Below are 57,308 nucleotides of genomic sequence, written 5' to 3' on the forward strand. Positions count from 1 at the left end.
GCCCGGTCCGTGCCGCCCGGGTCGACCGCCCCGCGGTCGGGCCCCGTCGCAGCCGCAGCCGGCCCGTCCGGCGCCCGCGCTCGCTCGTGGGCGCGGTCGCCGCGCTGCTCTGAGACCGCCGGGCCGGGTCAGCCCTCGGCGAAGAGGCGCCGCACGACGCGTTCGGCGCTGTGCCCGTCGTCGAGGTGGTTGAACCGCTCGACCCAGTCGTCGTAGCGCTGCGCGTACCGCTCGGTGTCGTCCATCGCCCGGATCGCGCGGACCACGTCGGCCTGCGTGCTCACGACCGGGCCCGGTGCCTCCTGCTCCAGGTCGAAGTAGACGCCGCGCACGTCGTCGCGGTACTCGTCGAGGTCGGGGACGTAGAAGATCATCGGCCTGCGCGTGACCGAGAAGTCGAACATCACCGAGGAGTAGTCGGTGATCATCGCGTCCGCGGCGAGGAAGAGCTCGGTGATGCTCGGGTACGTGGTGACGTCGACCACGCCCGGCAGCTCCACGCTGCGACCGTGCCCGACGGTGCGCGAGTGTCCCCGCAGCAGGACGACGTAGCCCTCACCCAGCTCGGCGGTGAGCCGCTCCAGGTCGAGGAAGAGCACCATGCCCGCGGCGTTGTCCCGCCAGGTCGGGGCGTAGAGGACCGCCTTCTGGTCCGGGCGGATGCCCAGCCGCTCGCGGACCTCCTCGCCCGACCCGTCCACGAGCGCGTCGTTGCGGGGATATCCCTCCTCGTAGAACGTCCCCTCCCAGGCGTAGGCGCTGCGGAAGATCTCCGTGCTGTGGTGGTTCTGGCTGAGCAGGATGTCCCACTTGTCCCGCTCGACCACGAGCGCGGCGCGGGTGGATGCCCCGGCCGTGGGGCGGTCCAGGCCGATCCGCTTGAACATCGACCCGTGCCAGGTCTGGAGGACGGTCTGGAACGGCTGGGGGACGAACCTGCTGCGCAGCCAGTCGTTGGCGATGACGTAGCGCGAGCGGGCCCGGGCGTCGAACCACGCCTGCGTCCCCTCCACGACGGGGACCGCGCCCTCGGGCACCGGCACCGACAGGTCGGTCACCCCCCAGTAGCGCACCCAGTCCGGGTGCTCGCGGGCGATGACGGCGTCGAGCGCGAAGGGGTTGCAGGTGGCGAGCCGGCCGTAGAAGGACTCCAGGTAGACCGAGCGCTGCGGCTCGTGCGGACCCAGGAGGTATGCCGCGTCCATCCGCCGCTGGTGGAAGGACCCGAGCTCGTCGGGCCCACGGGTGAGGCCCACGCGCAGCCGGAACGACCGGCCGCGGCCGGTCTCCCAGCGCAGCCGGGCCTCCTCCAGCGGGAGCTTCTCCGGCGTCCGGGCGACCAGGGCCGGCGCGGCCGCCACCCGCACCGTGCCACCGGCGGGATCGACCCCGCGCAGCACGTAGCTGCCGACCCGGGGGAGCCGGGCCGGCCCGCCCCACTGTCCCTGCAGCAGGTCGGCCGAGGCGGACCAGGTGCCGTCCGGGGCGAGGTCCGCCTGGACGGACAGGGTCTGCCGACGGCCGACGAGGCCGAGGGTCAGCCCGTCCGCCGTGCCGCCCCAGGTGCCGGTGAACCGCAGCCGCGGGTCGGGACCGGCATCCAGGGTCGCGGTGGTCACCACCAGCGCGGTGCCGGTCTCCCCGACCAGCAGGCTGCCCCCGTCGCCGGAGTAGGCGAGCAGCCCGGAGCGGACGTCCTGCACCGGGGGCGCCTGGTCCAGCGGCGTGGCCACCACGTGCTCGGCCCCCTGCTCGTCGACCACCACGACGCGGTAGGTCTGCGCCACCAGCCGCTGGCCCTCGTGCACGTCACCCAAGGGGGCCGGCCGGGTGACGTCCGCCTGCTCGGCAGAGACCTCCTCGAGGTCGAGGTCGGTCGTGCGATCGAGGGCCCCCTGCGTGGCCGACTCGTCGGTCTCCAGCCCCACCAGGTCGTTCTCCAGCCCGGTCGTCGTCCACGTCTCGGGCACCTCGGCGGTCACCAGGACGCGACCCACGCGCTCCTGCACCGGCTCGGCCGTCATGGGACGGCGGGCGTCGCGCGACACCAGCTCGACCCGGGCGGCGCGCACCCCCCGCAGCTCGAGCTCGGCCCGGACCTGCCGGCCGTCGATCTCGACGCCGGTGGCCATGACCCGCGGACGGATCCGCTCGACGGACAGCCCGCGCCGACGGACCCAGCGGGGGACGAGCTGCGTCCCGTCCTCGACGGTGCGCGCGCCCAGGATGCGCGCCGACCCCGAGCGGTGACGCGACTTCAGGGTGCCGGAGGAGGCTCTCCCGTCGGCGTCCGTCACGCGCACGTGCACCCACCAGGGGCGCGGGTCCGTCCCGGCCAGGAGCGGGGTCAGGTCGAGGCGGGCGACGAAGCCGGTGTTGGCGTAGTCGAACTCGGCACGCCGGGCCAGCCCGTTGATCTCCATCTCGGTGACCGGGCGCACCTGCGCGCGGATCGGGTCGGGGTCGCCGCGACGCCGCAGCTCCACCTCGATCCGCGGCGCCTGCGGATGGCCGTAGCCCCGCTCGTAGGCCCAGCCGCTGATCTCGTAGGTCGCGCCCTCGCACCACCGCGCCGCCCACAGGGTGGCCACCCAGCCGACCTGGCGCCGGGTCACCGTGTTGAGGGCGCGCCGGGTGGTCTGCCGACCCAGCACGTAGGCGCGCTGGAGCAGCACGTTGTCCGAGGAGCGGGCGGCCGTCAGCCGGCGGCGCAGCACCCGGCGCGCGCGGCGGCCGAGGTGGTAGCGCCCGTCGCGCACGGCGGCCCGCACCCGTGCCACGCCCGACGGCGGCGGTGCTGCAGGCAGCGGCGCCGCCATCAGGAGATGACCCGGGCGTCCGCCCGCGCGCGCTCGATGACGTCGGCGATGGCGACCGACTCCGCGGCCCGCAGCTTGTACGACTCGGCCGTCTCGTTGCGGATCAGCCAGGCGAACTCCGCCAGCTCGTAGCGCAACCCGTCGCCGTCGAACTTGTAGTAGTACTTCTTGTTCTCCCGGCTGTCCTCGAAGCGGGCCTCGAAGTACTCCGTCTTCCACCACGGGGCCGGGACGTAGAGGTATCCCGCGCTGCCGCCCACGACGAGGTCGCCCTCGGCCTTGACGCCCAGGCCGGTCCGGGCCGTGGCCTCGCCGTGCCGGAAGGTCAGGTCGATCTTGGAGTACACCTCGACGGCCGACCCCTCGGGGCGCAGCGAGGTCGTCCGGACGTCCGTGACCTCGGTGCCCAGCAGCTTGACCACCGCCACCAGGGGGTAGCTCGCCAGCTCCGAGACGCTCCCGCCCGCCGGCGCCTCCAGCTCGCGTCCCTCGTCCACCAGCTTGGTGAAGGTGGCGTCGACCGAGCGGACCTGGCCGATCGCGCCGCTGCGGGCGAGGGCCACCATGCGCTGGAACCCCGGCGCGAAGGCGGTCTTGATGGCCTCGACCAGGACCAGCCCCCGCTCCCGGGCCTGGGCGAAGAGACGCTCGGTGTCCTCCCGGGTCAGCGTCATGGGCTTCTCGCAGAGCACGTGGACCCCGGCGTCGAGCGCGCGGCGGGTGAAGTCGGCGTGCGTGTCGTGCGGGGTGGCGACGTAGACCGCGTCGACGGCCGCGAGCAGGTCGTCGTAGTCCTCGAACGCTTGGTTCAGCTCGTGCTCCGCCGCGAAGGCCTCGGCGGTGCGGTGCGTGCGGTTGTGCACCCCCTCGACGCTGATGCCGCTGACGAAGCGGGCCTCCTGCACGAGCCGGTGCGCGATCCGCCCGGCACCGACCACCCCGAGCTTGATGACGCCCGCCTCGTTGCGCAGCTGGGTGCTGGACACGCCCTTGGTCCGCTCGAGGTAGACGACGTCGCAGTAGTCCTTGAGGTAGTCGAACCGGCCGAGCCAGTCGGACCCGATCGCGAAGACGTCCACCTGGTGCCTCTGGATGTCCTGGACCTTCTGGCCCTCGTACTCCTCGATGATGATCTTGTCCGCCAGACCGCTGTCCTCGACGTTCTTGATCCGGGTCATGAGGCTCTGCTGCACGTTGAGCTTGCCCCGGGCGTCGTCGTAGTTCTCCGTCGTCACCCCCACGATGAGGTAGTCGCCCAACGCCTTGGCGCGCTCCAGGAGGCGGCGGTGGCCCTCGTGGAACAGGTCGTAGGTGCCGTAGGTGATGACGCGCACTCTCGGTAGCCTCCTCGTGATGGACTCATGCGAGTATGCCTGCTGATGGTACGGACACCGAGATCCACGCCGCGCCGCCTCTTGGACCGGCTGCGGCGCTCGCTGCGCCCGCGCGAGGCCCGCCCCGCCCCGCCGGCGCCCACCCCGACCCCCCCGACGGCGCCACCGCTGCCGGTGAAGCGCCGGGACCCGGTCCCGGAGCTGCTGCCCCCGCCCGACGTCCTGCACGTCGTCGTGGTGGAGGGGATCCCCATGGAGTTCGGGGGGCGCACCGCCTCCATCCTCGCCAAGTGCCGCACCCTGCACGAGCTGGGCGGCATCCGGTCGGTCGTCCTGGTGCGCAACCACGCGCACACCCTGCCGCGGGCCGTCGAGGGCATGCGGCGACGTGGACAGCTGGGTGACGGGGTGGAGGTCCGCTGGCTCATGGACGCCTACCCGGACGCCACCGAGCCGGTCGACCCGCCGGCACCGACCCGGGAGACCGAGCACGACCTGGAGGCCAGGGGGTGGACCCGGCAGGGTCGCAACCTCGTGCACCGGGTCGACGGCGTCCCGCAGGAGCTGCGTCGCTTCCGGGACGGCGCCCTCGAGCACGTGGACGACTTCGACGCCGAGGGCCGACGGGTGCGGCGCGACGAGTACGACGTGACCGGGCGGCTGCGCCGCACGCTGCGGTGGGACGCCGGCGACGGGACGGTCCTGGAGCAGGTCTTCTACCGGCGCAACGGGGCCCCGATGTATGCCGTGACGCTGGCCCCGCCCGGGCGACCCGGCGGGCGGCCGCGCGAGGTGTCGGTGACCTTCTTCGACGAGTCCGGCGAGGTGGAGGAGACCCACGAGGGGTCGATGGCGCCGGTGGTCCACCGCGCCCTCGACGCGCTGACCGCGGGCCGCCCGACCGTCCTCGCCGTGGAGGCGCGGCAGGCGGACCAGGACCTCGTCGGCTACCGCCGCGACCACGTGCGCACCTGCTTCGTCGCCCACAACTCCCACCTGCAGACCGCCGACAGCGAGCTGGACGACCTGCGCGGCTCCTTCCGGCGGCTCTTCCGGCACCTGGACACGATGGGCGCGATGGTGTTCCTCACGGACAGCCAGCGCGCCGACGCCGAGGCGCTGCTGGGGCGGCGCGACACCTTCTGGGTGATGCCGCACGCCGCGCCGGGCACGGCCACGCACACCGAGGTCGAGCGCGACCCCCGGCTGGTCATCATGATGGGCCGCCTGGCGGGGCAGAAGCGCACCGACCACGGCATCCGCGCCTTCGCGAAGGTGCTCGAGCAGGTCCCCGACGCCCGGCTGGAGATCTACGGCGAGGGCGTCCGCCGGGCCGAGCTGCAGCAGCTCATCGACGACCTGGGGGTCGCCGGCTCGGTGACCCTGCAGGGCTTCACCCAGCAACCCGGGCGGGAGTACCGGCGGGCCACCCTGTGCCTGCAGTCGTCCAGGTTCGAGGGCGCGCCCATGGTCTTCGTCGAGGCGCTGCGCCAGGCGTGCCCCATCGTCAGCTACGACATCCGCTACGGCCCGGCGGACATCATCGACCACGGGGTCAACGGCTTCCTGGTCCCCGACGGCGACATCGAGGGGCTGGCGGCCCGGACCGTGCAGGTGCTGCGCGACCCGGGGCTGGCGAGCAGGCTCAGCGACGGGTGCGCGGGGGTGGACGAGAGGTTCGGGCAGGAGGCCTTCGCCGCCCGCTGGTTCCACCTCTTCCGGACCCTCTACGAGGACATGCCGGCCTCGGTCAGATGACGAGGAAGCGGCCGTGGCGCGCCATCCGGGCCACGTCGCGCCAGCGCAGCCGGCGCCGGTCCTCGCCGGGCTCGAACGGGTCCTCCCGCCACCCGTCGCGCCAGCCCGCCCACCACGACTCCAGGCCGTCCCGCTGGGTCGTCCAGCGCACCAGCTGGATGCCGGTCCAGCTGGTGACGTAGGCCAAGGCCAGCGGCCGGGGGAGGTTGCGGCGGGCCAGCCAGACCCGGTTGCGGGCGTTCTTGTAGAAGTAGTCGGAGTGCCGACGCGGGTCGACGACGGGGTGCCCGGTGCGGAGGGAGGGGACGTAGCGCACCCGGTAGCCGGCCGCCCAGACCCGCCACGCCAGCTCGATGCCCTCGTGCGCGTAGAAGAAGATCCCCGGCCAGCCACCGGTCGCCTCGAACGCCTCGCGGCGCATGGCCACGGTCATCTCGACGACGCTGAAGACGTCGGCCTCGGTATGCCGCTCGCGCGCGCCCAGGCGTGGGATCCACCGCCCCGGCTGGGCCGCCTCCGCGGCGTCCGGGTCCTCGATGAGCGGCTGTACGAGACCGACGTCGGGGTGCTCCTCGAGGTACCGGGCGGTGCGCAGCAGCACGTCCTCGTCGATGAGCCAGGCGTCGTCGTCGAGGAAGAACAGGACCTCTCCCTCGACGTGCGGCACTCCGGCGTTGCGCCCGGCGGGGATGCCCACGTTGGTGGGCAGGGCCAGGGTCTTGACCTGGTCCGGCAGCCCGGAGGGGTTCCAGGCGTTGCCCACCACGACGATGTCGAGCTCGACGCCGCGCTGGCGGAGCAGGGAGTCCAGGCCGCGGCGCAGCTCCTGCGGACGGCGGCCCTGGGTGAGCACCACGACGGCGAACCGGGGCGCGCTCATGCCGCCGCCTCCCGGCGCAGCCGTCCCGAGGCCAGGATCGCGGCCGCGTGCCCGGCCGTGACCGGGACGACGACCGCTGCCATGACGACGACCTGGACGCGCGCGGCGGCGAGGTCCTCGCCCAGGAGCGCCCCCACCAGCGCCACGGCGAGCGTCACGAGGGTCATCTCGATGGAGTGGAACATCCGGTGCACCGGCAGCAGCCGGGCCGCCCGGCGCAGGGTGCCCAGGACCGTGCGGGCGGGCACCGCCCGGGCCGCCGCGCTGTCCGGCAACGGCCCCAGCCCTGCCGCGGCGCGGGACGCGTGGACCATCTCGTTCAACGCCTTGTTCAGCACGAGGAAGGTCGCGAGGAGGGCACCGGCGAAGGCATATCCGAACCACTGGGCCGGGTCCTGCTCCTGCCCACCCACGAGGCCGGCGGCCCGCCACCCCAGGGCCAGCGCGATCGCGGCCTCGACGGTGTAGTGGCCGACCTTGTCGAGGAAGATCCCGACCGGGCCGGACAGCCCCTTCCACCGGGCGATCTCGCCGTCCGAGCAGTCCAGCAGCATCTGCAGCTGGGCCAGCAGCGCACCGAGCAGCGCGCCGGGCAGGCCCGGGACGAGCAAGGCCCCGGCGGCCGCCCAGCCGGCGACCATCATCAGCGCGGTCACGCCGTTGGCGCTGAGCGGGGTCGGGATGAGCGCCCGGGTCAGGTGCGGCGACAGGCGACGGAGGTAGAGGTCGCCCGTCCAGTGCTCGGCGTTCCCGCGGGCGAGGACCTCCGGCGGCTGGGCGACCGCCCGGACCTGCTCGAGGGTGGGCCGGGCAGGTCGCAGGCCGTCGGCGGCCGACGGGTCAGCCATGGACCATCTCCCTCGCTCGACCGGGACCTCGGACGCGCAGGAGTCTAGACGGTGAACGCCAGATGTCCTCCGGCGCGAGGTGCCCGGACGCCGGGGTCAGTCGGGCGGCGCGATGGAGGTCTGTGCGGGCAGCTCGTCCTGGGGGACCAGGCCGACGGGGCAGGTGTAGCCGTTGGGGCCGTGGTTGCAGTAGCCGCCGGGGTTCTTGTGGAGGTACTGCTGGTGCGCCTCCTCGGCGTAGTAGAAGGGCCCCGCCTCCTCGGCCGGCCGCATCTCGGTGACGATCGGCCCGTGCCCGGCCCGGGCCAGCACCTCGCCGAACGCCGCGGCGGTCGCGCGGGCGGCCCGCTCCTGCTCCGGCGTGGTCCAGTAGATGGCCGAGCGGTACTGCGTGCCGATGTCGTTGCCCTGCCGGTCGGCCGTGGTCGGGTCGTGGTTCTCCCAGAACGCCTTGAGCAGCCGCTCGGGGTCGGTGCGGGTGGGGTCGTAGGCGACGAGCACCGACTCGGTGTGCCCGGTGCGGCCCGTGCACACCTCGCGGTAGGTGGGGTTGGGTGTCGTCCCGCCCTGGTAGCCGGCAGCGGTCGACACGACCCCGGGAAGCTGCCAGAAGATGCGCTCCGCGCCCCAGAAGCATCCCATCGCGACGGTCATCACCTCGGTGCCCTCCGGCCACGGCCCGTGCAGGGACGTGTCGAGCACCACGTGGCGCTCGGGGATGTCGGGGAGGGGGGTGGGACGGCCGGGGAGCGTGCTGTCGCGGAACATCCTTCGAGTGTCGCACCGACCCCGCGGCGGTGCCAGCGGACCCCGCGCGGGGTCGACTCCTGGGCGCCCGAGGGCTAGACTGGGCGGTCGATCCACGGTCCGGGCCCTTCGGTGGCCCGGACCTTGTGTTTGGGGCGAGCCGCGGTGCGCGCGGCTGTTCGAGACGCACGACCCGCCGGACGTGGCCGCACCATGCTGCGGCCACGCACGCGAGACGACACGAGGAGAAGAAGTGACCGACACCGCAGCAGCCAGCTACCTGACGCAGGAGGCCTACGACCGCCTCGAGACCGAGCTCACCCAGCTCAAGGAGGAGGGGCGCTCGGAGATCAGCAAGCGCATCGAGGCGGCGCGCGAGGAGGGTGACCTCAAGGAGAACGGCGGCTACCACGCCGCCAAGGAGGAGCAGGGCAAGATGGAGGCCCGCATCCGCCAGCTCGAGCACCTGCTGCAGAACGCCGTGGTCGGTGCCGCCCCGACCGAGAAGGGCGTCGTGCAGCCCGGCAGCGTCGTCACCGTCGAGATGTTCGGCGACACCGAGACCTTCCTGCTCGGGTCCCGCGAGATCATCGGCGACGACAGCGACCTCGACGTCTACAGCGAGCAGTCGCCGCTGGGGGCGGCCCTGCTGGGCGCCCGGTCCGGCGAGACGGTGAGCTACGAGGCCCCCAACGGCAAGACCGTCGAGGTCAAGATCGTGGAGGCCGCGCCCTTCCAGTCCTGACCCGGGCCGCGCTGGGCGCGCGACCGGTGCTCACCCCTCGCGCGGTGCCTCGTCGGCGTACCAGCACTGGTCGACGTAGCCGGTGATGGCCGGGGAGGCCGTGGCGACGCCCTCGACGTGCCGGCTCGGGGACGCGGGAGCCGGGGCGACCCTCACCTCGGTCCGACCGACGACGACGTGCGCCTCGGACTGCGCCTCCAGGCTGCAGACGACCTCACGGTCGGGATCGCGCCGCAGGTCGAAGCGCACGTCGACCCGGCCGTCCGAGACCACCTCGAAGCCGGTGTTGACCCAGTGCGCCCGGCCCTGCGTCGCCTGGACCCCCCAGACGACGGCCACCAGGCTCATGAGTGCGACGGCGACGAGACCGACCACCCACCAGCGGCGGTCGCGCGGCCGCGAGCGTTCCTCGGCCTCCGCCTGCTCCTCCACCCGGTCCCAGTCCACCCCACCGTCGGTGGCGGGTCGCGGCTCGGGCGGCTCGGGGCTGCGGGCGGTCACGTGCGGCTGCCTTCCGGGGTGGTGAGAAGATGTCCTGGTGCCGCGCAGCGGCACCTCCACCATTGTCCGCCACCCGCGGGTCGACCCTGACGTCGACCCCGGCGGACCCGACGCGGAAAGGACCGCCGATGCCCAGCAACGGACCGGGGCTACGCCTCATGGCCGTGCACGCCCACCCCGACGACGAGTCGAGCAAGGGCGCCGCCACGGTGGCGCACTACGTGGCGCAGGGGGTCGACGTCCGCGTGGTCTCGTGCACGGGCGGGGAGCGCGGCGACGTCCTCAACGAGAAGCTCAAGGACGACCCGCACATCATGCGCGACATCAGCCAGGTGCGCAGGGACGAGATGGCGCGAGCGGCCGAGATCCTCGGCGTGAGCCACACGTGGCTCGGCTTCGTCGACAGCGGGCTGCCCGAGGGGGACCCGCTCCCGCCGCTGCCGCAGGGCTGCTTCGCCCTGGAGCCGCTCGAGGTCACCACCGAGGCGCTGGTCCGGGTCATCCGGGAGTTCCGTCCGCACGTGCTCACGACGTACGACGAGAACGGCGGCTACCCGCATCCCGACCACATCATGACCCACACCGTCACGATGGCGGCCTTCGAGGCCGCCGGTGACCCCGACGCATACCCGCACGCGGGGGAGCCGTGGCAGCCGCTCAAGGTCTACTACAGCGGATGGGACCCCCAGCGGATGGTCCGGCTGGACGAGGCGATGGTCGAGGCGGGCCACGAGCCGCCGTTCGCCGACTGGCGCAAGCACCTGGGCAGCCGGCCGCGCCGCGTCCTCACCACCCGGGTGCCGTGCGGCGACCAGTTCTCGGTCCGCGACGACGCGCTGCGCGCCCACGCGACGCAGGTGGACCCGGACGGGCACTGGTTCCGGGTGCCGCTGGAGATCCAGCAGCGGGTGTGGCCCACGGAGGACTACGAGCTGGCCCGCTCGCTGGTGGAGGTGGACCTGCCCGAGGACGACCTGTTCGGCGGCCTGCGCGACCGGGCGGAGGAGGAGCTGGACCGGCTGTGCCGCCAGGTGCACGACCGTGACGCCGACGGGTCCCTGACGCTGGTGCACCGGGGCGAAGAACCGCTGCCGCCCCTGGACCACGAGCCCCCCGGCGAGGACGGTGACGCCGACGGCGACGGCAAGGACGACGTACGCCGCGAGGAGGGGCACGAGCAGTGAACACCACCGGCGTCCAGATCACCGCTGGTCTGGGAGGGTTCCTCGTCCTGTTCGGCCTGTGCCTGGCCGTCTGGTTCCTGGGGCGCGACCTCACGCGGCGGCTGCGCCGGATGCGCCGCGCCGAGGACGCCCGGCTGGAGCAGGAACGACTGCAGCGTGAGCGCGCGGCTGCGCCGCAGGACCCCGAGGGGCGGGACGAGGACGAGGACCCCATCGGCTGACGGCGGCCGCAGGCCGGACCGCCGGTGCCGGGCGGGGGGCCGCCTCAGGCGGTGGGCACGGTGCCGACGGTGAGGCTGAGGTAGGCGGCCGCCCAGTGCGCGGCGAAGGCGGCCACGGTGAAGGCGTGGAAGACCTCGTGGAAGCCGAACCACCGCGGCGAGGGGTTCGGCCGGCGCAGGCCGTAGACGACCGCACCCAGGGTGTAGCACAGGCCGCCCAGGGCGATGAGGCCGACGACGAGCGGACCGCCCGTGCGCCACATCGGCACCAGGAAGAAGACCGCCACCCAGCCCAGCGCGATGTAGACCCCCGTGTAGAGCCAGCGTGGTGCGCCGACCCAGAACACCCGGAAGAACACCCCGGCGACCGCCCCGGACCACACCACCCAGAGCAGGACCTGCCCCTGACCGGGCGGCAGGAGCATCACCGCGAACGGCGTGTAGGTGCCGGCGATGATGAGGAAGATGTTGGCGTGGTCCCAGCGCTTGAGGACCTGGGCGGTGCGGGGGCTCCAGCGGCCACGGTGGTAGAGCGCGGAGGTCCCGAAGAGCAGGACCCCGGTGACGGCGAACACCAGGGCGGCCAGCCGCGCGGCGGGCGTCGGTGCGAGGGCGACGAGGACGGCCCCGGCGGCCAGCGCGACCGGCACCATCCCCAGGTGCAGCCACCCGCGCAGGTGCGGCTTGACCTGGTCGACGACGGAGCCGAGCGCACCGTGGGTGGCGCTCGTGCGGGCGGGAAAGGGCATACCCTCCAGGCTAACCTACGCAACCGTAGGTTACGAAACCGTAGGTTGACGATCCGTCGCCGACCGGGCGCTCCCACGGTGCAGCCGTCGCCCAGGGCCGGCGGGTAGGTTGGGCGCATGCCGACGCCGAGGGACCTGGTCTACCGGGCCTACAACTCCTCGTTGCGCCGACACCTGCCCACCGACCGGCTGCCCCGGCACATCGGCGTGATGCTGGACGGCAACCGGCGCTGGGCCCGGCTGCGGGGGGCCGAGACCGCCGACGGCCACCGTGCCGGCGCGGAGAACATCGCCCCCTTCCTCGGGTGGTGCGAGGAGGCCGGCGTCGAGGTGGTCACCCTCTGGCTGCTCTCCACGGACAACCTCAACCGCCCCACCCAGGAGCTGGACCCGCTGCTCGCCATCATCGAGGGGGTGGTCGAGCAGCTCGCCGCGACCGGGCGCTGGCCGGTCCGGGTCGTGGGGGCGCTCGACCTGCTGCCGGGTCCGACGGCCGAGCGGCTGACCGGCGCGGTGGTGGGCACCGAGCAGGTGGACGGCATGCTCGTCAACGTCGCCATCGGCTACGGCGGCCGGCGGGAGATCGCCGACGCGGTGCGCTCGCTGCTGCGGGACGCCGCCGCCTCGGGGACGTCCCTGGAGGAGCTGGCCGCCACCGTGACCGTGGAGGACATCGCCGGCCACCTCTACACCCGGGGCCTCCCCGACCCCGACCTGGTCATCCGGACCTCGGGCGAGCAACGGCTGGGGGGCTTCCTGCTGTGGCAGAGCGCGCACAGCGAGTTCTACTTCTGCGAGGCCTTCTGGCCGGACTTCCGCAAGGTGGACTTCCTGCGCGCGCTGCGGGCCTACGCCGAGCGGGAGCGCCGGTTCGGGAGCTGAGCGACACGCCGCGCGCGCATGCGTGTGCGGCGCGGTCCCCGGCATACCGTCGGAGCAGACGCGGGGCACGCCCGCCCCGTCTCTCGGGAGGCCCACCACATGGAGCTCTGGCTCTGGCGGGGGGCCGGTTCCGGTTCACGCCGTGGCGTGGCCCGGTCCCGGACCGCCCATCGCCTGCGACGCGCTGCCGGCCGGCGCGTGTCGCCGAAGGAGCCCGCATGAGTCAGCACCACGGCACCGCCGACGTCCTCGACACCGACGTCACTCCCTTCGACGCCCTCCCCGAGGTCGGCCGCAAGACCTACGTCCTGGACACCTCGGTGCTCCTGTCCGACCCACGGGCGCTGCTGCGCTTCGCCGAGCACGAGGTCGTGCTGCCGGTGGTCGTCGTCACCGAGCTCGAGGGCAAGCGGCACCACCCCGAGCTCGGCTACTTCGCCCGCCAGGCGCTGCGGATGCTCGACGACCTGCGGGTGGCGCACGGGACCCTGAGCGAGCCGCTCCCGGTCGGCGGGGCCGGTGGCAGCCTGCGCGTCGAGCTCAACCATACCGACCCCGCCGCCCTGCCGGCCGGCTTCCGTCTCGGTGACAACGACACGCGCATCCTCGCGGTGGCCGCCAACCTCTCCGCCGAGGGTCACGACGTGACCGTGGTGAGCAAGGACCTCCCCATGCGGGTGAAGGCCTCGGCCGTCGGGCTGGACGCGCAGGAGTACCGCGCCGAGCTGGCGGTGGACAGCGGCTGGACCGGGATGGCCGAGATCGAGGTCGACGACGAGCAGATGCGTCAGCTCTACGACGTTGGTCGGCTGCAGCACCCGGAGGCCGCCGACCTGCGCGTGCACACCGGCCTCACCATCCTGGGCGCCTCGGGGAGCGCGCTCGGACGGGTCGCGCCGGACCGCTCGGTCAAGCTGGTGCGGGGCGACCGTGACGCCTTCGGACTGCACGGCCGGTCGGCCGAGCAGCGCATCGCGCTCGACCTGCTGCTGGACCCCGACGTGGGCATCGTCAGCCTGGGCGGTCGGGCGGGCACGGGCAAGAGCGCGCTGGCCCTGTGCGCCGGCCTGGAGGCGGTGATGGAGCGACGTCAGCACCGCAAGGTCATCGTCTTCCGGCCGCTCTACGCCGTGGGTGGCCAGGAGCTGGGGTACCTCCCGGGCAGCGAGAACGACAAGATGGGCCCGTGGGCGCAGGCGGTGTTCGACACCCTGGGGGCGGTGGTCTCCACGGAGGTCGTCGAGGAGATCCTGGACCGCGACATGCTGGAGGTGCTGCCGCTCACCCACATCCGTGGACGGTCCCTGCACGACGCCTTCGTCATCGTGGACGAGGCCCAGAGCCTGGAGCGCAACGTCCTGCTCACGGTCCTGTCCCGGATCGGTCAGAGCTCGCGGGTCGTGCTGACCCACGACGTCGCGCAGCGCGACAACCTCCGGGTGGGGCGGCACGACGGCGTGGCGGCGGTCATCGAGGCGCTCAAGGGGCACCCGCTCTTCGCCCACATCACGCTGCACCGCAGCGAGCGCAGCCCGATCGCCGCGTTGGTGACCGAGATGCTGGAGGGGCCAGACGCGCTGCTGTGACAGGGCTGACGTAGCGTAGTGGTCCCAGGCGTCACACCGGTCCCAGGTCGGTGTGACGTTGACCACGTCTGCCGGTCAGGGTTTGACGACACGCCCGTCCACCCGGCACCGTAGAGGCACATCACGTTTTGGTAACGCCGTCGAGCCCTGGATCACCGTCGATCATTCCTGCGGGGCTCGTCCCGTCGTGACGACAGCGACGGCGCCATCCCGACCGAGGAAGTTGTGCCCATGCCCCATGCCCCCATGACCGACGACCAGCACGCCCGTCACGCGCGTGGCCGCCGGATGAGCCCGGCCGCCATCGCGGTGACCGCGTCGATCGCCGCCGGCTCGCTCGGCCTGGCGACCTACGCCGCCACGGCCGGTGCCGGCACCTCGCAGGCCGAGGCCCCGGAGGAGGCGCTGCGCGCCTCGGTGGGACAGTTCTCCCCGACGGTGGCCGCGGACGCGGTCGCCGCGCTGAGCGACACCGCCGCGAGCGAGTCCACGGGCATGTTCGCCGAGATGAAGCAGATGCGGGCGGACCAGGCAGCCGCGCTCGGCGTGTCCACCGGGGTCCGCGACGAGAGCCTCGCGACCGTGCAGGACCAGGCCGAGCGCATCTCGCAGGAGCGCGCGGAGAAGAAGCGCGCCGCCGCCGAGAAGGCTGCCCGCGAGGCCGCCGAGAAGGCGGCCGCGGAGCAGGCGGCCGCGGAGGCCGCCGCTGCCGGGCGGGCTGCTGCCGAGCAGGCTGCGGCGGAGCAGGCCGCCGCGGAGCAGGCTGCCGCCGAGGCCGCCGCCGCCGAGCGGGCCGAGCAGGAGCAGGCCGCCTCCCGCAGCCAGGAGCGTGCCGCGCAGCCGCAGCCCGCGGCCCAGCCGGAGCCGCAGCCGGAGCCCGAGCCGCAGCCGGTCTACAGCGGTGACGCCCGCGGTATCGCCCAGTCGATGCTCGGCAGCTACGGCTGGGGCATGGACCAGTGGGGCTGCCTCGACTCCCTGTGGCAGAAGGAGTCCGGCTGGAACCACACCGCCAGCAACCCCAGCTCCGGCGCCTACGGCATCCCGCAGTCGCTGCCCGGCAGCAAGATGGCCACCGCCGGCGCGGACTGGCAGACCAACCCGGCCACCCAGATCGAGTGGGGCCTGGGCTACATCTCCGGTCGCTACGGCTCCCCGTGCGCCGCGTGGGCCCACTCCCAGGCCGTGAACTGGTACTGATCCGCCCGCCGCACCCACGGCATACCTGAGAGCACCCCCGGTCGCGCTGCGGCCGGGGGTGCTGTCATGCTCGCCTGCGTGAGCAACGACATCGTGGACGAGGGGTCACGCCGGGCGCGTCAGGTCGCGGACCATCCCTGGCTGGAGACGCTGGCGCGGGTGGGCTTCGCGGCCAGCGGGCTGATCCACCTGGCGCTGGGGTGGATCGCCGGCCGGGTGGCCCTGGGCGGCGGCGGGGAGGCCGACACCAGCGGGGCGATCGCGACCGTGCGGGAGGCCCCGGCGGGTCCGGTGCTCCTGTGGTTCTGCGTGGCCGGGTTCCTCGCGCTCGCGGTCTTCCAGGTGCTCGAGGGGGTCGTCGGGGGCGGGGAGGCCGCCGACCGGGTCAAGGCGGTCGGCAAGGGTGTCCTGTATGCCGCTCTCGGGGTGGTCTCGCTGCGTTTCGCCATGGGGGGTGGCAGCTCGGGCGGCGGGGAGTCCAGCGCGGACCTGACCCAACGCCTCATGGAGATGCCCGGGGGTCGGATCCTCGTGGGGCTCGTCGCGCTCGGCGTCCTCGGGGTGGGCGGCTACCACGTCTACAAGGGCGTCACCCAGAAGTTCCTCGAGGACCTGGCGGCCACCGGTGGTGGGCACCTCGGCCAGGGGGTGAAGGTCGCGGGCACCGTCGGCTACACCGCCAAGGGCGTCGCCCTGCTCATCGTCGGCGGGCTCTTCGGGCTGGCCGCCTGGCAGGCCGACCCGGAGGAGGCGCAGGGCATGGACGGCGCCCTCAAGACGCTCGCCGGTCAGCCCCTCGGCACGGCGCTGCTCCTGGCCGTCGCCGTGGGCCTGGCCCTCTACGGCGTCTACAGCTTCGCCCGCGCCCGCTACGCCCGCATGGACTGATCCGCCGCCGGCCGGGGTGTGCGTACGGGCGGGCACCACGCCTCGCCGTCGCGACGCCGTGCGACAGGTATGCCCGTGGTGCCCGTCCCACGTGACGTCATGGGGGCAGGGGCGACGCGGGTCAGAGACGGCGCAGCCGCACCCGGTCGACGCTGTGGTCGGCGCCCTTGAGCAGCACGAGCCGGGCGCGGCTGCGGGTGGGCAGGATGTTGTCGACGAGGTTGGGGGCGTTGATGGTGTCCCAGATGTTCTCGGCGATGTCCACCGCCGCGTCGTCGCTGAGCGTGGCGTAACGGTGGAAGTGGGAGTCCGGGTCGGCGAAGGCGGTCCGGCGCAGCTCGAGGAAGCGGTCGACGTACCACCGCTTGATGTCGCCGACGTGCGCGTCGACATACACCGAGAAATCGAAGAAGTCGCTCACCGCGAGACCGGCGCGGCCGTTGTCGTGCGAGCGTGGCGGCTGCAGCACGTTGAGCCCCTCCACGATGAGCACGTCCGGGCGGCGGACGACGGTGCGCTCGCCGGGGACGATGTCGTAGACGAGGTGGCTGTAGACCGGCGCGCTCACCTCGGCCTTCCCGGCCTTGACCTCGCTGACGAAGCGCAGCAGGGCGCGACGGTCGTAGGACTCCGGGAAGCCCTTGCGCGGCATGAGGTTGCGCCGGGCCAGGACGTCGTTGGGGAAGAGGAAGCCGTCGGTCGTCACCAGGTCGACCTGGGGCCGGGAGTCCCACCGGGAGATGAGCTCCTTGAGGATGCGGGCCGTCGTCGACTTGCCGACGGCGACCGAGCCGGCCACCCCGATGACGAACGGGGTGCGCTCGTGACCCTCGTCGAGGAAGTCGCTGGTGACCTGGTGCAGCCGGCCGGTGGCGCGCTCGTAGAAGGACAGCAGCCGGCTGATCGGCAGGTAGACCTGCTCGATCTCGGCCAGGTCCAGCCGCTCGCCGAGACCCCGCAGGCGCTCGACGTCGGCCGCGTCGAGCTGCATGGGGTGCTCCTCCCGGAGCCGGGCCCAGTCGTCGCGGTCGAGCTCCACGTAGGGAGAGGGGATGGCGGTGCTGCCCGGCGAACCCATGGGGGCATTGTGCCAAGGCGTCCGGGTGTGACGTGCCGGAGCCCGAGGATGCCGTCAGCGGCGTCCTCGCCACGTAGGCTTGAGCCCATGTGCGGAATCGTCGGATACGTCGGGCCACGGACCAGCGACAAGGCTCTGGGCGTCGTCATGGAGGGGCTCGGGCGGCTCGAGTACCGCGGCTACGACTCAGCCGGTGTGGCCGTCGTCGAGGGCGGCGGCGTGCAGACCCGCAAGCGGGCCGGCAAGCTCGCCAACCTGGAGCAGGCGCTGACCGACGCGCCGCTGCCGCAGACGGCCACCGCCATCGGCCACACCCGGTGGGCCACCCACGGCGGCCCGACGGACGCCAACGCGCACCCGCACCGCGGGGGCGCCGACGGCAAGCTCGCGCTGGTCCACAACGGCATCATCGAGAACTTCCACGCCCTCAAGAGCGGCCTGCTCGCCGACGGGGTGGACTTCACCTCCGAGACCGACACCGAGGTCGTGGCGCACCTGGTCGAGCAGGCCTTCGGCCGCACCAGCGACCTCACCGACGCGATGCGCGAGGTCGTGGGCACCCTCGAGGGGGCCTTCACCCTGCTGGCCGTGCACGCCGACCAGCCCGAGGTCGTCGTCGGGGCCCGGCGCAACAGCCCGCTCGTCGTCGGTCTGGGCGAGGGCGAGAACTACCTCGGCTCGGACGTGGCCGCCTTCATCGGGCACACCCGGCAGGCGCTCGAGCTGGGGCAGGACCAGATCGTCACCATCTCCCCGGACACCTACACGGTCATCAACTTCGACGGCTCGCCCAGCGACGGCAAGACCTACGAGGTGACCTGGGACGCCGCCGCCGCGGAGAAGGGCGGCTACGACACCTTCATGGAGAAGGAGATCCACGAGCAGCCGCACGCCGTGGCCGACACCCTGCTGGGCCGGACCGACGCCGACGGCAACCTCATGCTCGACGAGCTGCACATCCCCGTCGACGACCTGCGAGCCGTGACCAAGATCGTCATCGTCGCCTGCGGGACGGCGTCCTACGCCGGCATGGTCGCGAAGTACGCCATCGAGCGGTGGACCCGGATCCCGGTCGAGGTCGAGCTGGCCCACGAGTTCCGCTACCGCGACCCCGTGGTGGACGAGCGGACGCTGGTCGTGTCCATCTCGCAGTCCGGCGAGACGATGGACACCCTCATGGCCGTCCGGCACGCCAAGGAGCTGGGCGCCAAGACCGTCTCGATCTGCAACACCCACGGCTCGACCATCCCCCGCGAGTCCGACGCCGTCCTCTACACGCACGCCGGGCCCGAGATCGCGGTCGCCTCCACCAAGGCCTTCCTGGCCCAGATCACCGCGTCCTACATCCTCGGTCTCTACCTCACCGCGCTGCGCGGCGAGTCCTACGGCCGCAGCGCCGCGGAGGTCATGGCCGAGCTGCAGGGCATCCCGGCCCACATCGAGGCGCTGCTGGGCACGATGGACCGGGTCGAGGAGATCGCCCACTTCATGGCCGACTCCCGCTCGGTCCTCTTCCTCGGCCGCCACGTCGGCTACCCCATCGCGATGGAGGGGGCCCTCAAGCTCAAGGAGCTGGCCTACATCCACGCCGAGGGCTTCGCGGCGGGCGAGCTCAAGCACGGCCCGATCGCCCTCATCGAGCCGGGCCAGCCGGTCTTCATCGTCGTGCCGTCCCCGGACAGCGAGCACGGGTTGCACGGCAAGGTCGTCTCCAACATCCAGGAGATCCGGGCCCGCGGCGCCCGCACCCTCGTCATCGCCGAGGAGGGGGACGAAGACGTCGTGCCCTTCGCCGACGAGGTCATCCGGGTCCCGCGCACGTCTCCGCTGCTCGCGCCGCTGCTCACGGTGGTGCCGTTGCAGGTCTTCGCGCTGCACCTGTCGACGGCCAAGGGTCTCGACGTGGACCAGCCGCGCAACCTCGCCAAGTCGGTCACGGTCGAGTAGGTCGGTGACGGGCGTGCCGGAGCGTGCCGCACGAGGTGCCCGGTGATCGTCGGGGTCGGGATCGACGTCGTCGACATCGCGCGCTTCGCCGCCCGGATCGAGGCCAACGCGCGCCTCGGGGAGCGGCTCTTCACCCCTGACGAGCTCGGGCTGCGGCCGGAGTCGCTGGCTGCGCGGTTCGCCGCGAAGGAGGCCCTGGCCAAGGCCCTCGGCGCACCCGTCGGGCTGCGCTGGACCGACGCCTGGGTCGAGCGGGACGGCACCGGCCGTCCGCACCTGCGCACCCAGGGGACCGTCCGGGCCCGGATGGACGGGCTCGGCATCACCCACCTACACGTCTCGCTGTCGCACGACGCCGGGGTCGCCTCGGCCGTGGTGGTCGCCGAGGCGCACCCGCCCACGACCCCGGGAGGGGACTGACATGCTCCAGGCGTATGCCGTGCCCGACGTCCGCGCGGCCGAGGAGGAGGTGCGGGCCGGGCTGCCGGACGGCGAGCTCATGCGGCGCGCGGCGCGCGGCCTGGCCGAGGTGGTGGCGTCCCGCCACGACCAGCGCGGCGGGACGGTCGTGGTCCTGGCGGGGCCGGGCGACAACGGCGGCGACGCCCTGCACGCCGCGGCGCTGCTCGCCGACGGCGGTTCGCGCGACGTGCGCGTCGTCGGCGTGGCCGACCGGCTGCACGCCGGTGGCCTGGAGGCGGCGCAGCAGGCCGGCCTGGTGGTCCACGACGTCGCGCCGGACGCGCCCGAGCTGCCCCCGGAGGTGGAGGAGCTGCTCGCCGGCGCCGCCCTCGTCGTCGACGGCCTGCTGGGCATCGGCGGGCGGCCCGGGCTGCGGGGCGCCATGCGGGCCGCCGCGCGAGCGGTGCCGGGCACGGCATACGTCGTCGCGGTCGACCTCCCCAGCGGAGCGGACCCGGAGGGCGTCGTCCTCCCGGAGGACTGCGTGGTCGCCGACGAGACGGTGACCTTCGGGGTGCTCAAGCCGGTGCACCTCATGCCGGCCACCTCCCCGGTCGTCGGAGACGTGAGGCTGGTCGACATCGGGGTCGGGGTGGAGGCCGCTCCCGTGGTGGAGCGGCTGGAGCCCGCTGACGTAGCCGGCCTCTGGCCGGTCCCGGGGGCGGGGGACGACAAGTACCGCCGCGGCGTGCTCGGTGTCATCGCCGGCAGCGCGGACTACCCCGGCGCCGCCGTGCTCTGCACCACCGCGGCCCTGGAGACGGGTGTGGGGATGGTGCGCTACCTCGGCCCGGAGCGCGCCGAGGACCTCGTCCTCGCCGCCTGCCCGGAGGTCGTGCCCGGCCAGGGGCGGATCCAGGCGATGGTCATGGGTCCCGGCGTGCCGCTGCAGGACGGGGAGACCTCGGACCGGCGCCAGGTCCAGTGGTTCCGGCAGGCGCTCGCCAGCGACGTGCCGCTCGTGGTGGACGCCGGCGCGCTGCAGCTGCTGGCCCACTGGCAGCGGACCGGCCACCTGCGCTGCGAGGCGCCGACCCTGCTCACCCCGCACGCCGGCGAGCTGGCCACCCTGCTCACCGAGCTGGGCGGGGACACGGTCGAGCGGGAGCAGGTCGAGGCCGACCCGGTGCGCCACGCGCGCCGCGCCGCGCGGGCGACCGGCGCCGCGGTGCTGCTCAAGGGGGCGACCACGGTGGTCGCCGACCCGGACCCGCGGGTGCCTGTGCGGACCCAGGCCGACGCCCCGACCTGGCTCGCGACCGCGGGAGCGGGCGACGTGCTGGCCGGGATCTGCGGCGCCCTGCTCGCCACCGGGATGGAACCGCGCGACGCTGGCGCGGTCGGTGCCCTGGTGCACGGGCTGGCTGCCCGGCACGCCAACCCCGGCGGACCGGTCCGCGCGACCTCGGTCGCCGGTGCGGTGGCGTCGGTGGTCGCCGGGCTGCTGACGCTCTAGCCCCGGGCGCGGTCGGGGGAGGTGCCCTGGCCCGGGGCGCAGTCCGGGCAGGTGACGGACAGCGCGGTATGCCCGAGGTGCGGCTCGTACCCCCGCGCCGCGAGGTGCTCGCGCACCGGTGACAGCACCTCCACCGGCAGGTCGAGGACGGCCCCGCAGCCGCGGCAGGCCGCGTGCGCGTGCTCGGGCCCCGCACCGGTGACCTCGGCGGAGAAGTGGTAGCGCGCCGGGGCGTGATCCAGGTGCACGTGGGTGAGGATGCCGGCGGCGCACAGGTGCTCCAGCGCGCGGTAGGTCGTCGCCAGGTGCGTGGCGCCCAGCTCCTGGACGGCGGCGTGTACCTCGGTGACGTCAGGGTGACCCTCCAGCCGCCCCACCGCCTCCAGCACCCGGCGCCGGGGCGCGGTCACCCGGTGCCCCCGGCCCCGGAGCAGGGCCAGCGCGGCCTGCACGTGCTGGGGAGGCGGGGCCGGAGCGGACTCGGGCGACGTGGCCCGCGCGGGCTCAGGAGGCGACGTGGCCTGCGAGGGCTCGGGCGACCTCCCCTGCGCGGGCTGCGGCGACGTGGCCTGCGCGGGCTGGGGAGGCGGCATACCCCCAGTCTGCCCGACCGGGGGCTGCCGTCCCCTCGGCGCCGGCGTTGCTAGGTTGAGCCCATGGATCAGCGTGTGTCCCTCGTCACCCTGGGGGTGAGCGACCTCGAGCGCGCTCGCGCCTTCTACCAGGCCCTGGGCTGGGCGCCCGGGCCCTCGCCCGAGCACATCACCTTCTTCCAGGCCGGGGGCATGGTCGTCGCGCTGTGGGAGCGGGCGGCTCTCGCCGTGGACTCCGGCATCGACATCGACTCCGACACCGAGGACACGCCGGGCAGCGGCGACTCCTGGGGCGGGAAGGTCGTGGGGGTCAACCTGCCCAGCGCCGCCGACGTCGACGAGCAGATGAAGGACGCGGAGGCCGCGGGTGCCACGGTGCTGCGCCCGGCGAGCACCCGTTTCTGGGGCGGCTACTCCGGCGTCTTCACCGACCTGGACGGGCACGTGTGGGAGATCGCCCACAACCCGTTCTGGACGGTCACCGAGGACGGTCAGACCCTCCTGGGCGACGGGCGCGGCTGAGGCCCGTCCCGGAGGTCACTGCTGGGCCAGGGGGCTCGCCGCCCAGGACCGTGCGCAGGTATGGCCCTCTGGGGGCCACGGCCGCGCACGACGGACCGGTCGGGCCGACGACCGTGCGCGAGCTGGGCCGTCACCCCCTGCGAGCCCTCACGGCTGCGGCCGGTTGAGCGCGCTGCACACCGCGTGCAGCGAGGCCCGGACCGTCGAGGCGTCGATGCCGACCCCCCAGCGGACCTCCCCGCCCACGGCGCACTCCACGTAGGCCGCGGCCAGCGCGTCCTCGCCTGCGGACAGCGCGTGCTCGGCGTAGTCCAGCACGCGCAGGTCGACACCGAGGCCGTTGAGCCCGTCGACGAAGGCCGAGATGGGGCCGTTGCCGTGACCGCGGATCTCGTGGTCCCGCCCGGCCACCGTGACCCGCGCGTCCAGCCGGACGTCGGCCTCCTCGCCCTCAACGTGGGTGCTGGTGAAGTCGTGCAGCACGACGGGGCCGTCCTGATCGAGGTACTCGTGGGTGAAGGACGCCCAGATCTGCGTCGGCGTCATCTCGCCCCCGGCGGAGTCGGTATGCCGTTGCACGGCGCGGCTGAACTCGATCTGCAGACGCCGGGGCAGGTCGAGCTTGCGCTCGGTCTTCATGACGTAGGCGACGCCGCCCTTGCCGGACTGGCTGTTGACCCGGATGACCGCCTCGTAGGTGCGGCCGATGTCCTTGGGGTCGACGGGCAGGTAGGGCACCTCCCACGCGTGGTCGTCGACCGCGACGCCAGCCGCGTCGGCGTCCCGCTCCAGGGCCTCCAGCCCCTTCTTGATGGCGTCCTGGTGACTGCCGGAGAACGCTGTGAAGACCAGGTCTCCGCCGTAGGGGTGGCGCTCGGGGACGGGCAGCTGGTTGCAGTACTCCACGGTCCGCCGGACCTCGTCGATGTCCGAGAAGTCGATCATCGGGTCGACGCCCTGGCTGAAGAGGTTCATCCCCAGGGTCACCAGGCAGACGTTGCCGGTCCGCTCGCCGTTGCCGAACAGGCAGCCCTCGATCCGGTCCGCCCCGGCCAGGTAGCCCAGCTCGGCCGCCGCCACGCCCGTGCCCCGGTCGTTGTGCGGGTGCAGCGACAGCACCACGTGCTCGCGGTGGGCGAGGTGACGGTTCATCCACTCGATGGAGTCGGCATACACGTTGGGCGTCGCCATCTCCACCGTGGCCGGCAGGTTGATGATGACCGGTGACTCCGCGCTCGGGACGAAAACCTCCATGACCGCGTTGCAGATGCGGGCCGCGAACTCCAGCTCGGTGCCGGTGTAGGACTCGGGGGAGTACTCGTAGAACACCTCGGTGCCGGGGGGCAGCTGCTCCTCGTACTTCTTGCAGGCCCGCGCGCCCTGGACGGCGATGTCGACGATCTCGTCCTCCGAGGCGCCGAAGACCACGCGGCGCTGCAGCGTCGAGGTGGAGTTGTAGAGGTGGACGATGGCCTGCCGGGCGCCCGCGATCGCCTCGTAGGTGCGCTCGATGAGGTGGTCCCGGGCCTGGGTCAGCACCTGGATGACGACGTCGTCGGGGATGAGGTCCTCGTCGATGAGCATCCGCACGAAGTCGAAGTCGGTCTGGCTCGCGGCCGGGAAGCCGACCTCGATCTCCTTGTAGCCCATGCGCACCAGCAGCTCGAACATCCGCCGCTTGCGCTCCGGGGTCATCGGGTCGATGAGGGCCTGGTTGCCGTCCCGCAGGTCGACCGCGCACCACCGCGGCGCCTCGGTGATGGTCCGGCCCGGCCAGGTGCGGTCCGGCAGGTCGACGGCGGGGTATGCCGTGTAGCGGGCGACCGGCATGCCGCTCGGCTGCTGCGGGTTGGGGTAGCGCGTGGCGCTGGGCTGCTGGACGGTGGTCGTGCTCATCGGTGGCTCTCCTCGCTGGGGCGCTGGGTGTCCGGGACAGCGGCGACTCCGCAGCGAGGGCCGGACCTAGGAGGTCTCGCTGCGGCAGCCGAGGAGGAGCAGGTGAGTCATCGCCTGCGACTCTAGCTCATGACGATGACGTCGCGTCAACCCGGGACCGCGCGTCGCGCCGCTCGGCGACCACGCTGGTGAGGACGGTGACCGCGAGGATGCCGACGATGACCAGCAGCGAGGCCAGGGTGGGGACGGTCGGCACGCCCTCCCAGACGCCGTGCGCCCAGTGCAGCACGAGCTTGACGCCGATGAAGGCCAGGATGAGCGACAGGCCGTAGCCCAGGTGGCGCAGCTGCCCCAGCGCCCCCTCCAGCACGAAGTAGAGGGCGCGCAGACCGAGCAGGGCGAAGGCGTTGGTGGCGAAGACCAGGTAGGGGTCACCGGTGATGCCGTAGACCGCGGGCACGGAGTCGACGGCGAAGACGACGTCGGTGCCGAGGATCGCCAGGGCCACCAGCGCGAAGGGGGTGAGCGCCCGGCGGCCGCCCTCGCGCACGGTGAAGCGGGTGCCGCGGTAGTCGTCGGTGACGGCGAAGAAGCGACGGGTGAGGCGGACGGCAGGCAGCTTGGCCACCTCCACGTGGCTGTCCGTCCGGGCGTCCTTGAGCACCTTCCAGGCGGTCGCCAGCAGGATGAGGCCGAAGACGAGGAAGGTGACGGCGAAGTTGGCGATGAGGGCCGCGCCCAGGGCGATGAAGATGCCGCGCAGGACCAGCGCGCCGATGATGCCGATGAGCAGCACCCGCTGCTGCAGCTCGCGGGGCACGGCGAAGGCGCTGAGGATGAGGATGAAGACGAAGAGGTTGTCGACCGACAGCGACTTCTCGACGAGGTAGCCGGTGTAGTACTCCAGCCCGGTCTGGCTGCCGAAACGCTGCCAGATCCAGAGCCCGAAGAGCAGCGGCAGCGCGAGGTAGAAGGCCGACCAGGCCAGTGCCTCCTTCATCGACACCGCGTGCGGCCGCCGGGTCAGGACCATGTCGAAGGCCAGCAGCAGGACCACCCCGCCGAGGGTGATGGCCCACAGCATCGGGTCGGCGATGCTGCTGGTGGAGGTGGTCTCGGCCGGGGCCAGGGGCAGGAACGTCACGAAGGGTCCTCTCGATCACGACACGCGGATCGAGGTCTCTTTCACCCTGGCACCAGGGCGCGCGCCGAGCGGGGCTCGGGCCCCGCGTAGTGACCGACGCGACGTTCGGGAAATACTCCCCTCGAAGGGCCCACGATAGGAACGGCCGGGGCCGGGTGTCAATGTGGCGCCTGGTATGCCGCCTGCCGCCTGCGTCTGCCGCGCACCGCGCCGGCCCTGCCGCTCGGTGTCAGTCCACGGCCGAGGTGACCGTCGGCTTCCAGGAGGGTCGGCCGCGCTCGAAGGCCGCGATGTCGTCCTCGTGGCCCAGGGTCAGGGAGATGTCGTCCAGGCCGTTCTCCAGCCGCCAGGCGACGTAGTCGTCGACCTCGAAGGTGGTGACGAGGTCGCCGCAGGTGACGGACCGGGCGGGCAGGTCGACGGTGATCTCGGTGCCCGGCTCTGCCTCCAGCATCTTCCAGATGAGCTCGATGTCGCCCTGGTCGAGCTGGGCGGTGAGCAGCCCCTGCTTGCCGGAGTTGCCGCGGAAGATGTCGGCGAACCTGCTCGAGAGCACGGCCCGGAAGCCGTACTGCTGCAGCGCCCACACCGCGTGCTCCCGGCTGGATCCGGTGCCGAAGTCGGGGCCGGCGACGAGGACCGAGCCCCGCGCGTACGGCTCGGTGTTGAGGACGAAGGAGGGGTCCTCGCGCCAGCGCGAGAACAGCCCGCGGTCGAAGCCGGTCCGGGAGACCTGCTTGAGCCAGTGCGCCGGGATGATCTGGTCGGTGTCGACGTCGGACCGGCGCAGCGGCACGCCGATCCCGGTATGCGTGGTGAACGCGTCCATCAGACCGTCACCTCCTGTCGGGCGTCGGCGGGTTCGAGGTCGGCCGGGGAGGACAGGGTGCCGCGGACCGCGGTCGCCGCCGCCACCGCGGGAGACACCAGGTGGGTGCGCCCACGCGCCCCCTGGCGGCCCTCGAAGTTGCGGTTGGAGGTCGAGGCGCACCGCTCCTCGGGCGCCAGCTGGTCGGGGTTCATGCCCAGGCACATGGAGCACCCGGCGAGGCGCCAGTCCGCCCCGGCGTCCGTGAAGACCTCGTCCAGACCCTCCTCCTCGGCCTGCTGGCGCACGGCGTGCGAGCCGGGCACGACCAGCATCCGCACCCCGTCGGCGACCTGCCGGCCGCGCAGGACGTCGGCCGCCAGCCGCAGGTCCTCGATGCGCCCGTTGGTGCAGGAGCCGAGGAACACGACGTCCACGGCGATCTCGCGCATGGGGGTGCCGGCCTCGAGACCCATGTAGTCCAGGGCGCGACGGGCGGTGTCCTGCGCGTCGTCGTCCCCGGCCGCGGTCGGGTCGGGCACGGCCTCGCCGAGCTGCACGGACTGGCCGGGGTTGGTCCCCCAGGTGACGTAGGGGGAGAGCGTCGCCGCGTCGATGACCACCTCGGCGTCGAAGACGGCGTCGTCGTCGGTGGGCAGCTCCCGCCAGGCGGCCACGGCGGCGTCCCAGTCGGCGCCCGAGGGGGCGTGCGGGCGCCCGCGCAGGTAGGCGAAGGTCGTCTCGTCCGGCGCCACCATGCCCGCCCGGGCCCCGGCCTCGATGGACATGTTGCAGATCGTCATGCGGCCCTCCATCGAGAGCGCCTCGATGGCGGACCCGCGGTACTCCAGCACGTAGCCCTGGCCACCGCCCGTCCCGATCCGGTGGATGACGGCCAGGATGATGTCCTTGGCCCCCACGCCCTCGGGCAACGGCCCGTCCACGGTGATCGCCATGGTGCGGAACGGCCGCAGCGGCAGGGTCTGCGTGGCGAGCACGTGCTCGACCTCGGAGGTGCCGATGCCGAAGGCGAGCGCACCGAACGCGCCGTGCGTGGAGGTGTGGCTGTCGCCGCACACGATGGTCATGCCGGGCTGGGTGAGCCCGAGCTCGGGGCCGATGACGTGGACGATGCCCTGCCCCCGCCGCCCCCGCTCGTGGTGGACGATCCCGAACTCCGCGCAGTTGGTCCGCAGCGCCTCGAGCTGGGTGCGCGAGGTCAGGTCGGTGACCGGGCCGAGCGTGGTCGGCACGTTGTGGTCCTCGGTGGCCAGGGTGAGGTCGGGGCGGCGCACCGGGCGCCCCTTCTCCCGGAGCCCGTCGAAGGCCTGCGGGCTGGTGACCTCGTGGACCAGGTGCAGGTCGATGTAGAGCAGGTCGGGCTCTCCGTCGACGGAGCGCACGACGTGCTGGGCCCAGAGCTTCTCGGCCATCGTCAGCCCGGATGACTCGGACATGGGGCGACCCTTCCGTCTCGCTGGTGGGGGTGGTGCGCGACAATGTCGCCACTGTAAGCCCATCCCTTGACGTGACGTCACGGAGGTCCCACGACTCATGCGCTCCCACTCCATCGCAGTGCTGCCCGGTGACGGCGTCGGTCCGGAGGTGACCGCGGCGGCCCTGGAGGTCCTCGACGCAGCGCAGGAGGTCTTCGGCTTCAGCACCGAGCGCACCGACGTCCCCCTCGGCGCCGACCACTACCTGGAGACCGGCGACCTGCTCACCGACGACATGGTCGAGCGGCTGCGCGCGCACGACGCCATCCTCTTCGGCGCGATCGGCAGCCCCCGGGTACGCCCGGGGGTGCTGGAGCGCGGCATCATCCTCGCGCTGCGGGGGGCCATGCGGCAGGCGATCAACCTGCGCCCGGTGCGGCTCTACCCCGGGGTGCCGACGCCGGTCGACGGGCTCACGCCGCAGCGCTGCGACCTCGTCGTCGTCCGGGAGAACACCGAGGGCTCCTACGTCGCCGAGGGCAGCGCGGTCCACCGCGGGACACCGGCCTGGACGGCGGTGCAGGAGTCGGTCAACACCTGGTATGCCGTGGAGCGGGCCGTCGACTTCGCCTACCGGCTCGCGTCGGTCCGCCGGAAGCGGCTGACGCTGTGCCACAAGACCAACGTGCTGGTCGAGGCCGGTGCCCTGTGGTCGGCGGTCGTCGAGGAGGTGGGCCAGCGCTACCCGGACGTCGAGACCGACTACGTCCACGTCGACGCCATGTGCATGCACCTGCCGGTGAGCCCGGAACGCTTCGACGTGGTCGTGACCGACAACCTCTTCGGCGACATCGTCACCGACCTGGGGGCGGTGCTGCAGGGCGGGCTGGGGGTGGCCGCCAGCGGCAACCTGCACCTGGGCGGCGAGGCGCCCAGCATGTTCGAGCCCGTCCACGGCTCGGCCCCCGACATCGCCGGGCGCGGCTGGGCCAACCCGGCCGGTGCCTGCCTCTCGCTGGCACTCATGCTGGGCCACCTGGGCGAGGGTGAGGCGGCGGCGTCGGTCGAGGCGGCCACGGCGCGGGTCCTCGCCGACCTGCCGGCGCTCGCCGGTGAAGGCATGGGGGCGAGCACGGCCGAGCTGGGCCAGCGGGTCGCGGCCCTCGTGCGGGACGGTTCCACGCCGGCGGTCGAGGGCAGCCTCATGAGCCAGCTCGCCCGGGTGATGTCGCCGTGAGCGACCCGGACCCGGGCCCCTGGCCGGCACAGGTCACCGTCGACCTGGACGCCATCGCCCACAACGTGGGCGTGCTCCGCGAGCGCGCCGGATCCGCCGAGGTGATGGCCGTGGTCAAGGCGGACGCCTACGGCCACGGGCTGGTGCCCAGCGCCCGCGCCGCGCTCGCCGGCGGCGCGGCGGCGCTCGGGGTCGCCCAGCCGGCGGAGGCGCTGGCCCTGCGGCAGGCGGGGGTGCAGGCGCCGGTCCTCTGCTGGCTGCTGACGCCCGCGGTCGACGCGGACGCGCTGCTCGCGGCCGACGTCCAGGTGGCGGCCTCGGCGCCCTGGGCGCTGGACCTGCTCGCGGCCGCGGCCCGGCGGTCGGGTCGTCCCGCGCAGGTGCAGCTCAAGGCGGACACCGGCCTGGCCCGCGGTGGCGCCTTCGCGCTGCCGGTGACGGACGGCGACCCGCGCACCGACTTCGAGGCCCTCGTCCGGCACGCCGCCGTGCTGGCCGCCGAGGGGGCGGTCCGGGTCGTCGGGGTGTTCTCCCACTTCGCCTACGCCGACGCCCCGGGCCACCCCACCGTCCGGGCGCAGCGGGAGGCCTTCGCCGACGCGGTACGCCTCGCCGAGGGGGCGGGCCTGCACCTCGAGGTGCGTCACCTCAGCAACTCGGCCGCCACCCTCACCACGCCGGGTGCCGCGTGGGACATGGTCCGGCCGGGGCTGGCGGTCTACGGTCTCTCTCCGGTCCCCGACGTCGCCTCGGCCGCCGACCTCGGCCTGCGTCCGGCCATGACCGTGAGCGCGCAGGTCGCCGTGGCCAAGCGGGTCCCGGCGGGGCAGGGGGTCTCCTACGGTCACACCTACGCCCCCGAGCGGGCCACCACGGTCGTCGACGTCCCGGTCGGGTATGCCGACGGGGTGCCCCGCCACGCGTCCAACGTCGGCCCGGTGCAGGTGGGTGGGCGGAGGTTCCGGGTGTCGGGCCGCGTCTGCATGGACCAGTTCGTGGTCGACGTCGGCGACCTGCCGGTGCAGGCGGGCGACGAGGTGGTCCTCTTCGGCACGGGGGCCGACGGGGCACCGACGGCCCAGGACTGGGCCGAGGCGGCCGGCACCATCAGCTACGAGATCGTCAGCAGGTTCGGGCCACGGCTGCCCCGCCGCCACGTCGGGCAGGCGGGACGGTGAACGGCCCCGTGGAGCTGCCCACCGCCGACGACACCCGTGCCCTGGGCCGGCGCCTCGGGTCGCGGCTCCGGGCCGGCGACCTCGTGGTCCTCACCGGCGACCTGGGTGCGGGCAAGACCACCTTCACCCAGGGCCTGGGGGAGGGGCTGGGGGTCCGGGGGCCGGTGACCTCGCCGACCTTCGTCATCGCCCGCGTGCACCCCTCGACGGTCGGGGGCCCGGACCTGGTCCACGTCGACGCCTACCGCCTGGGGGACGGTGCCGAGCTCGACGACCTCGACCTCGACACCTCCCTCGAGGAGTCCGTGACCGTGGTCGAGTGGGGGGAGGGGCTCGCCGAGGTGCTCGCGCAGGACCGGCTGGAGGTCCTGCTGCAGCGCTCGGGCAGCGACGCCGCCGACGACCAGACCCGCACCGCCGTGCTGCGGGGCCAGGGCCCGAGGTGGGCGCAGGCCGTGCTGGAGGAGGAGCGGTGAGCGGGACCCCGACCATCCTCGTCGTCTGCACCGGCAACGTCTGCCGGTCCCCGATGCTCGAGCGGCTGCTCCAGCGCGAGGTCGACGCCGCGCACGGGTCCGGTGTCGTCTCGGTCCGCTCGGCCGGCACCAGGGCCCTGGTGGGCTCGCCCATGGACGAGCGCTCCGCGCAGCTGCTCGAGCGGCTGGGCGGCGACCCGGAGGGCTTCGCGGCCCGGGCGCTGAGCGAGCAGGTCGTGGCGGGGGCCGACCTGGTCCTCACCGCGACGCCGGAGCACCGGTCCGCCGTGGTCAGCCTGGACCCCCGCGCGCTGCGGCGCACCTTCACGGTGCACGAGCTCGCCGCCCTGTGCAGCGCCGTCCCGGACGACCGGCTGCCCCGCTGGGAGGAGCCGGCGGGGGCGCTCGCGGCGCTGGCCGAGGCCGCGCGGGCCCGGCGTGGTGAGGTCGGGAGGCCACCGACGACCGGTCTGGTCGACCCGTTCCGCCGGTCCGACGAGGTGTATGCCGAGCTCGAGCAGCAGGTGCGCGAGGTCCTGCCCGACCTGGCCCGGGCCCTGCGTCAGCGCTGAGCGGCGCGGGCCGCCCGGCGTAGGCGACGTGGCCCCCGGAGGGGCCGGAGGCGGGGCAGGCGGAGCAGGGCCACCGCCACCAGCGCGTCCGGCGCCAGGTGGCCGAGCTGTCGGGAGTCCGTGCCGGCACCGTCGGAGCGCACCCAGAGCGCACCATCACCGCGCAGGGACGTGAGCCTCTTGACGGCCACCGGCCGAGGGGCGCCGGCCCGGTCGGGTGGCAGCGTGACGACGACGACCGCACCGACCCTGGGCGACCCCCCGTGCAGGACGAGCACCGTGTCCCCGGCCCGGAGGGTGGGTTCCATGGACGAGCCCACGACCCTGGCGAGGCCGAGCCGGCGGGGTCGGTTCCGGGGAGGAGGCACGAGCGCTACCGTAGGGCACGCAGGGTGAGCGCCGGACGACCACTGGGCAGACCGGGGGGAAGCAGCAGAGGTCCGGCAGGGAAACACCGGGGGCGATCGGGGTAGACGTACCCGACGGTTGAGTGGTTAACTGAGAAGTAGGTAAAGATTTGGCAAGGAGATTTGCTCTGGGGAGAGCATTCTTCGCGCAGGGACAGGCAGGCAACTCCCGTGACCGTGATCACAGGCACAGCACCAGGAACCGTACTCAGAGACACGCAGGACACCAGCGTGTCCCGCGTCTTCGACGCACGACCCTTCGTCATGCCCGACGCGCTGCGGCCGTCGGAAGGCTTCCCGCACGGTGGCCGCAAGGCGCCGCACCGGGCCCGTCGCTACCTCAGCGGCTACCTCACCACGCTCAAGATGCTGGACCTGGTCCTGGTGACCGTGGCGGTCCTCGTCGCCTACTTCGCCCGGTTCGGGCCGGACGAGCGGACGGTGAGCGGGGCCGGCATCGGCTACGGCTACGTCGCCCTGGCCCTGGTGGTGGCCTGGATCCTCTCGTTGAACATTCAACGTGCCTACGACGGGCGCACCGTCGGGCACGGCGCCCAGGAGTACCGCCAGGTCTTCCAGGGCTCGACCTGGGTCTTCGCCGCGCTGGCGATCCTCGGGTTCGCCTTCCAGATCGAGTTCGCGCGCGGGTTCGTCCTGCTGGCCTACCCGATCGGCACGTTGCTCCTGCTGACGGGTCGCTGGGGCGCCCGACGGTGGCTGGTCAGCCGACGCAAGAGCGGTGAGCTGTCCGACCGGGTCATCCTCGTCGGCGACGCCGACCACGTGGCCGGCCTCGTCGGGGCGCTGCGACGCGCCCCGGACGCCGGCTACCAGGTCCTCGGCGCCTGTGTGGACGACGCCAGCGGCGAGGTCGCCGGGGTGCCGGTGCTGGGGCCGGAGTCCGATGTGCTCCTCATGGCCTTCGAGCACCACGTCGACGTCGTCGCGGTCTCCTCCTCGGCGGGTCTGGGCACCACGGGCCTGCGTCAGCTCGGCTGGGCCCTCGAGGCCACCGACATCGACCTCGTGGTCGCGCCCGGGATCATGGACGTGGCCGGCCCGCGGGTGCTGACGCGACCGGTGCAGGGGCTACCGCTCATCCACGTCGAGGCCCCCCGCTTCGTCGGCCCGGCGCGGGTCCTCAAGAACGTCATGGACCGCCTCGCCGCCGTGGCCGTCACCCTGCTCCTCGGCCCGGTCATGCTGGCCGTGGCCCTCGCCGTGAAGCTGGAGGACCGGGGGCCGGTGCTCTTCCGGCAGGAGCGCGTGGGCCAGGACGGCCGCACCTTCTCGATGTTCAAGTTCCGCAGCATGGTGCTCGACGCGGAGGCCCGCCTGGCCGACCTGGCGGCCGCCAACGAGGGGTCCGGTCCGCTGTTCAAGATGCACCACGACCCCAGGGTCACCAAGGTGGGTGCCTTCATCCGGCGGTACTCCCTCGACGAGCTGCCGCAGCTGCTCAACGTGCTCCGGGGCGAGATGAGCCTCGTCGGGCCCCGGCCGCCGCTGCCCCGCGAGGTGGCGGAGTACGCCGAGGACACCCACCGCAGGCTCCTCGTGCGACCCGGGATGACGGGGCTGTGGCAGATCAGCGGACGCAGCGACCTGTCCTGGGACGAGGCGGTCCGTCTGGACCTCTACTACGTGGAGAACTGGAACCCCATCCTCGACCTCATGATCATGTGGCGCACGGCGCGCGTGGTGGTGAGCACCGAGAGCGGGGCCTACTGACCGGGTGCTCGGCTAGGGTGCCGGGGTGACCTCGCGCATCGCCTACCTCGGTCCCCCCGGCACCTTCACCGAGCAGGCGGTGCGGCAGTGGGACACCGCGGCGGAGCACGAGGCGACGCCCGTGCCGACCGTGGCCGAGGCCGTCCAGCGGTTGGTGTCGGGGGAGGCCGACGCCGCCGTCGTCCCGTTCGAGAACTCGGTCGAGGGGTCGGTCCCCGCGACCCTGCAGGCCCTGCTCGACCAGGACCGCGTGCGCGTCGTGGAGGAGATCCTCGTCGAGGTGCAGTTCGACCTGCTGGCCCGCCCGGGGACGGGCCTGGACGACGTGCGGGTGGTGGCCACCCACCCCCACGCGGCGGCCCAGACGCGTGGCTGGTCGGCCCGGCACCTCCCGGACGCGCAGCTGGTGCCGGAGTCGTCCACGGCGCGGGCCGCGCAGGCGGTCGCCGAGGGGACCTACGACGCCGCCATCGCCTCCACCGAGGCCGCGAGGTCCTACGGCCTGGACCGGCTGGCCGAGCGCATCGCCGACCGGGCCGGCGCCCTCACCCGCTTCGTCGTGCTGCGGCACGGCACCCCGCTGGGGGCACCGACCGGCGCCGACCGCACGACCCTAGTGGCCCTCATCTGGCAGAACCGGCCCGGCGCGCTGCTGGAGCTGCTCGAGCAGTTCGCGGTCCGAGGGATCGACCTCACCCGGCTGGAGTCCCGCCCGACGGGCGAGGGTCTGGGGGAGTACTGCTTCTGGATCGACGCCGACGGCCACGCCTCCGAACCACGGATGAGCGAGGCGCTGCTGGGGCTGCGCCGCACCTGCCGGGACGTGCGGTTCCTCGGCTCCTACCCGCGGGCCGACAAGAAGGTCGGGCCGGTGCCCGTGCACGCCGACGAGCAGGCCTACGCCGAGGCCCGCTCCTGGCTCGAGGGGCTGTGACGCGGGGGCCCTGCGACGAGCAGGGCCGCCGCTGCCGGGATGCGCAGGAGGCTCAGCCCTCCAGCCGGAGCCAGCCGGCCCACCCGCCGTTGAGCACGAGCCAGGCCATCAGCCCGTAACCGGCCTGCCCCGGGTGCACGGTGTCCCCGGCGGCGAGGTCGGACTGCCACTGGTCGTGGCCCAGCAACGGGGTGAAGCAGTCGACGAAGGGGACCCCCCGCCGCGCGCACACGTCGGCGAGCGCGTCAGCCAGCGCCTGCAGCCTGGCGTTGACCTCGGCGTCGAGGGTGGGGGTGGGGCCCACGACGAAGGTGGCGATGCCCGTCGAGCTGGCCTCGTCGAGGACGTTGGCGAGGTTGAGCCGGGACCGGGCGGTGGTGATGCCCTGGGCGACGTCCTCGGCGCCGACCCCGACGACGAGACGACGCTCGCCGCGCCCCTGCCAGCGGGGCGGGCACTCGGACCGCCAACGGTTCATCACGTCGGCCGAGCTGGCGCCGCGGACCCCCAGGTTGTAGCTCGTGACGTCCGTGTCGGTGCCCCCGCGGTCGGTGCGGCCGACGACGCGGTTGACCCAGCCGAGGGCCTTGGGGTCGCCGTAGCCGGCGACGAACCCGTCGCCGACGAAGCACAGCCCGATGTCCCGCGGCCCGTCCGCGACCTGGAAGTCGGCGCTGGGGGTGTACTCCAGCTCGACCCGGCCGCCCTGGTCGGCCACGCTCACCGCGCGTCCTCCGGGTCGAGGCTCACCTGTCGGTGCCAGGACTGGGTGACGTAGCGGGTGTCCCAGCCCAGCGAGCGGTATAACCCGTCGGCACCGGTCGGGGAGTCGGCGTCCACCTCCAGCCCGACCGAGGCCCGGCCCCGGGCCGCGGCGTCGGCGATGACGGTGCGCAGCAGGCCCTTGGCGACGCCACGACCCCGTGCCCGGCGGTGCACCCCGATGTAGTCGATGTAGGAGCTGTCCGGCGAGGCCGTCCCGTCCTCGCCGATGCTGCCGCGGCTGATAGACGCCACGACCGCGCCGGCGGGCTCGCCGTCCACGGTGGCCAGCCACCAGTGGTCCCACCGGTGACCCGGGTCCTCGCGCAGGCGGGAGACGAACTCGTCGAAGGTCTCGCGGTAGGAGTTGAAGTGGTCGGCGAAGGACTCCTCCAGGACGAGGTGGACGGCCCGCAGGTCCTCCTCGTCCGGCATACCCACGCCGTCGTCCTGGCGCACCCGGAAGATCTCGACGCCTTCGCGCAGCTCAGGCGTCCCCGCGTCGACCGTGCGGTCGACCGGCCGGGTCATCTGCCACCAGTCGCGCACGTGCTCGTAGCCGGCGGCCCGGAGCCAGCGCTGCTGGCGCTCGTCGTCGGCGAAGGCGCCGGAGTCGAGCTGGGTGCGCTCCATGCCGCGCTCGTCGAGCAGCTCGCGGCCCAGCTCCTGGACCCGGTCGAAGGCCCACGCGGCCAGCGGGTCGGCCTGCTCGTCCGGCAGGTCGGGGTCGATGGTCACGCCGACCAGCACGCGACCGGCCGCCCGGTCGTGCAGGCTCAACCAGGCTCGCGCCGTGCCGTCGGCGTCGCGCACCATCTCGTGGCGGTGCGTGCTGGCGCCCCGACCGCTCACCTCGGCGCGGACCGCGTCACTCTGCGCGCCGGGCCACCCGCGGGCCTCGTGCTCGTGCCGCCGCAGCAGTCGGACCAGGTCGTCCAGGTCCGAGTCCTGCGGGCTGTACGCCGACATGCCCTCCGGGAGGGGTGCCGGGGCGTGCGTCGCGGCGCTCATGCGCGCCGGGAGAAGGCCTCGTCGTGCAGGGCCTCCTGCTCGACGGCGTGGACCTTGGCCGACCCCGTCGCCGGGGAGGCCGAGGCAGGCCGGCTGACCACCCGCAACGGGCGTTCCTCGCCGTGCTGCCGGAGCGCGTCCGGCAGGTTGAGGGCCATGAACGGCCAGGCTCCCTGGTTCTTCGGCTCGTTCTGCACCCAGACCAGCTCGGCGTCCGGGTACTGCGCGGTGAGGGCGGCGAGCTGCCGGCCCGGGACGGGGTAGAGCTGCTCGACCCGCAGGATCGCCGTCCGCTCGTCCTCGCGCTTGCGGCGCTCGTCCTCCAGGTCGTAGACCAGCTTGCTGGAGGCGATGAGCACCCGGTCCACGGACCCGGCGTCGAGCTCGACGCGGTCCGGGAGCACCGGCTCGAAGGTGCCGCCGGTGAAGTCCTCCACCGCGCTGGCCGCGGCCTTGAGGCGCAGCATCGCCTTCGGGGTGAACACGACGAGAGGACGACGCGGGCGGGCGGCCGCGTGCGCCCGCAGCAGGTGGAAGTAGGAGGCCGGCGTGGACGGGTAGGCCACCCGCATGTTGTCCTCGGCGCACTGCTGCAGGAAGCGCTCGATGCGGGCGGAGGAGTGGTCCGGGCCCTGCCCCTCGTAGCCGTGCGGCAGCAGCAGCACCACCGAGCTGCGCTGGTCCCACTTCTGCTCCGAGGAGCTGATGAACTCGTCGATGACCGTCTGAGCGCCGTTGGCGAAGTCGCCGAACTGCGCCTCCCACAGCACGAGCGCGTCGGTCTTCTCCACCGAGTAGCCGTACTCGAAGCCCATGGCGGCGAACTCCGACAGCAGCGAGTCGTAGACCTCGAAGGGGGCCTGGTCGTCGCTCAGGTGGTGCAGCGGGGTCCAGTTCGCGGCCGTGCCGTTGTCGGTGAGCACGGCGTGCCGCTGCACGAAGGTGCCCCGCCGGCTGTCCTGGCCCACGAGGCGCACCGGGGTGCCCTCCATGACCAGGGAGCCGAAGGCGATGAGCTCGGCCATCGCCCAGTCCACGCCGCCCTTCCGGGTCATCTCCTGTCGGGAGGTAAGGAGCTTGCCGAGCTTGGTGTGGACGGTGAAGCCCTCCGGCGGGGAGCCGAAAGCGTCGCCGACGGCGTGGAGCGTCTGCTCGGACACGGCCGTGCGCCGTGGCTGCCCGGACGAGCTGCCGTCGTCGTGCGAGTGCGGTCGGTCCAGCCCGCCGCCGTCGTCGTCGCTCTCGCCCTTGAGGGCCTTCTTGGTCTCGGTGAAGACGTTCTCCAGCTGGCGCTGGTAGTCGCGCAGCGCCGCCTCGGCGTCCTCGACCGAGATGTCGCCGCGGCCGATGAGGGACTCGGTGTAGAGCTTGCGGACCGAGCGCTTGGCCTCGATGAGGTCGTACATCAGCGGCTGCGTCATCGAGGGGTCGTCGCCCTCGTTGTGCCCGCGGCGGCGGTAGCACACGAGGTCGATGACGACGTCCTTGCCGAACTTCTGCCGGAACTCGTAGGCGAGCTCGCCCACCCGGACGACCGCCTCGGGGTCGTCCCCGTTGACGTGGAAGATCGGTGCCTGCACGGTGCGGGCCAGGTCGGTGCAGTAGACGGAGGAGCGCGAGTGCTGCGGTGCGGTGGTGAACCCGACCTGGTTGTTGATGACGATGTGCAGCGTGCCGCCGGTGCGGTATGCCGGCAGCTCGGACATCTGCATGGTCTCCAGCACGACGCCCTGGCCGGCGAAGGCCGCGTCGCCGTGCATCAGCACCGGCATGACGGTGCTGAGGTCGGCGTCGGTCTCGCGGACCAGCTGGTCCTGCTTGGCCCGGGTGATGCCCTCCAGGACGGGGTTCACCGCCTCCAGGTGCGAGGGGTTCGCCGCGAGGTAGACCCGGGTGGTCTTGCCGTCCTCGGTGGTGAACTCGCCCTCGGTGCCGAGGTGGTACTTCACGTCGCCGGAGCCCTGCACCGAGCCGGGGGCCTGCTTGCCCTCGAACTCGCGGAAGATCTGACCGTAGGACTTGCCCGCGAGGTTGGCGAGGACGTTGAGCCGCCCGCGGTGCGGCATACCGATCGTCACCTCGGTGAGGCCGTCGTCCGCCGCGCGGTTGAGCACCTTGTCCAGCAGCGCGATGACCGACTCGCCGCCCTCCAGGCTGAACCTCTTCTGCCCGACGAACTTGGTCTGCAGGAAGGTCTCGAAGGCCTCGGCCGCGTTCAGCCGCCGCAGGATGCGTAGCTGCTCCGCGGGTGCCGGCTTCTCGAAAGGCACCTCGAGCTTGTCCTGGAACCACTCGCGCTGCTCGGGGTCCTGGATGTGCATGTACTCGATGCCGACGGTGCGGCAGTAGGTGTCTCGCAGGATCCCCAGGATGCGGCGCAGGCTCAGCCGGGGCTTGCCGCCGAAGCCGCCGGTCGGCACCTCGCGGTCGAGGTCCCACAGCGTCAGGCCGTGGTTCTCGATGGCCAGGTCGGGGTGGCGACGCTGGCGGTACTCCAGCGGGTCGGTGTCGGCCATGAGGTGTCCACGGACCCGGTAGGCGTGGATGAGCTCCTGGATCCGGCTCGGCTTGGAGATGTCGTCGTCGTGGGTGGCCGCGATGTCCGGGTTCCACCGGATCGGCTCGTACGGGATGCGCAGCGAGGTGAAGATGTCGTCGTAGAAGCCCTCCTGCCCCAGCAGCAGCTGGTGCATGATCTTGAGGAACTCGCCCGACTGGGCACCCTGGATGATGCGGTGGTCGTAGGTGGAGGTCAGCGTGAGGATCTTGCTCACCCCGTTGGCGAGGATGCGCTCGGTCGAGGCGCCCTGCCACTCGGCCGGGTAGTCGAGGGACCCGACGCCGATGATCGTGCCCTGACCCTTCATGAGGCGGGGCACCGAGTGCAGGGTGCCGATCCCGCCGGGGTTGGTGAGGCTGATCGTGGTGCCCTGGAAGTCCTCGAGGGTGAGCTTGCCGTCCCGCGCCTTGCGGACGACCTTCTCGTAGGCGCTCCAGAACTCGTAGAAGCTCATGTCCTCGGCGCTCTTGATGCTGGGCACGAGGAGCTGCCGGGTGCCGTCCGGCTTGGGCACGTCGATGGCCAGGCCGAGGTTGATGTGGGCCGGCTCGACGAGGTTCGGCTTGCCGTTCTCCTCCGCGAAGCCGTTGTTCATGGCCGGCATCGCCCGCAGCGCGCGGACCATGGCGTAGCCGATGATGTGGGTGAAGCTCACCTTGCCACCGCGGCTGCGGGCCAGGTGGTTGTTGATGACCGTGCGGTTGTCGATGAGCAGCTTGGCCGGCAGGTTGCGGGCGCTGGTGGCGGTCGGCACCTCCAGCGAGCTGTCCATGTTGGAGACGACCCGGGCCGCCGCCCCGCGCAGCGGGGTCAGGGTGACCTCCTCCTGGGGGCCGGTCTTCTTGGGGGCGGGGGCCTCGCGGGACATCGGTGCCTTCGTGGTCGTGCTCGAGCTCTGCTGCGTGGTGGCCTTGGCGGAGGACTCGCGCGGGGCCTCCTCGACGGTGGTCTTGGCGGCGTCCCCGTCCTGGGCGGCGGCCTCGCGGGCGGCGCCGTCCTTGGCGTCGGAGCCGGAGGACCCACCCGCGGGGGCGCTCCTCCCGGCCGGACCGCTCGTGCTGCCCTGGCCGGAGGTCTCGCGCGGGGGCGCCGGGGCCACCCGGGGCCCGGAGGCCGGGGCCGGTCGCGTGGTGGCGGACTGCTGACGCGGGCCGGAGCCGTTGCTCGCGGCCTCGCGGCCGCCTCCCGTCTCCCCACCCTCGGAGCGTGCGGACGGTGCCGAACCGTTGCTTCCCGTGCGGGACGGGTCCCCCTTCTCGAAGTATCGTCGCCAGGACGGGTCGACCGACCCGGGGTCCTGGTCGAACTGCTCACGCATCTCCTCCACGAGCCACTCGTTGGCTCCGAAGTCGGTGGTGGTGTCGCTGCTCGGCGGGTTGGCCACGGTGTTAGCGCCTCATCTCACGTCCGGTGACTACCAGCATGCGTCCGCTGCATGTGCGCCGCCCAGCCTATCCCCCCGCCCCAGGGGTCGCAGGAGGAGGGGCGAGGTCAGGCGACGTCGCGGCGGGCCGTGAGCACCCAGCCGAGCGTGGCCATCACGGCCGCGTAGCCCAGCAGCACCAGCGTGGCCCACCCCCAGGAGAGCGCGTCCTGCGCCGCGCCCAACGTCTGCGCCGCGCCCGCGTCGACCCCGGCGAAGAGGTCGAGCGCGCTCATGCTGGCCTGGCTGGGGAAGAACTTCGAGGCGTCCGCCAGCTGCTCGACGAAGGTGAGGCCGAGGCCCAGCAGCGGCTCGACCAGGAGGGTCACCCCGACGCCGACGAAGAGGGCCACCACCTGGTTCGTGATGAGGACGCCCAGGCCGAAGCCCATGAGCCCCCACAGGACGAGCACGAGGATCATCCGCGCGAAGGTGGCGAGCAGCCCGGCGGGGTCGGGGAAGAGCGCCAGGTCACCGATGGCCAGGGTGATGGCGCCGCCCGCGACGCTGCCGACGGTGAACGCCACGGCGTTCAGGGCGACGACGACCGCGACCGAGACGACCTTGGCCGCGATGAGCCGGCCGCGTCGCGGGGCCGCGAGGAGGGTGGCGGTGATGGTCTTGTGCCGGAACTCACCGCTCATCGACAGGATGCCGAGCACCAGCGCGAGGAGGTAGCCGATCTGCACGGCGCCGGTATAGACCAGCCGGGCCACGACCTCCTCGCCGAACAGCTCGGCCGGGACGATCATCGACCCGTCCGGGGCGGGGAACTCGCCGATGACGGCCAGGAAGAGCCCCTGCAGGGCCGCGAAGAGCCCGCCCAGGACCGCCATCGCGAGCGGCATCGACCACGACAGCCGGGTGGTCACGTACTTGCGCAGCTCGGCGCGCACGAGCGAGATCATCAGGCGGCCTCCGTCCCGGTGGCGAGGTTGCGGTTGCGGTGCTCGGGCGACTCGGTGAGCTCGAGGAAGAGCCGCTCCAGGTCGGTGCGCAGGGGGCGCAGCTCGTGGACGGGGTGGCCGGCGGCGTGCGCGGCCTCCCCGACGCGTGCGGCGTCCGCGCCGCTGACGCGCAGCCCACCGTCCTCCGGCTGCACCTCCAGGCCGGCCTCCTGGAGGACTCGCGCCAGGGCGGCCGGGTCGCCGACCCGGACCAGCACGGCGGGCTCGCCGCGCAGCTCGTCGATGGTGCCCTGGCGGGCCATCCGCCCGTTGGCGATGATGACGACGTCCTCGACCGTCTGCTCCACCTCGCCGAGCAGGTGCGAGCTGACGAGGACCGTCTTGCCCTGCTCCTGCGCCAGGTGACGCATGAAGCCGCGCATCCACCGGATGCCCTCGGGGTCCAGGCCGTTGGCCGGCTCGTCGAGCAGCAGGACGTCCGGGTCGCCGAGGAGGGCGGCAGCCAGGCCGAGCCGCTGCCGCATCCCCATCGAGTAGCCGCCCGCCTTCTTCCGCGCGGCGGCGGGGATCCCCACCAGGTCCAGCAGCTCGTCCACCCGGCGGTCCGGGATGCCGTGGCTCGCGGCGAGCACGCGCAGGTGGTTGCGGCCGCTGCGACCCGGGTGGAAGCCGGTGGCCTCCAGGGCCGCGCCGACCGTGCTCATGGGCGCCGGGAGGTCGGCATACCGGCGACCCCCGATGAGCGCCTCGCCGGCGGTGGGGCGGACCAGACCGAGCAGCATGCGCAGCGTCGTGGTCTTGCCGGCGCCGTTGGGCCCGAGGAAGCCGGTGACCCGCCCGGGGGCGACCTCGAAGCTGAGGTCGTCGACGGCGGTGAAGGAGCCGAAGGTCTTGGTGAGCCCGCGGACGGTGATCCCGGTGCCGGACGGCGACGGCGCGGAGGGTGTCGTCATGGCGCTCAGTCAACCAGCCCGGTCGACCCCGGACATCCACCGGTGGAGGGATCCGCGGGGCAGGCCGGCTCCCCCCTGAGGGGGAGGGGCTCAGCTCAGCCGGACGACCACCGTCTTGGTCCGGGTGAAGCCGGCCAGGGCCTCGACGCCCTTCTCCCGGCCGTAGCCCGAGGCCTTGACGCCGCCGAAGGGCAGCTCGACCCCGCCGCCCGCACCGAAGGTGTTGACGAAGACCTGCCCGGCCTCCAGCGACCCCGCCAGCCGGTGCGCCCGGGACAGGTCGCGGGTCCACAGCGCGGCGATGAGCCCGTATGCCGTGCCGTTGGCGAGGGCGAGCGCCTCCGCCTCGTCCTGGAAGGGCAGGGTCACCAGCACCGGGCCGAAGACCTCCTCCTGGGCGATGGGGTCCTGCGGGTCGACCCCGTCGATGAGGGTCGGCAGCCAGAACGCGCCCCCGGCGAGGGTGCTGTCCTCGGGCGGGGCGCTGCCGCCGACGACGAGGTCACCGCTGGACACGCCCTCGACGTAGCCGCGCACCCGCTCCTGCTGGCGACGGGAGACCAGCGGCCCGAGGTCGGGGTCGTCCAGCCCCGCGCCGAGGGTGGTCGCCCGGAACCGGTCGGCGACGGCGGCGACCAGCTCCGCCCGGACGTCCTCGTGCACGACGAGCCGGGACCCGGCGGAGCAGGTCTGCCCCGCGTTCTGCAGGATGCTGCGGGTGACGGCCTCGGCGGCGGCCTCCAGGTCGGCGTCGGGGAAGACGACGTGGGCGGACTTGCCGCCCAGCTCGAGCACGGCGGGGACCACGCGCTCGGCGGCCGCGTGGGCGACCAGCCGCCCCGTCTCCGTGGACCCCACGAAGCCGAGGTGGGCGACCTGCGGGTGCGCCGTCAGCGCTGCGCCCGCCTCGGCGCCGAGCCCGGGCACCACGTTGACGACACCCTCCGGGAGCCCGGCCTCCAGCGCGAGGGCGGCCAGCGCCACCGCCGTCCGCGGCGTCTCGTCGGCCGGCTTGAGCACGACCGCGTTGCCGGTGGCGGTCGCGGCGGCGATCGACCGGGAGGCGAGCTGGAGGGGGTAGTTCCACGCCACGATGCAGCCGACGACGCCGTAGGGCTCGTGCCGGGTGTAGACGTGGGTGTCCGGGCCGAGCGGGATGGTGTCGCCGTAGGCGGCCTCCACGACCCGGCCGTAGTAGCGGAAGTAGCGCGCGGCGACGGTGGCGTCGGCCCGGGCCTGGGACAGCGGCTTGCCGGTGTCCTGGGACTCGGTACGGGCCAGCTGCTCGCGGTCCCGGTCGACGAGGGCGGCCAGCCGGGTGAGCGCGTCCGCCCGCTGCTCGGTCGGCGTGGCGGCCCACGCCGGCTGGGCGTGCGCGGCCGCCCGGACGGCCTGGTCCACCTCGGCGGCGCCCGCGCGGGCGACCTGCCCGATGACCGCACCGTCGGCCGGGTCCACGTTGTCGTAGGTCTGCGCGACCGGGAGGGAGGAGCCGGCGACGAGGGGGAGGGTGAGCTCGGGCATACCCCCACCGTAGATCGCGGTCGCGGGCGCGGCGGGGGAAGGGCTCGGCGCAGGGTGACGGTCAGCCGTGGCGAGGCGAGGGCGCGGCACGCGTGTCGGTGCGTCGGCGTGACGCCGGTGGTCAGCGCAGGGTGAGCATCGGGCGGGGCGAGGGCAGGGTGCGGCCGACGACGGTGCCGACCCCGGGCGGGAGCTCGCCGACCAGCAGCAGCCCGCCGCTGGTCTGGGCGTCGGAGAGCAGCAGCAGGTCGTCCTCGCCCACGCCGGGACCCACCTCCAGGTGCGGGCGCACCCAGTCGAGGTTGCGGCGGCTGCCCCCGGGCAGGTAGCCGGCGGCGAGGCTCTCGCGGGCGCCCTCGATCGTCGGGACCGCGGCCACCTCGAGCTCGGCGCCGACGCCGGAGGCGCGGCACAGCTTCCACAGGTGGCCGAGCAGGCCGAAGCCGGTGACGTCGGTCCCGGCCCGGACGCCGGCGGCCACCGCGGCCTCGGAGGCCGCGCGGTTGAGGGCGGTCATGGTGGCCACCGCCTCGGCGTGCACCTCGCCGGTGCGGCCGTGCCGGTTGTTGAGGATGCCGGTGCCCAGCGGCTTGGTGAGGGTGATGGGCAGCCCGGGGGCCGCCGCGTCGTTGCTGATGAGCGCGTCGACGCGGGCGGTGCCGGTGACGGCCAGGCCGTAGGTCGGCTCGGGGGCGGTGATGGAGTGGCCGCCGGCGAGCGGGCAGCCCGCCTCCCCGGCGACGGCAGCGCCGCCGCGGAGCACCTCCCGGGCCAGGTCGTCGTCGAGCCCGGACGGCCAGCCGAGCAGGTTGATCGCGAGGACCGGCCGGCCGCCCATGGCGTAGATGTCGGACAGCGCGTTGGCGGCCGCGATGCGACCCCAGTCGAAGGGGTCGTCCACGACCGGGGTGAAGAAGTCGGCGGTGGACAGCAGGGCGAGGCCGGACACCTCGTCGAGGCGCACCGCGGCGGCGTCGTCACCGTGCTCCAGCCCGACGACGAGGGACTCGTCGGTCGGCGCCTCCAGACCCGCGACCAGCCGCTCGAGCCGCTCCGCCGGGATCTTGCACGCGCAGCCCCCGCCGGCGGCCAGGGTGGTGAGGCGCGGCCGCGCCGGGCTGCTCCCCGTCATCCCGTCAGCCTAGCCAGTGACCCGTCGCCGGCCCGGGTCACCCGTCGGCCCCGTCGAGGCCCGTGACCCGTCTGCGGCCGTCGGGCTCCCGGTGGGTGAGGCCACGGCCGTCGAGGTGCTCCAGCAGCGGGACCAGCACCCGGCGGCTGGTGCCGAGGAGGGCCCGGGCCTGCGCCGTGGTGAAGGGCTGCGGCAGCGACCGCAGCTGTCGCACCGTCCGGTCGACGGCGCCGGCCCCGAGGAGCACGTCACCGGGCAGCCGCAGCACGCCCGGTGCGCGCGCGGCGGCGGCGACCTCGCGCGGGCCGAGCGACAGCGCGGCCAGCTCGGGGCGGGAGGGGGAGTCCAGCGGGTCCGCGCGCAGGCGGCGCAGCAGGGCGGTCAGCCCTGGGGGCTCCTCCGTCGAGCCCTCGCGCACCAGGCGGCCGCCCTCCGGCGTCAACCCCGCCTCTGCCGCGGCGGCGCGCAGGGTGGCGAGGTCGGGCACACCCACCCGGCGGCGCAGCTCGGCGAGCGCCGGCTCCTCGCCCACCCACGGGGTGAGCGGGTCACGGGTGGCCCGCCGGGCCACCAGGCCGTCGACGGCCGCGCGCCACGCGTCGGCCGTCGCCGTCGAGACCTGCCGGCCCGCGACGACGGCGGTCCGACCCGCCGCCGCCTCGAGGGCCGAGGCCCGGAGGCGAGCGGCGCCGGTACGGCGCAGCGGTGGTGTCACGGCGTCCAGGACGAGGGCGCCGACCAACGAGCCCTCGCGGCCGGGCTCGCGCAGGATGAGCCGGTCACCCGGACCCAGCGGCAGCTCCGGCCCCCACGTGACGCGGGCGTAGGCCCCGCCCAGCGGACGCAGCCGGGCGGGGACCGCCGCGGTGCCGACGTGCGCGGTCACCTCCGCCGGCAACGTGTCCTCGTCGAGGAGCACGTCCACCGCGGTGCTCAGCCACCAGGGGTGGCCGGGGGAGAGCAGCGCCTGACCACGGCCGACCTCCGCCACGTCCACGCCGCGCAGGTTGAGCGCGACCCTGGCCGGGCCCGCGGCCTCCTCCACCGCACGGTCCCTGCTGTGCACCCCGCGCACACCCACCGACCGGGGCCGCCCGCCGGGGGTGGGGGTCAGCGTGAGCGTGTCGCCGGCGCGCACCCGCCCCGCGGGCAGCGTGCCGGTGACCACGGTCCCGGCCCCGCGCACGCTGAAGCTGCGGTCGACCCACAGCCGGACGGGGGCGTCGGCGGGAGGCGGCGGCATGTGCCGGACGAGGTCGGCGATCTCGGTCCGCAGGAGGTCGATCCCCTCGCCGGTCCGCGCCGACACCGCCACGGCCGGTATGCCGTCCAGGCTCGTCCCCCGCAGGTGCCCCCGGGCGCGGGCCAGGGTCGGTGCCGGGTCGGCGAGGTCGCTGCGGGTGACGACGAGCACGCCGTGCCGCAGCCGCAGGGCGTGCACCGCCCGCAGGTGCTCCTCCGACTGGGCGCTCCACCCGCCGTCCGCGGCCACCACGAGCAGGACCCCGGCCGCGGGGCCGATGCCGCTGAGCATGTTGCCGATGAACCGTCGGTGCCCCGGGACGTCGACGAAGGCCACCGGACCGACCTCGGGGAGGGTGGTCCAGGCATACCCCAGGTCGAGGGTCAGACCACGGCGGCGCTCGGCCTCCCAGCGGTCCGGCTCCATGCCGGTGAGCGCCCGGACCAGCGCCGACTTGCCGTGGTCGACGTGGCCCGCGGTGGCGACGACGCTCATCCCGCCGGGTGCCCGCCCGCCGCCGGTGACCCGCCCTCGCCGCCGAGGCCGACGCGGGCGGCCGCGGCGAGGACCGCTGCGAGCAGGAGGCCGTCCTGCGCGGGCGGCACGCAGCGCGGGTCCAGCAGGCAGCGCCCGTCGTGCACCCGGGCCAGGACAGCGGGGTCGCCGAGGCGCAGCGGACCGGCCAGGTCCTCCGGCAGCGCCACCGCCCACCCGGGCAGCGGCACACCCGGGGCGCCGCCACCACCGACCCGGCCGTCGTGCGGCACGACCGTCGCCGCCAGGCCGTGCCGGGCCAGCACCCCCTCCAGCGCGTCGGCCCGCGCGCGCAGCCCGGCGGCCGGTGCCCGCCGGGCCACCGTGACCGGTACCGACCCCGGGTCGCGCAGGGTCGCTCCCAGGGCGGCCAGGGTGAGCTTGTCGACCCGCAGGGCCCGCGCCACCGGGTGTCGCCGCAGACGCTCCACGAGGTCTGCGTCACCCAGCACGAGACCGGCCTGCGGGCCACCGAGCAGCTTGTCGGCGCTCGCGACGACCAGGTCGGCCCCGTCGCGCAGGGCGGAGCGGGCGTCCGGCTCGTCGGGCAGCGCCGGGTCCGGCGCGAGCAACCCGCTGCCGGTGTCGACGACCAGCGGCAGGCCCGCGCCCCGGGACACCTCGGCCAGCTCGGCGACCGGCACGTCGGAGGTGAAGCCGGTCACCCGGTAGTTGCCCGGGTGCACCTTGAGCAGGGCTGCCACGTCGGGTCCGTCGGCCGGTGCCGGGGCAGGCGACGCGCCGGCCGAGCCCGGGGCGGCCCGTCCGGCGAGGGCGCGCTCGTAGTCGGCCCGGTGCGTCCGGTTCGTGGTGCCGACCTCGTGCAGCCGGGCGCCGCTGGACTCCACGAGCTCGGTCAGCCGGAAGCCGTCGCCGATCTCGACGAGCTCGCCGCGGCTCACCACCACCTCGCGCCCCGCCGCCAGCGCGGTCATCGCGAGGAGCAGGGCGGCCGCCCCGTTGTTGACGACGAGGGCGGCCCCGGCCTCGGGCACCGCCTGCAGGAGCGCGTCCTGCACCGCGGCACCCCGGGGTCCGCGGCGGCCGGTCACCAGGTCCAGCTCGACGTCGGCGTAGCCGGCGGCGTCCAGGAGCGCGGCGGTGGCGGCCTCCCCCAGCGGGGCCCGGCCCAGGTTGGTGTGGACGACGACACCGGTGGCGTTGAGGACCGGCCGGGTGCACCCGGGGACGGTGCGGGCGCGCAGACGCGCGGCGAGGTCGTCGACGACCTGCGTCGGGGAGAGGTGGCCTCCGCGGGCCTGCCGCAGGACCTCCTGCGCGAGCGGCAGGGCGCGGGCGCGACCGAGCCGGGCGACGTCGTCGGCCACCGCGGGATGGGCGAGCACGACGTCGACGGGGGGTATGCCGCGGCGCGGGTCGGGGGGACCGGGTGCGGGTCGGGGAGGGGGATGGGCCACGGTGCGCCTCCCCTGTCGTCCCGGAGGTGGGGCCCGTCGCGGGCCGGTCGGCGGAGGCGGACAGGAATCGAACCTGCCAACGACGACGCGTCGCCGTTCCGCGGGTTTGAAACCCGGGGGGCCCACCAGGAACCCTGACACCTCCCCGCAGGACGTCGCCTGCGCCCCCTCCCGAAGGAGGGGAGCGCCCCCGGCAGGATTCGAACCTGCGCACCCGCCTCCGGAGGGCGGTGCTCTATCCCCTGAGCTACGGGGGCAACGACGAGCAACTCTAGCAGCGTCGCGCGGGGTGGCCGAAATCCCCGTGCGGGCGCGGCTCACGGCGGCCCTAGACTGGAGCGGGTGACCCCAGAACAGCTCGCTGCAGCCATCCATGCCGTGCTCACCGAGGCCGTCCGGGCCGGTGACCTGCCCCTGGCCGAGGGCGACCTGCCGGCCGCCGAGGCGCTGCGCGTGGAGCGGCCGCGGAGCCGCGACCACGGGGACTGGGCGAGCAACGTGGCGCTGCAGCTGGCCAAGCGCGCGGGTATGCCGCCGCGCGGGCTGGCCGAGGTCGTCGCCGCCGGTCTGGGCCGGGTCGACGGCGTGGCCGCGGTCGAGGTCGCCGGGCCGGGCTTCCTCAACATCACCCTGGACGCCGCGAGCGCCGGCGAGCTCGCCCGCACGGTCGTCGAGGGGGGCGCGGCCTACGGCCGCAACGACACCATGGCCGGGCGCACCATCAACCTGGAGTTCGTGTCGGCCAACCCCACCGGGCCGCTGCACATCGGGCACACCCGGTGGGCGGCCCTCGGGGACGCGCTGCACCGGCTGCTCGCCGCCAGCGGGGCCGACGTCACCGCGGAGCACTACACCAACGACGCCGGTGCGCAGACGATGCGCCTGGCCGGCTCGATCCTGGCCCGCGCCCGCGGCGAGCAGGTCCCCGAGGGCGGCTACGCCGGGGACTACGTCGACGCCCTGGCCGAGCAGGTGCTGCGGGCCCGCCCGGACCTGCTCTCGCTGCCCGAGCCGGAGGCCCTCGAGGTGTGCCGGGACACCGGCATGGCGCTGCAGGTCGCGGCGAACGAGCGGACGCTCACCGCCTTCCACGTGACCTTCGACGTGTGGTTCAGCGAGAAGAGCCTGCACGACGCGGGGGCGGTCGAGCAGGCCGTGGACCGGCTGCGCGGGCAGGGCCACGTCTTCGACGCCGACGGCGCGGTGTGGCTGCGCACGACCGACTTCGGTGACGACAAGGACCGGGTCCTCATCCGGGCCAACGGCGAGCCGACCTACTTCGCCGCCGACTGCGCCTACTACCTGTCCAAGAAGGACCGCGGGTTCACCGAGAAGGTCTACATGCTCGGGGCCGACCATCACGGCTACGTCGGGCGCCTCAAGGCCATCGCGGCCTGCGCCGGGGACGACCCGGAGACCAACATCGAGGTGCTCATCGGCCAGCTCATCAACATCAGCGGGGAGCGGATGGGCCGGCGCCGCGGCAACGCGGTCTACCTCTCCGACCTGCTGGAGTGGATCGGGGCGGACCCGATCCGCTACAGCCTGGGACGGTTCCCGGCGGACACCCCGCTGGACCTGGACGGCGAGGAGCTGCGCCGGCGCAGCAACGACAACCCGGTCTTCTACGTCCAGTACGCCCACGCCCGCACCTGCAACGTCGCCCGGCTCGCCGGCGAGGACGGCGTGTGCCGCGAGGACGGCTTCGAGCCGGGGCTGCTGGAGCACCCCACCGAGTCGACGCTGCTCGCCGCCCTCGGCGACTTCCCCCGGGTCGTGGCCCAGGCCGCGCAGCTGCGGGAGCCGCACCGCGTCGCCCGCTACCTCGAGGGCCTGGCCAGCCACTTCCACAAGTGGTACGACGAGTGCCGGGTCCGGCCGATGAGCGCCGACGAGGAGATCACCGACCTGCACCGCTCCCGGCTCTGGCTCAACGACGCCACCCGCCAGGTGCTGGCCAACGGCCTGGGCCTGCTCGGCGTGACCGCACCCGAGCGCATGTGAGCGCCGGGGCACCCCGACCCCGCCCGGCACCTCCCCGCCCCGACCCCCTGGAGCCGCCCGTGTCCTCTCCCGCCGCCTCGTCCGTCCTGCGCGTCGCCCTGCTCGGCGGCGGCACCGTGGGGGCCGCCGTCGCCCGCCGGCTGCTGCAGCACGCCGACCGGTATGCCGACCAGCTGGGTCGTCGCCCCGAGCTCACCGGCGTGGCGGTGCGCGACACCACCCGGGCGCGGGACGGCATACCCCCCGCGCTGCTCACCACCGACGCCGCCGCGCTCGTCGGCGACCCGGCGACCGACGTGGTCGTCGAGGTCATGGGCGGGCTCGAGCCCGCCGGGTCCCTCGTCGAGACGGCCCTGCGGCGCGGGGCCCAGGTGGTCACGGCCAACAAGCAGCTCGTCGCGCGGCGCGGCGAGGAGCTGCACGCGATCGCCCGCGAGCACGGGGCGGGCCTGCACTACGAGGCGGCCGTCATGGCGGCGGTGCCGGTCCTCGCCGTGGTCCGTGAGTCGATGGCCGGTGACGAGATCACCGCTCTCCGGGGGATCGTCAACGGGTCCACCAACTACGTGCTGGACCTCGTGGCCCGCGAGGGAGTGCCGTTCGCCGACGCGGTGCGCCAGGCGGGCGAGCTGGGCTACCTCGAGGCGGATCCCACCGAGGACCTCGAGGGGGTGGACGCCGCCGCGAAGGTCGCGATCCTGGCCCGGACGGCCTGGGGCACCTCGGTGCCGCTCGACGCGGTCGAGACCCAGGGCATCTCCGGCCTCACCGACGCCGACTTCGCGGCCGCCGCCGGCAGGGGCGAGGTGCTCAAGCTCGTGGCGGAGGCACGACGCGGTGGCGACGGCCGGGTCCACGCCCGGGTGGCGCCCACCGCCCTCCCGGCCACCGACCCGTTGGCCCAGGCCCGGGGCGGCACCAACGTGGTGGAGATCGACGCGGTGCTCGCGGGCACGGTGCGGCTGGTCGGCGCCGGCGCCGGCGGCGACGAGACGGCCTCGGCCGTCCTCGGGGACGTGGTCCGGGCGGCCCGCCCCAGGTGAGGAGTGGTGGACGGTATGGTCCGGGGCTGCCCGCGTGTTATCGTGAGGGCGCCTCGTGACAAGGCCGGACACAACGGTGAACGGCTCCGAGGCACTCCACGCACGGGCCGTCGGCTTCGCGACGTGTCCTGATATCGAGGCCGCCCTGGTCGTCCCCGTGCTGAGTCCGACAGCGGTGGCACTCTGTGCGCCGCGACACCCTAGGCCCCGAACCGGTTTCGACCGAGGGGGAAGGAATCCCACGTGACCGAGATCACCGACGCCGGCGCGACCCGTACGGGCGCGCTGAGCACCCTCCGTCTGGCCGAGCTCCAGGAGCTCGCGTCGGGCATGGGCATCACCGTGAACAACAAGATGCGCAAGGCCGACCTGGTCTCCGCCATCCGGGAGCGTCGCGGGGGCGCTGCCAGCACCAACGGCTCCGCCGACCGCCAGGACGCCATCGAGGCCGCCCTCGACCGTGCCCAGGCCGAGCGGGAGGACACCACCGGCACCGGCGGCGGGTCGCGCACCCGCCGCAGCCGCCGCGGCGGGTCCGGCGCGGGCGCGCCCCGCAGCGAGCAGGAGCGCCAGGCGGACGAGACCGTTGACCGCACCGGGGGCGAGACCGCCGCCGGGGGCGAGGGGACGCAGCCCCAGGACCGCCGGGACGGCGGCCAGCAGGGCCGGGACGGCCAGCGCCAGGACGAGCAGCGTGAAGGCGGCCAGCAGGGCCGCGACGGCCAGCGCCAGGACGAGCAGCGTGAGGGCGGCCAGCAGGGCCGCGACGGCCAGCGCCAGGACGAGCAGCGTGAGCGCGGCCAGCAGGGCCGCGACGGCCAGCGCCAGGACGACCGCCGCCAGGACGACCGCCGCCAGGACGACCGCCGTCAGGGCGAGCGCGACGGGCAGCAGGGTGACCAGCAGCGCCGTGACGGGGACGGGTACGACGACGACGAGGGCGGTCGTCGCGGTCGTCGCCGCAACCGCAACCGCAACCGGGACCGCAAGCGCGGTCGTGGCGTCCAGCAGGGCGGCCCGGGCCAGCAGGGCGGTGGCAGCCAGCAGGAGGCCGAGAGCTACTCGGAGGAGGACGTGCTCGTCCCCGTGGGCGGTGTCGTGGACCTGCTCGACAGCTACGCCTTCATCCGCACCACCGGCTACCTCCCCGGCCCGACCGACGTCTACGTCCCCATGGGCCTGGTCAAGAAGTACGGCCTGCGCAAGGGTGACGCGGTCGCGGGGGCCATCAAGGCCCCGCAGGACGGCAGCGACGTGGGGCAGCACACCGTGTCCTCCACCGGCAACAAGCGGGACAAGGGCAAGTTCAGCGCCCTGGTGCGGCTGGACAGCATCAACGGCCAGGAGCCCGACCAGGGTCGCCGGCGCCCCGCCTTCTCCAGCCTGACCCCGCTCTACCCCCAGCAGCGGCTGCGGCTGGAGACCGACCAGAAGAACCTCACCACCCGGGTCATCGACCTGGTGACCCCGATCGGCAAGGGTCAGCGCGGTCTCATCGTCAGCCCGCCCAAGGCGGGCAAGACGATGGTCATGCAGGCCATCGCCAACGCGATCACCACGAACAACCCCGAGGTGCACCTGATGATCGTCCTGGTGGACGAGCGTCCGGAGGAGGTCACCGACTTCCAGCGCAACGTCAAGGGCGAGGTCATCTCGTCCACCTTCGACCGCCCGGCGAGCGACCACACGATGGTCGCCGAGCTGGCCATCGAGCGCGCCAAGCGGCTCGTCGAGCTGGGGCAGGACGTGGTCGTCCTGCTCGACGGCATCACCCGCCTGGGCCGCGCCTACAACCTGGCGGCCCCGGCCTCGGGCCGGATCCTGTCCGGTGGTGTCGACTCCGCCGCGCTCTACCCGCCGAAGAAGTTCTTCGGCGCCGCCCGCAACATCGAGGAGGGCGGCTCCCTGACCATCCTCGCGACGGCGCTGGTGGAGACCGGCTCCAAGATGGACGAGGTCATCTTCGAGGAGTTCAAGGGCACCGGCAACATGGAGCTCAAGCTCTCCCGCCACCTGGCCGACCGCCGGACCTTCCCGGCCGTGGACGTCAACGCCTCGAGCACCCGGCGTGAGGAGATCCTCATGTCCTCCGAGGAGCTCAAGATCATGTGGAAGCTGCGCCGCGTGCTGTCCGCGCTGGACCAGCAGCAGGGAATCGAGCTGCTCCTCGACCGGTTGAAGAAGACGAAGCACAACTACGAGTTCCTCACCCAGGTCCAGCAGACCAGCTCGGTCCGGCTGGACGACGACGACTGAGGACGACGACCTGCGCGCCCCACCGGTCGCGTAGAATGATCCGCCGGCCCACCGGTTCCCGCACGGGCGACCCGGGGACACCACGCCACCCGAGGAGAGACATGCAGAAGGACATCCACCCGAACTACGTCGAGACCCAGGTCACCTGCACCTGCGGCGCGTCGTTCACCACCCGTAGCACCGCGTCGTCGGGGCGCATCAGCGCCGACGTCTGCTCGCAGTGCCACCCCTTCTACACCGGCAAGCAGAAGATCCTGGACACCGGTGGGCGCGTCGCCCGCTTCCAGGAGCGCTACGGCAAGAAGGCCGCCAACTAGCATCAGCGCACCGCCGGCCCCGCGAGATCTCGCGGGGCCGGCGTCGTCGTCCCGGCCCCCGGTGTCCTCGCCGCGGGGGCTCCACCGCCACCGAGCCGCGGCTCGTGACCCCAGGAGGACAGGGTGTTCGACTCCGCCCGGCCCCTGCTCGAGGAGCACGCCGACATCGAGCAGCGGCTCGCCGACCCCGCGGTGCACGGCGACCCGGCGGCCCTGCGCAGGCTCAACACGAGGTATGCCGCGCTCACGCCCACCGTGACGGCGTACCGGCGGTGGGAGACGGCCGCGGGGGACCTGGAGGCGGCGCGCGAGCTCGCCGCCGAGGACGAGGGCTTCGCGCAGGAGCTCCCGGGCCTGCAGGCCACGGTCGAGGAGGCCGCCGCGCACCTGCGTCGCCAGCTCGTGCCCCGCGACCCCGACGACGACCGCGACGTCATCCTCGAGGTCAAGGCCGGTGAGGGGGGCGAGGAGTCCGCGCTCTTCGCGGGTGACCTCCTGCGGATGTACGTCCGCTACGCCGAGCGGCGCGGGTGGCGCACCGAGCTGCTCGACGCCACCCCCTCCGACCTCGGCGGCTACAAGGAGGCCCGGGTGTCGGTCACGGCCACCGGCACGCCGGCGGCGGGAGAGGCCCCGTGGGCGCGGCTGAAGTACGAGGGCGGCGTCCACCGGGTGCAGCGGGTGCCCGTCACCGAGAGCCAGGGCCGGGTCCACACCTCGGCGGCCGGCGTCCTCGTCATGCCGGACATCGACGACCCGGCCGAGGTCGAGCTGGACCCGAACGACCTCAAGGTCGACGTCTTCCGCTCCTCCGGTCCCGGCGGTCAGTCGGTCAACACCACCGACTCCGCCGTGCGCATCACGCACCTGCCGACCGGCCTCGTCGTCTCCTGCCAGAACGAGAAGAGCCAGCTGCAGAACAAGGAGTCGGCGCTGCGGGTGCTGCGGGCGCGGCTGCACCAGATCGCGGTGGAGGAGGCCGAGGAGGCCGCCAGCGCGGCCCGGCGCAGCCAGATCCGCACGGTGGACCGCAGCGAGCGGATCCGCACCTACAACTTCGGTGAGAACCGCGTCGCCGACCACCGCACCGGCTTCAAGGCCTACAACCTGGACCAGGTCCTGGACGGCGACCTCGACCCGGTGGTGCAGTCGGCGGTGGACGCCGACGAGGCCGCTCGGCTGGCCTCGGCCGGGGAGCGATGACGACCGTCCCGGGCACCGTGGCGGCTCGGGGTCGCCGGGACGACCCGCACCCACCATGCCGCGGGCACGCGGGGATGTCGTGAGCGTCGACGAGCTGGTCCGCGCGGCGGCCCGTCGCCTGCGCGAGGCGGGGGTGCTCAGCCCGGAGGTGGACGCCGAGCTGCTGCTCGCGCACGCCATGGGTCTGGACCGGGCAGGCCTGCGCCGTGCCCGGGTCCTGCGCGAGCAGGTGGGCCCGGCCGTCCACGGCGCCTTCCTCGAGCTGGTGGTGCGCCGCGCCGACCGGGTGCCGCTGCAGCACCTCACCGGCACCGCGTGGTTCGCCGGGCTGGAGCTGGCCGTCGGCCCCGGGGTCTTCGTGCCGCGCCCGGAGACCGAGACGCTCGTACGCCTGGCCCTGGCGACGCTGCAGGACCTCACCTCACCCACGGTGGTGGACCTGTGCACGGGCAGCGGGGCCATCGCCCTGGCGCTGTCGCACCAGCGGCCGGACGCCCGGGTCGGCGCGGTCGAGCTGTCGCAGGAGGCCTACCGGTATGCCGTGGCCAACCGCGCGCGCACCGGGCTCGAGGTCGACCTGCGGCTCGGCGCGGCCCAGGAGTCCTTCGAGGACTGGCGCGGTCGGGTGGACCTGGTCGTGAGCAACCCTCCCTACATCCCGCCCGACGCCGTGCCCGTGGACCCCGAGGTCCGCGACCACGACCCGGGGCTGGCGCTCTACGGCGGCGGCACCGACGGGCTGGAGCTGCCGGGCCTGCTCGCCAGCCGGGCGGGGCAGCTGCTGCGCCCCGGCGGGGCCCTGCTCATGGAGCACGCGGACTCCCAGTCGGCCTCCGTGGTCGGGCTGCTCGAGCACACCGGCTGGCGGGACGTCCGGGACCACGAGGACCTCGCCGGCCGGCCGCGGGTGGTGGCCGCGACCCGCGCCTGACAGCAGGAGCCCCGGCGCCGTCGGCGCCGGGGCTCCTCGTGCTCGTCGGACAGCACCCCCGAGGGGCGACCGACGTCAGGTCGGGATGGTCAGAAGATGAAGATCAGCAGGGCGATGATGAGCAGGACGCCCACGATGGTCCAGATCAGTCCGCTACCACGCATACGGGTCACTCTCCTTGGGTTCGAGGCAGGCACGTCGGGTGCGCCCGCCGTGCGCAACACCCCACCCAACTCGCTCGCGCTGCCGCATGCAAGTCGAATCGCCGCCGGTCTGACATGCGAAGATCTGATCGACCACGACCACGCCCCCAGGGAGGCCTGATGTCCGGCACCGCGCCGCTGCACGACCGCCTGCTCGACTGCGTCGACGACGAGCAGCGCGCCGAGTCCCTGGCGCGGGCGGCCGCCGTGGTGCGTGAGGGCAAGGTGGTCGTGCTCCCGACCGACACGGTCTACGGGGTGGGTGCCGACGCCTTCGACGTCGTCGCGGTGGCGATGGTCCTGGCCGCCAAGCACCGGGGCCGGGAGATGCCGCCACCGGTGCTCGTCCCCAACCCCAGGACGGTCGACGGGCTGGCGACGGACGTGCCGATGTACGCCCGCATCCTCATGCGGCAGTTCTGGCCGGGACCGCTCACCCTCGTGGTGCGGGCCCAGCCCTCGCTGCAGTGGGACCTGGGCGAGACCAACGGGACGGTCGCGCTGCGGATGCCGGACGACGAGCTCGCGCTGGAGCTGCTGGGTGAGGTCGGCCCGATGGCGGTGACCAGCGCCAACCTCACCGGTCGGCCGGCGGCGACCACCGCCCAGGAGGCGCTGGACCAGCTGGGAGGAGCGGTCGCCGCCTACCTGGACGGTGGTCCGCGGACGGGCGGCCAGCCGTCGACGATCCTGGACTGCACGGGGGAGGAGCCGGTCGTCCTGCGGCTCGGCGCGCTCTCGGCGGAGGAGGTCCGCGGCGTGCTCGGCACGACCCCTCTGCACGACTCCCCGGAGGCAGCGGCCGCCGCCGCGCAACCTCCGTCCGAGCCGGAGGAGGAGCAGGCGGGGGAGCGGCCCCGGGACGGGGCGGACGGTGAGCGGGCGAGCCTCGTCGGCTCGGTGACCCCCAGCGGGGTGCGGGTCCCGGCCGACGCCCTCCGCACGGTCGCCGCGCCACGCTCCGCCGGGACCGGCACGACCCCATAGAGTGGGCGCATGACGACGCGCGTGACCCCGGACACCTACTACGGCCCCTCCTTCGGTGCCCTGGTCGACCAGGACCCCCAGGTGGCCGAGCTGCTCGTCGCCGAGCTGGACCGGCAGCGGTCCGGCATCCAGCTCATCGCCAGCGAGAACCAGACGAGCCCGGCCGTGCTGGCCGCCCTGGGGTCGACGCTGTCCAACAAGTACGCCGAGGGATACCCCGACGCCCGTTACTACGGCGGCTGCTCCGAGGTCGACAAGGTCGAGACGCTGGCGATCGAGCGGGCCAAGGAGCTCTTCGGCGCCGACCACGCCAACGTGCAGGCGCACTCGGGCGCCAGCGCCAACCAGGCCGTCTACGGCGCCTTCGCCTCACCCGGCGACACCATCCTGGCGATGTCGCTCGACCACGGCGGGCACCTCACCCACGGGTTCAAGGTGAGCTTCTCCGGCAAGTGGTTCAACGCCGTCCACTACGGCGTCTCGGCCGAGACCGAGGACATCGACTACGACCAGGTCGAGGCGCTCGCCAAGGAGCACCGGCCGAAGATCATCCTGGCGGGCGGGTCGGCCATCCCGCGGCTCATCGACTTCGAGCGCTTCCGGGCGATCGCCGACGAGGTGGGCGCGATCTTCTGGGTCGACGCCGCCCACTTCATCGGGCTGGTGGCCGGCCAGGC

The 57,308-nt window shown here is 73.8% G+C and carries 49 protein-coding genes and 2 tRNA genes (1 of these 51 running past the window's edge); 26 read left to right on the forward strand and 25 right to left on the reverse strand.

All coding sequences use genetic code 11. The annotated features are described in order from the left end of the window. Positions 1-128 precede the first annotated feature (128 nt). Together EUS26_RS03705 and EUS26_RS03710 are read right to left on the reverse strand one after the other, a co-directional pair. Positions 129-2,819 (reverse strand): CDP-glycerol glycerophosphotransferase family protein, encoded by a 2,691-nt coding sequence (locus EUS26_RS03705; RefSeq protein ID WP_130011843.1) that lies wholly within the window; start codon positions 2,817-2,819, stop codon positions 129-131. After that, positions 2,819-4,153 carry a Gfo/Idh/MocA family oxidoreductase gene (locus tag EUS26_RS03710; protein ID WP_130011844.1) on the reverse strand — a complete coding sequence of 445 codons (1,335 nt, stop codon included), beginning with the start codon at positions 4,151-4,153 and terminating at the stop codon, positions 2,819-2,821. Before EUS26_RS03710 ends, EUS26_RS03705 begins: the two co-directional genes overlap by 1 nt. Before the next feature lie 45 nt (positions 4,154-4,198). On the opposite strand from EUS26_RS03710, the gene EUS26_RS03715 reads away from it, so the two are divergent. Continuing rightward, positions 4,199-5,911, forward strand: coding sequence for a glycosyltransferase (locus EUS26_RS03715; RefSeq protein ID WP_130011845.1), 1,713 nt, complete (start codon positions 4,199-4,201; stop codon positions 5,909-5,911). Here the strand turns inward: EUS26_RS03715 and EUS26_RS03720 are convergent. The 3 genes from EUS26_RS03720 to msrA form a co-directional block, all read right to left on the reverse strand. Beyond that, positions 5,904-6,791 (reverse strand): glycosyltransferase family 2 protein, encoded by an 888-nt coding sequence (locus tag EUS26_RS03720; protein WP_130011846.1) that lies wholly within the window; start codon positions 6,789-6,791, stop codon positions 5,904-5,906. The genes EUS26_RS03715 and EUS26_RS03720 overlap by 8 nt on opposite strands. Continuing rightward, positions 6,788-7,639: a CDP-alcohol phosphatidyltransferase family protein gene (locus EUS26_RS03725; protein WP_130011847.1), complete on the reverse strand. Its 852-nt coding sequence runs from the start codon at positions 7,637-7,639 to the stop codon at positions 6,788-6,790. The genes EUS26_RS03720 and EUS26_RS03725 overlap by 4 nt, the downstream gene beginning before the upstream one ends. A gap of 96 nt (positions 7,640-7,735) precedes the next feature. Further along, entirely contained in the window at positions 7,736-8,407 is a 672-nt protein-coding gene (msrA, locus tag EUS26_RS03730) for a peptide-methionine (S)-S-oxide reductase MsrA (RefSeq protein WP_130011848.1), read from the reverse strand. Between the two features lie 232 nt (positions 8,408-8,639). Here msrA and greA point away from each other — a divergent pair, with 232 nt between their 5' ends. After that, complete coding sequence (gene greA, locus EUS26_RS03735; RefSeq protein ID WP_130011849.1) at positions 8,640-9,131, forward strand: transcription elongation factor GreA; 492 nt, start codon at positions 8,640-8,642, stop codon at positions 9,129-9,131. A 30-nt stretch (positions 9,132-9,161) separates the two neighbouring features. Here the strand turns inward: greA and EUS26_RS03740 are convergent, their stop codons facing one another. Next, a complete protein-coding gene (locus EUS26_RS03740) occupies positions 9,162-9,632 on the reverse strand; it encodes a DUF4307 domain-containing protein (RefSeq protein WP_165368492.1) in 471 nt (156 codons plus the stop codon). 128 nt (positions 9,633-9,760) lie between these two features. Between EUS26_RS03740 and mca the strand changes: the two genes are divergently transcribed. Then, complete coding sequence (mca, locus tag EUS26_RS03745; protein WP_130011851.1) at positions 9,761-10,816, forward strand: mycothiol conjugate amidase Mca; 1,056 nt, start codon at positions 9,761-9,763, stop codon at positions 10,814-10,816. Next, positions 10,813-11,037: a hypothetical protein gene (locus tag EUS26_RS03750; protein ID WP_130011852.1), complete on the forward strand. Its 225-nt coding sequence runs from the start codon at positions 10,813-10,815 to the stop codon at positions 11,035-11,037. Before mca ends, EUS26_RS03750 begins: the two co-directional genes overlap by 4 nt. A 44-nt stretch (positions 11,038-11,081) precedes the next feature. Here EUS26_RS03750 and trhA read toward each other — a convergent pair whose 3' ends face one another. Further along, complete coding sequence (gene trhA / locus EUS26_RS03755; RefSeq protein WP_130011853.1) at positions 11,082-11,786, reverse strand: PAQR family membrane homeostasis protein TrhA; 705 nt, start codon at positions 11,784-11,786, stop codon at positions 11,082-11,084. Positions 11,787-11,903: 117 nt separating this feature from the next. On the opposite strand from trhA, the gene EUS26_RS03760 reads away from it, so the two are divergent. The 4 genes from EUS26_RS03760 to EUS26_RS03775 all read left to right on the forward strand — a co-directional run bounded on the left by EUS26_RS03760 (position 11,904) and on the right by EUS26_RS03775 (position 16,342). Further along, on the forward strand, positions 11,904-12,668 hold the full coding sequence (locus EUS26_RS03760) for an isoprenyl transferase (RefSeq protein ID WP_130011854.1): 765 nt from the start codon (positions 11,904-11,906) through the stop codon (positions 12,666-12,668). 218 nt (positions 12,669-12,886) lie between these two features. Continuing rightward, a complete protein-coding gene (locus EUS26_RS03765; protein ID WP_130011855.1) occupies positions 12,887-14,254 on the forward strand; it encodes a PhoH family protein in 1,368 nt (455 codons plus the stop codon). Positions 14,255-14,500: 246 nt separating this feature from the next. Further along, the gene (locus tag EUS26_RS03770; RefSeq protein ID WP_130011856.1) at positions 14,501-15,454 is read left to right on the forward strand and encodes an aggregation-promoting factor C-terminal-like domain-containing protein; all 954 of its coding nucleotides are present in this window, start codon (positions 14,501-14,503) and stop codon (positions 15,452-15,454) included. A 78-nt stretch (positions 15,455-15,532) separates the two neighbouring features. After that, positions 15,533-16,342 carry a DUF1206 domain-containing protein gene (locus EUS26_RS03775; RefSeq protein ID WP_238148795.1) on the forward strand — a complete coding sequence of 270 codons (810 nt, stop codon included), beginning with the start codon at positions 15,533-15,535 and terminating at the stop codon, positions 16,340-16,342. Positions 16,343-16,463: 121 nt separating this feature from the next. Here EUS26_RS03775 and coaA read toward each other — a convergent pair whose 3' ends face one another. Beyond that, on the reverse strand, positions 16,464-17,420 hold the full coding sequence (gene coaA / locus EUS26_RS03780) for a type I pantothenate kinase (protein WP_130011858.1): 957 nt from the start codon (positions 17,418-17,420) through the stop codon (positions 16,464-16,466). Between the two features lie 87 nt (positions 17,421-17,507). On the opposite strand from coaA, the gene glmS reads away from it, so the two are divergent. Genes glmS through EUS26_RS03795 form a run of 3 tightly spaced genes read left to right on the forward strand, consistent with a single transcriptional unit; the run spans position 17,508 to position 21,285 of the window. Beyond that, positions 17,508-19,367, forward strand: coding sequence for a glutamine--fructose-6-phosphate transaminase (isomerizing) (glmS, locus tag EUS26_RS03785; RefSeq protein ID WP_130011859.1), 1,860 nt, complete (start codon positions 17,508-17,510; stop codon positions 19,365-19,367). Between the two features lie 42 nt (positions 19,368-19,409). Then, positions 19,410-19,787 (forward strand): holo-ACP synthase, encoded by a 378-nt coding sequence (locus EUS26_RS03790; RefSeq protein WP_130011860.1) that lies wholly within the window; start codon positions 19,410-19,412, stop codon positions 19,785-19,787. A gap of 1 nt (position 19,788) precedes the next feature. Next, a complete protein-coding gene (locus tag EUS26_RS03795; protein ID WP_130011861.1) occupies positions 19,789-21,285 on the forward strand; it encodes a bifunctional ADP-dependent NAD(P)H-hydrate dehydratase/NAD(P)H-hydrate epimerase in 1,497 nt (498 codons plus the stop codon). Here the strand turns inward: EUS26_RS03795 and EUS26_RS03800 are convergent. Beyond that, a complete protein-coding gene (locus EUS26_RS03800) occupies positions 21,282-21,878 on the reverse strand; it encodes a Fur family transcriptional regulator (RefSeq protein WP_130011862.1) in 597 nt (198 codons plus the stop codon). The genes EUS26_RS03795 and EUS26_RS03800 overlap by 4 nt on opposite strands. A 63-nt stretch (positions 21,879-21,941) precedes the next feature. Here EUS26_RS03800 and EUS26_RS03805 point away from each other — a divergent pair, with 63 nt between their 5' ends. Beyond that, on the forward strand, positions 21,942-22,400 hold the full coding sequence (locus EUS26_RS03805; protein ID WP_130011864.1) for a VOC family protein: 459 nt from the start codon (positions 21,942-21,944) through the stop codon (positions 22,398-22,400). A 147-nt stretch (positions 22,401-22,547) separates the two neighbouring features. Here EUS26_RS03805 and leuA read toward each other — a convergent pair whose 3' ends face one another. The 4 genes from leuA to leuC all read right to left on the reverse strand — a co-directional run bounded on the left by leuA (position 22,548) and on the right by leuC (position 27,705). After that, positions 22,548-24,296: a 2-isopropylmalate synthase gene (leuA, locus tag EUS26_RS03810; protein WP_130011865.1), complete on the reverse strand. Its 1,749-nt coding sequence runs from the start codon at positions 24,294-24,296 to the stop codon at positions 22,548-22,550. Positions 24,297-24,423: 127 nt separating this feature from the next. After that, entirely contained in the window at positions 24,424-25,380 is a 957-nt protein-coding gene (locus tag EUS26_RS03815) for a TerC family protein (RefSeq protein ID WP_130012051.1), read from the reverse strand. Positions 25,381-25,669: 289 nt separating this feature from the next. Further along, a complete protein-coding gene (gene leuD / locus EUS26_RS03820; RefSeq protein WP_130011866.1) occupies positions 25,670-26,269 on the reverse strand; it encodes a 3-isopropylmalate dehydratase small subunit in 600 nt (199 codons plus the stop codon). Continuing rightward, on the reverse strand, positions 26,269-27,705 hold the full coding sequence (leuC, locus tag EUS26_RS03825; protein WP_202865038.1) for a 3-isopropylmalate dehydratase large subunit: 1,437 nt from the start codon (positions 27,703-27,705) through the stop codon (positions 26,269-26,271). The genes leuD and leuC overlap by 1 nt, the downstream gene beginning before the upstream one ends. Positions 27,706-27,802: 97 nt before the next feature. Here leuC and EUS26_RS03830 point away from each other — a divergent pair, with 97 nt between their 5' ends. The 4 genes from EUS26_RS03830 to EUS26_RS03845 are packed head-to-tail and all read left to right on the forward strand — an operon-like array spanning position 27,803 to position 31,147. Further along, on the forward strand, positions 27,803-28,921 hold the full coding sequence (locus EUS26_RS03830; protein ID WP_130011867.1) for a 3-isopropylmalate dehydrogenase: 1,119 nt from the start codon (positions 27,803-27,805) through the stop codon (positions 28,919-28,921). Next, positions 28,918-30,099 (forward strand): alanine racemase, encoded by a 1,182-nt coding sequence (gene alr / locus EUS26_RS03835; RefSeq protein WP_130011869.1) that lies wholly within the window; start codon positions 28,918-28,920, stop codon positions 30,097-30,099. Before EUS26_RS03830 ends, alr begins: the two co-directional genes overlap by 4 nt. Further along, positions 30,096-30,575, forward strand: coding sequence for a tRNA (adenosine(37)-N6)-threonylcarbamoyltransferase complex ATPase subunit type 1 TsaE (gene tsaE / locus EUS26_RS03840; RefSeq protein ID WP_130011870.1), 480 nt, complete (start codon positions 30,096-30,098; stop codon positions 30,573-30,575). Before alr ends, tsaE begins: the two co-directional genes overlap by 4 nt. After that, positions 30,572-31,147 (forward strand): arsenate reductase/protein-tyrosine-phosphatase family protein, encoded by a 576-nt coding sequence (locus EUS26_RS03845; protein WP_130011871.1) that lies wholly within the window; start codon positions 30,572-30,574, stop codon positions 31,145-31,147. Before tsaE ends, EUS26_RS03845 begins: the two co-directional genes overlap by 4 nt. Here EUS26_RS03845 and EUS26_RS03850 read toward each other — a convergent pair. Next, positions 31,138-31,602, reverse strand: a complete 465-nt coding sequence (locus EUS26_RS03850; RefSeq protein WP_337590208.1) for a S24/S26 family peptidase — start codon at positions 31,600-31,602, stop codon at positions 31,138-31,140. The two genes, EUS26_RS03845 and EUS26_RS03850, sit on opposite strands and share 10 nt — an antisense overlap. Before the next feature lie 183 nt (positions 31,603-31,785). Here EUS26_RS03850 and EUS26_RS03855 point away from each other — a divergent pair, with 183 nt between their 5' ends. Together EUS26_RS03855 and pheA are read left to right on the forward strand one after the other, a co-directional pair. Next, positions 31,786-33,285, forward strand: a complete 1,500-nt coding sequence (locus EUS26_RS03855) for a sugar transferase (protein ID WP_202865039.1) — start codon at positions 31,786-31,788, stop codon at positions 33,283-33,285. 25 nt (positions 33,286-33,310) lie between these two features. Then, positions 33,311-34,219: a prephenate dehydratase gene (pheA, locus tag EUS26_RS03860; protein WP_130011874.1), complete on the forward strand. Its 909-nt coding sequence runs from the start codon at positions 33,311-33,313 to the stop codon at positions 34,217-34,219. A 52-nt stretch (positions 34,220-34,271) separates the two neighbouring features. Here the strand turns inward: pheA and EUS26_RS03865 are convergent, their stop codons facing one another. The 11 genes from EUS26_RS03865 to EUS26_RS03910 all read right to left on the reverse strand — a co-directional run bounded on the left by EUS26_RS03865 (position 34,272) and on the right by EUS26_RS03910 (position 47,944). After that, on the reverse strand, positions 34,272-34,943 hold the full coding sequence (locus EUS26_RS03865) for a GDSL-type esterase/lipase family protein (RefSeq protein ID WP_130011875.1): 672 nt from the start codon (positions 34,941-34,943) through the stop codon (positions 34,272-34,274). Further along, positions 34,940-35,992, reverse strand: a complete 1,053-nt coding sequence (locus EUS26_RS03870) for a GNAT family N-acetyltransferase (RefSeq protein WP_130011876.1) — start codon at positions 35,990-35,992, stop codon at positions 34,940-34,942. Before EUS26_RS03870 ends, EUS26_RS03865 begins: the two co-directional genes overlap by 4 nt. Next, positions 35,989-39,936 (reverse strand): multifunctional oxoglutarate decarboxylase/oxoglutarate dehydrogenase thiamine pyrophosphate-binding subunit/dihydrolipoyllysine-residue succinyltransferase subunit, encoded by a 3,948-nt coding sequence (locus EUS26_RS03875; protein ID WP_130011877.1) that lies wholly within the window; start codon positions 39,934-39,936, stop codon positions 35,989-35,991. The genes EUS26_RS03870 and EUS26_RS03875 overlap by 4 nt, the downstream gene beginning before the upstream one ends. A gap of 107 nt (positions 39,937-40,043) precedes the next feature. Beyond that, on the reverse strand, positions 40,044-40,883 hold the full coding sequence (locus EUS26_RS03880; protein WP_130011878.1) for an ABC transporter permease: 840 nt from the start codon (positions 40,881-40,883) through the stop codon (positions 40,044-40,046). After that, the gene (locus tag EUS26_RS03885; protein WP_130011879.1) at positions 40,883-41,836 is read right to left on the reverse strand and encodes an ABC transporter ATP-binding protein; all 954 of its coding nucleotides are present in this window, start codon (positions 41,834-41,836) and stop codon (positions 40,883-40,885) included. Before EUS26_RS03885 ends, EUS26_RS03880 begins: the two co-directional genes overlap by 1 nt. A 90-nt stretch (positions 41,837-41,926) precedes the next feature. After that, entirely contained in the window at positions 41,927-43,360 is a 1,434-nt protein-coding gene (locus EUS26_RS03890) for an aldehyde dehydrogenase family protein (protein ID WP_130011880.1), read from the reverse strand. Between the two features lie 121 nt (positions 43,361-43,481). Then, entirely contained in the window at positions 43,482-44,492 is a 1,011-nt protein-coding gene (gene selD / locus EUS26_RS03895) for a selenide, water dikinase SelD (protein WP_130011881.1), read from the reverse strand. Positions 44,493-44,529: 37 nt separating this feature from the next. Continuing rightward, entirely contained in the window at positions 44,530-46,230 is a 1,701-nt protein-coding gene (locus EUS26_RS03900; protein ID WP_130011882.1) for a selenocysteine-specific translation elongation factor, read from the reverse strand. Continuing rightward, positions 46,227-47,687 (reverse strand): L-seryl-tRNA(Sec) selenium transferase, encoded by a 1,461-nt coding sequence (locus tag EUS26_RS03905; protein WP_130011883.1) that lies wholly within the window; start codon positions 47,685-47,687, stop codon positions 46,227-46,229. Before EUS26_RS03905 ends, EUS26_RS03900 begins: the two co-directional genes overlap by 4 nt. Before the next feature lie 51 nt (positions 47,688-47,738). Then, a tRNA-Sec gene (locus EUS26_RS16840) sits at positions 47,739-47,832 on the reverse strand. Positions 47,833-47,872: 40 nt separating this feature from the next. After that, positions 47,873-47,944: transfer RNA gene (locus EUS26_RS03910), tRNA-Arg, on the reverse strand. Between the two features lie 85 nt (positions 47,945-48,029). Here EUS26_RS03910 and EUS26_RS03915 point away from each other — a divergent pair. From EUS26_RS03915 to EUS26_RS03950, 8 genes are all read left to right on the forward strand, one after another. Continuing rightward, positions 48,030-49,691 (forward strand): arginine--tRNA ligase, encoded by a 1,662-nt coding sequence (locus EUS26_RS03915; protein WP_130011884.1) that lies wholly within the window; start codon positions 48,030-48,032, stop codon positions 49,689-49,691. Positions 49,692-49,750: 59 nt separating this feature from the next. After that, positions 49,751-50,734 carry a homoserine dehydrogenase gene (locus EUS26_RS03920; protein ID WP_165368493.1) on the forward strand — a complete coding sequence of 328 codons (984 nt, stop codon included), beginning with the start codon at positions 49,751-49,753 and terminating at the stop codon, positions 50,732-50,734. Between the two features lie 243 nt (positions 50,735-50,977). Then, entirely contained in the window at positions 50,978-52,990 is a 2,013-nt protein-coding gene (gene rho, locus EUS26_RS03925; RefSeq protein ID WP_130011886.1) for a transcription termination factor Rho, read from the forward strand. Between the two features lie 101 nt (positions 52,991-53,091). Beyond that, the gene (gene rpmE / locus EUS26_RS03930; RefSeq protein ID WP_130011887.1) at positions 53,092-53,307 is read left to right on the forward strand and encodes a 50S ribosomal protein L31; all 216 of its coding nucleotides are present in this window, start codon (positions 53,092-53,094) and stop codon (positions 53,305-53,307) included. Positions 53,308-53,430: 123 nt separating this feature from the next. Then, the gene (prfA, locus tag EUS26_RS03935; protein ID WP_130011888.1) at positions 53,431-54,510 is read left to right on the forward strand and encodes a peptide chain release factor 1; all 1,080 of its coding nucleotides are present in this window, start codon (positions 53,431-53,433) and stop codon (positions 54,508-54,510) included. A 79-nt stretch (positions 54,511-54,589) separates the two neighbouring features. Continuing rightward, on the forward strand, positions 54,590-55,441 hold the full coding sequence (gene prmC / locus EUS26_RS03940; RefSeq protein WP_130011889.1) for a peptide chain release factor N(5)-glutamine methyltransferase: 852 nt from the start codon (positions 54,590-54,592) through the stop codon (positions 55,439-55,441). A 323-nt stretch (positions 55,442-55,764) separates the two neighbouring features. After that, entirely contained in the window at positions 55,765-56,631 is an 867-nt protein-coding gene (locus tag EUS26_RS03945; RefSeq protein ID WP_165368495.1) for an L-threonylcarbamoyladenylate synthase, read from the forward strand. A gap of 9 nt (positions 56,632-56,640) precedes the next feature. Continuing rightward, on the forward strand, positions 56,641-57,308 hold the 5' portion of the coding sequence (locus EUS26_RS03950) for a serine hydroxymethyltransferase (protein WP_130011891.1). 634 nt of this gene lie beyond the right edge of the window; 668 of the gene's 1,302 nt are visible here — the first part of the coding sequence; its start codon is at positions 56,641-56,643; its stop codon lies off the right edge, out of view.

The organism is Serinicoccus sediminis, assembly GCF_004153545.1.
Classification (GTDB): domain Bacteria; phylum Actinomycetota; class Actinomycetes; order Actinomycetales; family Dermatophilaceae; genus Ornithinicoccus; species Ornithinicoccus sediminis_A.

Excerpts from the sequence above, each read along its gene's own strand:
- EUS26_RS03705 (WP_130011843.1), bottom strand. The coding sequence starts at position 2,819 with ATGGCGGCGCCGCTGCCTGCAGCACCGCCGCCGTCGGGCGTGGCACGG.
- EUS26_RS03715 (WP_130011845.1), top strand. The coding sequence starts at position 4,199 with ATGGTACGGACACCGAGATCCACGCCGCGCCGCCTCTTGGACCGGCTG.
- EUS26_RS03720 (WP_130011846.1), bottom strand. The coding sequence starts at position 6,791 with ATGAGCGCGCCCCGGTTCGCCGTCGTGGTGCTCACCCAGGGCCGCCGT.
- EUS26_RS03725 (WP_130011847.1), bottom strand. The coding sequence starts at position 7,639 with ATGGCTGACCCGTCGGCCGCCGACGGCCTGCGACCTGCCCGGCCCACC.
- msrA (WP_130011848.1), bottom strand. The coding sequence starts at position 8,407 with ATGTTCCGCGACAGCACGCTCCCCGGCCGTCCCACCCCCCTCCCCGAC.
- mca (WP_130011851.1), top strand. The coding sequence starts at position 9,761 with ATGCCCAGCAACGGACCGGGGCTACGCCTCATGGCCGTGCACGCCCAC.
- trhA (WP_130011853.1), bottom strand. The coding sequence starts at position 11,786 with ATGCCCTTTCCCGCCCGCACGAGCGCCACCCACGGTGCGCTCGGCTCC.
- EUS26_RS03760 (WP_130011854.1), top strand. The coding sequence starts at position 11,904 with ATGCCGACGCCGAGGGACCTGGTCTACCGGGCCTACAACTCCTCGTTG.
- EUS26_RS03765 (WP_130011855.1), top strand. The coding sequence starts at position 12,887 with ATGAGTCAGCACCACGGCACCGCCGACGTCCTCGACACCGACGTCACT.
- EUS26_RS03770 (WP_130011856.1), top strand. The coding sequence starts at position 14,501 with ATGACCGACGACCAGCACGCCCGTCACGCGCGTGGCCGCCGGATGAGC.
- coaA (WP_130011858.1), bottom strand. The coding sequence starts at position 17,420 with ATGGGTTCGCCGGGCAGCACCGCCATCCCCTCTCCCTACGTGGAGCTC.
- glmS (WP_130011859.1), top strand. The coding sequence starts at position 17,508 with ATGTGCGGAATCGTCGGATACGTCGGGCCACGGACCAGCGACAAGGCT.
- EUS26_RS03795 (WP_130011861.1), top strand. The coding sequence starts at position 19,789 with ATGCTCCAGGCGTATGCCGTGCCCGACGTCCGCGCGGCCGAGGAGGAG.
- EUS26_RS03800 (WP_130011862.1), bottom strand. The coding sequence starts at position 21,878 with ATGCCGCCTCCCCAGCCCGCGCAGGCCACGTCGCCGCAGCCCGCGCAG.
- EUS26_RS03805 (WP_130011864.1), top strand. The coding sequence starts at position 21,942 with ATGGATCAGCGTGTGTCCCTCGTCACCCTGGGGGTGAGCGACCTCGAG.
- leuA (WP_130011865.1), bottom strand. The coding sequence starts at position 24,296 with ATGAGCACGACCACCGTCCAGCAGCCCAGCGCCACGCGCTACCCCAAC.
- EUS26_RS03815 (WP_130012051.1), bottom strand. The coding sequence starts at position 25,380 with ATGCTGTGGGCCATCACCCTCGGCGGGGTGGTCCTGCTGCTGGCCTTC.
- leuD (WP_130011866.1), bottom strand. The coding sequence starts at position 26,269 with ATGGACGCGTTCACCACGCATACCGGGATCGGCGTGCCGCTGCGCCGG.
- leuC (WP_202865038.1), bottom strand. The coding sequence starts at position 27,705 with ATGTCCGAGTCATCCGGGCTGACGATGGCCGAGAAGCTCTGGGCCCAG.
- EUS26_RS03830 (WP_130011867.1), top strand. The coding sequence starts at position 27,803 with ATGCGCTCCCACTCCATCGCAGTGCTGCCCGGTGACGGCGTCGGTCCG.
- EUS26_RS03870 (WP_130011876.1), bottom strand. The coding sequence starts at position 35,992 with ATGAGCGCCGCGACGCACGCCCCGGCACCCCTCCCGGAGGGCATGTCG.
- EUS26_RS03880 (WP_130011878.1), bottom strand. The coding sequence starts at position 40,883 with ATGATCTCGCTCGTGCGCGCCGAGCTGCGCAAGTACGTGACCACCCGG.
- EUS26_RS03885 (WP_130011879.1), bottom strand. The coding sequence starts at position 41,836 with ATGACGACACCCTCCGCGCCGTCGCCGTCCGGCACCGGGATCACCGTC.
- EUS26_RS03890 (WP_130011880.1), bottom strand. The coding sequence starts at position 43,360 with ATGCCCGAGCTCACCCTCCCCCTCGTCGCCGGCTCCTCCCTCCCGGTC.
- selD (WP_130011881.1), bottom strand. The coding sequence starts at position 44,492 with ATGACGGGGAGCAGCCCGGCGCGGCCGCGCCTCACCACCCTGGCCGCC.
- EUS26_RS03900 (WP_130011882.1), bottom strand. The coding sequence starts at position 46,230 with ATGAGCGTCGTCGCCACCGCGGGCCACGTCGACCACGGCAAGTCGGCG.
- rpmE (WP_130011887.1), top strand. The coding sequence starts at position 53,092 with ATGCAGAAGGACATCCACCCGAACTACGTCGAGACCCAGGTCACCTGC.
- EUS26_RS03945 (WP_165368495.1), top strand. The coding sequence starts at position 55,765 with ATGTCCGGCACCGCGCCGCTGCACGACCGCCTGCTCGACTGCGTCGAC.